This is a genomic window from Pseudomonas sp. AAC, assembly GCF_000725445.1.
GTDB lineage: Bacteria > Pseudomonadota > Gammaproteobacteria > Pseudomonadales > Pseudomonadaceae > Pseudomonas > Pseudomonas citronellolis.
Window position 1 is genome coordinate 111938 of record NZ_KL647099.1, and the last position, 55284, is coordinate 167221.

A 55284-nucleotide genomic window follows, 5' to 3' on the forward strand; every position below is an offset into this window, starting at 1 on the left:
GCCGGCCTCGATCTCCGGGGCCGCGGCGAAGCCGGCGTCGGCCTTCATCGCCGCCATGCGCATCACTGGCATCGGCCGTGGCGCGCCGGCGCTGTTCAGGTTCAGGTTGACCAGGCGGTAGCCCTTGCCGCCGAGGGAGTCGGTCAGCAACTGGGCGCGGGCCTTGAACGCCGCCACGGCGTTCTTCATCAGGCTGTCCTCGTTCTGCTGGCGGGTGGAGTCGGCGATGCTGAAGCTCATGTTGCCCATCTTCAGCTTGCCCAGCAGGCTGGCGGTGAGCTGCGATAGCGCGGCGAAGTCCGAGCTTTCCAGGCGCAGTTCGGCGCGTTCGCGCCAGGCGGTGATCTTCTGGCCCTTGTCGTCGTACACCGGGTAGCTGTTGCGGCTGCCCAGGCTGACGGTCACGCCCTTGGCCTTGCGCGCCTCGGTCACCGCGGCGTTGAGGGCGGCGGTGGTCTCGGCGGCGAGCCTGGCCGGGTCGCTGGCCTGGGCTTCGTTGAAGAGGGTCACGTGCATCTGGTCGTGGGCCACTTCCTGGCTGGCCTCGGCGTGCAGCGACACCAGGTTGTAGCGCGGCTCGTCGGCCTGGGCGGCGAAGCTGGTGGCGGCCAGGGCGACGGCTGCGGCCAGGGCGGCGAGGCTTTTCTTCAATGCGGACATGTTCGACTCCTTGGTCCTGTAATGAGTCCCGGGTGCAGGGTAGACGACCCCGCACATGGACAGTCAGACCTATTGACGCAGGTCGGCGTTCAAAGGGGTTGAATCGCGATAGCCTTTATCTCGTATGCTGTGTCGCTATGACGCACCGAGAGGGGAAGGGGCTTGGCTATACTCGCGCAAATTCCGGAATTCACCATGCGCACACCGGTTTTCCAGTTATCCGCCAGCCGGCAGAACCTGCTGCACCTGACGCTCATCCGTATTCTCGTGCTGGCCGCCCAGGCCGGTTCGGTGGGCATCGCCTACAAGGCCCAGTTGATCCCGCTGCCCTGGGCGGCGCTGGGGGTGACCCTCGGCGTGTCCCTGGTGCTGTGCCTGGCCACCGCCCTGCGCCTGCGCGGGCCCTGGCCGGTGACCGAGGTGGAATACGCGGTGCAACTGGGCTGCGACCTGATCATCCACAGCGCCCTGCTGTATTTCTCCGGCGGCTCGTCCAACCCCTTCGTCTCCTATTACCTGGTGCCGCTGACCATCGCCGCGGCGACCCTGCCATGGCTCTACACCATCGTCCTCGCCGGCCTGGCCCTGGCCGCCTACACGGTGCTGCTGGTGTGGTTCCACCCGCTGAACATCGCCCCGGCGCAGCGCGACTACCTGCTGATCTACGGCATGTGGCTGAGCTTCGCCCTGGCCGCCGGGCTGATCACCTTCTTCGTCGCGCGCATGTCCCAGGCGCTGCGCCGCCAGGAGCAGATAGTCGCGCAGCGCCGCGAGGAGGGCATGCGCGACCAGCAACTGCTCGCCGTGGCCACCCAGGCCGCCGGCGCCGCCCATGAGCTGGGCACGCCGCTGGCGACCATGAGCGTGCTGCTCAAGGAACTGCGCCAGGCGCACCCGAAGGACCCGCTGCTGCAGGAAGACCTGGCGCTGCTGCAGGAGCAGGTCAAGCTGTGCAAGGACACCCTGCAGCAACTGGTGCGCGCCGCCGAGGCCGACCGCCGCCAGGCCATCCAGGAGCAGGGCGTCAACGAATGGCTGGAGGCGGTGCTGCGCCGCTGGCACCTGATGCGCCCGGAGGCCACCTACCGCTACCTGAACCTGGGCCCGGGCAGCGCCCCGCGGCTGACGCCGCCCACCGACCTCACCCAGGCCCTGCTGAACCTGCTGAACAACGCCGCCGATGCCTGCCCGGACGACCTGGAGATCTGCGTCGACTGGACTGCCACCGACATCTGCCTGAGCATCCGCGACCACGGCCCCGGCGTGCCGCTGGCGATCGCCGAGCAACTCGGCAAACCCTTCTTCACCACCAAGGGCAAGGGCTTCGGCCTCGGCCTGTTCCTCAGCCAGGCCAGCGTCACCCGCGCCGGCGGCACGGTGAAGTTGTACAACCACGAAGACGGCGGCACGCTCACCGAGCTGCGCCTGCCGCGCAGCTATGGTGTGGTGTGAACCCACGCGCGAGGAAGTACCCATGAGCGAAGAGAATCTGTTCGAAGGCGAAGAGCAACCCCACCTGCTGCTGGTGGACGACGACGCCACCTTCACCCGTGTGATGGCGCGTGCGATGAGCCGCCGCGGCCTGCGCGTATCGGTCGCCGGCTCCGCCGAGGAAGGCCTGGCGCTGGCCAAGGAAGACCTGCCCGACTACGCCGTGCTGGACCTGAAGATGGACGGCGACTCCGGCCTGGTGCTGCTGCCCAAGCTGCTGGAGCTGGATGCGGAGATGCGCGTGGTGATCCTCACCGGCTACTCCAGCATCGCCACCGCGGTGGAAGCCATCAAGCGCGGCGCCACCAACTACCTGTGCAAGCCGGCCGACGCCGACGACGTGCTGACCGCGCTGCTCTCGCAGCACGCCGACCTGGACAGCCTGGTGCCGGAAAACCCCATGTCGGTGGACCGCCTGCAGTGGGAGCACATCCAGCGCGTGCTGGCCGAGCACGACGGCAACATTTCCGCCACCGCCCGCGCCCTGGGGATGCATCGGCGGACGTTGCAGCGTAAGCTGCAGAAGCGCCCCGTGAGGCGTTAAGGAATTCATAAGAAGCTGTATCTACGATCTCGCGAGCTAGCGCAGAACAAGGCGAAAACAGGCGAGGGAGCGCAGTTTAGTCCGCTAAATGAGCATCACTCGCCTGTTTTTAACGCAGTTATGCCGACGCGCAGCAGATCGTAGACAGGTTCTAAGACAGGGAGCGCCGACTGGGCGCTCTTTTTTTGTGCCCGTGCCGAGCCCGACCCGATGACTGAAAGCGCCGAATACCGTGCCGCGAACGATGCCGTTCGCGGGCATTTCTTCTCCCAGGTGTGGAAACTGACGGCGCCCTACTGGCGCAGCGAAGAGAAGGGCATGGCCTGGCTGCTGCTGATCGTGGTGATCGCCCTGTCGCTGGTCGGCGTGGGCGTCTCGGTGTGGGTCAACACCTGGTACCGCGACTTCTACAACGCCCTGCAGAACAAGGACCTCGATGCCTTCATCCGGCTGATCCTGTACTTCTGCGGGATCGCCGCGGTGGCCATCCTGGTCGCCGTGTACCGCCTGTACCTGACGCAGATGCTGACCATCCGCTGGCGCCGCTGGCTCACCGAGAAGCACTTCGCCGCCTGGCTGTCCGACAAGAACTACTACCGCCTGGAACAGCGCGGCTACACCGACAACCCCGACCAGCGCCTGTCCGAGGACCTCAACAGCTTCACCGACACCACCCTGAGCCTGGGCCTGGGGCTGATCCGCAACCTGGTCAGCCTGGTGTCCTTCTCGGTGATCCTCTGGGGCGTGTCCGGCAGCATCGAGCTGTTCGGCATCAGCATTCCCGGCTACATGTTCTGGGCCGCGCTGCTCTACGCCCTGGTCGGCAGCTGGCTGACGCACCTGATCGCCCGCCGCCTGATCGGCCTGAACAACCAGCAGCAGCGCTACGAGGCCGACCTGCGCTTCGGCCTGGTGCGCATCCGCGAGAACGCCGAGAGCATCGCCCTGTACAACGGCGAGGGCAGCGAGAACGAGCGCCTGATGACGCGCTTCCGCAACGTCTGGGGCAACTTCTGGGAACTGATGAAGGTGCAGAAGCGCCTGACCTTCTTCAGCTCCGGCTACGCCCAGATCGCCATCATCTTCCCGATCGTGGTGGCCGCGCCGCGCTACTTCGCCGGCAAGATCCAGCTCGGCGAGCTCATGCAGATCAACTCCGCCTTCGGCAACGTCCAGGACGGCCTGAGCTGGTTCATCGACGCCTACTCCAGCCTGGCCACCTGGCGCGCCACCTGCGACCGTCTGCTGAGCTTCCGCAACGCCATGGACGAGGTCGCCGGCGAGCACGAGAGCATCGCCGTGCACGCCGCCGGCAACGGCCTGCAGCTCAAGCACCTGAGCCTGCGCCTGGGCGACGGCAGCGTGCTGCTGGAACCCACCGACCTGACCCTGCGAGCCGGCGAGCACGTGCTGATCAGCGGCCCCTCCGGCGCCGGCAAGAGCACCCTGCTGCGCGCCATGAGCGGGCTCTGGCGCTACGGCGCCGGGCAGGTGCAGATGCCCGCGGCGCGCACGCTGTTCCTGCCGCAGAAGCCCTACCTGCCGATCGGCAGCCTGGCCACGGCCCTGAGCTATCCGGAGGAACCCGGCCGGCACGGCCCCGAGCGCCTGCGCGAAGTGCTGCGCCTGTGCCGCCTGGAGCACCTGGGCGAACGCCTGGACGAAGCCCAGCACTGGCAGCGCCTGCTCTCGCCGGGCGAACAGCAGCGCCTGGCCATCGCCCGCGCGCTGCTCTACGCGCCGGCCTGGCTGTTCCTCGACGAGGCCACCTCGGCGCTGGACGACAACGACGAAGCCGCGCTCTACCAGACCCTGCTGGAGCAACTGCCCGGCGTGACCCTGGTCAGCATCGGCCACCGCGCCGACCTCAGGCGCTTCCACGAACGCCAGCTGCGCCTGGAGGATCGTCACCTGCGGGAGGTCGAGGCGGTGCTCCCGGCCTGACACGCCTACCTGTGGCAAGGGAATCCCCCGGCGATAGGATTTTGGGAAAGATCGTGCTGTGAATTCCTTCAGATTTTGCAGGAAAGCTCGCAATTGATTGGCAGTTTTGGGGACTGCTGCATCGTTCTCTGACCCATACCCGGTACCCTCGACGGCTTTGCGGTAAACAGCCCGTCGCATTCGGATTCCGGATATCGCCATGCATGGTCTTTCCCCTTCTGGTCAGGCGTTGACGCGCGAGGCATTGCGCCTGGTGAACCCGCGCCGCTTCCTTGGCCTCGCGCTCGCCGGCGCCACGGCGCTGGCGCTGCTGACCTTCGCCGCCGGCCTGTGGCTCGGCCGCGTCATGGCGCCGCCCGCGCCGCTGGCCGAGGCCGCCCCGCAGCAGACGCCGGAGCAGCGCTTCGCCGTGGCACGCCTGGGCGAGCTGGCCGGGCGCCTCCAAGTGCTGGAAAAGGACGCCGCCTACCTGCTGAAAGTGGTCGACGGCCACGAGGACATCGCCCGCAAGCTGGCGCGCATCGACCCCGGCCTGGTGCCGGAGCAGGCGCCGGCACGCGGCGCTGACGGGGAGGGCGGCCTGCTGCTGCCGCCGCGGCCATGCCAGGCCGCGCCGCTGGTCGACGTGCAGCAGGGCACCGAGGCCGCGCGTTGCCTGAGACGTCAGCTCGACCTGCTGCTGGACGCGGTGTCGCGGCGCAACGCCGACTTCCTCGCCATCCCCACCCACCGCCCGGTGGACAAGGCGCGCCTGGGCTCGGCCTTCGGCAACCGGCTGGACCCGTTCAACCGCCGCCTGGCCTTCCACTCCGGGCTCGACTTCGCCGCGCCCGGCGGCACCGAGATCCAGGCCGCCGCCGGTGGCCGGGTGGTCGCCGCCGGCCCCTTCAGCTCCTATGGCATCCGCGTGGAAATCGACCACGGCAACGGCCTGCTCACCCGCTATGCGCACCTGTCCAGGGCCGAGGTGCGCGTCGGCGACGTGGTGATGCCCGGCCAGCGCATCGCCGCCATGGGCTCCACGGGACGCTCCACCGGCTCGCACCTGCATTTCGAAGTGCTCTACCGCGGCGAGTTCGTCGACCCGCAGCACTTCCTTTCCCTCGGCGACATGGAGAAGGCCCTCGATGCGCTGGCGCAGGACTAGGCCGGCGACCACCCGCGAACTGCTGCGCGCCGAGCACCAGCCGCGGGCCCAGGTGGCGCGCAGCTACCGGCCGCTGCTCTGGGCCGCGCTGGCGCTGGCCATGGCCTTCGCCGCGGTGCATTTCTGGCGCGGCTCGCAGCAGGCCGAAACACAGCAGCGCATCGATGCGTTGCAGGCCGGCAATGCCGCGCTGGCCGCCGACCTGCAGCGCCAGCGCCTGCTGACCGCCGAGGCCCAGGCCACGCGCGAGCAGCTGCAGCGGCGCATCGACCAGATGTCCGGGGAACTCAAGAAGCTCAAGACCGACCTGGCGTTCTACCGCCAGCAGAAACCCGCCAAGTGATCCGCAGGAGGACGAACATGTTCAGCAGCAACAAGAAGAAAGGGCCGCAGGTGGCGGTGGACAGGTTTTCCAGCCTGCTGTCGGGCAACCTGGCGCTGGTGGGCGACCTGGAGTTCGAGGAAGGCCTGAAGGTCCAGGGCCGCATCCAGGGCAACGTGCGCCACAAGCCGGGCACCCAGAGCCTGCTGGCCCTGGGCGCGGAAGGGCGGATCGAGGGCTGCGTCAGCAGCTACGACGCGCTGATCGACGGCACCATCGTCGGCGACCTCTACGTCGAGCACCTGCTGGAGCTGCATTCCAACGCCCGCGTCATCGGCAACATCCACTACCGCCAGCTGAGCATGGAGAACGGCGCCAGCGTCGACGGCAAGCTCACCCGCCTGGACGAGCAGCGCCCGCTGGAACTGCCGGCGCCCGCGAGCCACCGGGCGCGTGCCGAGGCCGAGGAAGCGGAGCCCGCCTGAGGCAAATCGTTAGCACGCGAAGCACCGCCCCTTGTTATGATCGCCGCAGTTCTTCCGCCGGCGTTTCCCCTCCATGCTCGCACTGCTGTTCCAGACCCTCGGCATCACCGCGCCGGTGTTCTCCATGCTGTTCATCGGCGTGCTGCTGCGCCGCGTCGGCTGGATCGACCAGGGCTTCATCCAGACCGCCTCGGCCCTGGTGTTCAACGCCACCATGCCGGTGATGCTGTTCCTCGGCATCTACCATTCCGACCTGCACCGCGCGGCCAGTCCGGCGGTGCTGACGTTCTTCTGCCTGGCCACCCTCGGCGGCTTCCTGCTCGCCTGGGCCTGGGCGCACTGGCGGGTGCCGCGGCAAGAGCGCGGCGTCTACGTGCAGGGCGCCTTCCGCGGCAACAACGGCATCGTCGGCCTGGCCCTGGCCACCAGCCTCTACGGCGAGCACGGCCTGGCCCTGGGCTCGGTGCTCGCGGCCCTGGTGATCCTCTGCTACAACACCCTGGCCACGGTGGTCCTGGCGATCTACAGCCCGGTGCTCAAGTCCGACCCGCTGAGCATCGCCCGCCAGGTGCTGGTCAACCCGCTGATCATCGGTGTGCTGGCGGCCTTCCCGTTCGCCTGGTGGGGCATCGCCCTGCCGGCCTGGGTGCTCACCTCCGGCGACTATTTCGCGCAGATGACCCTGCCCCTGGCGCTGGTCTGCATCGGCGGCACCCTGTCGCTGCCGGCCCTGCGCAGCAGCGGCAGCCTGGCCCTGAGCGCCAGCCTGATGAAAATGGTCTGGCTGCCGGCGCTGTGCACCGCCGCCGCCTGGCTCTGCGGCTTCCGCGGCGCCGAACTGGGCGTGCTGTTCCTCTACTTCGCCAGCCCCACCGCCGCCGCCAGCTACGTGATGGCGCGCGCCGCCCAGGGCAACGCCGAACTGGCGGCCTCGATCATCGTCATCACCACCCTGGCGGCGGCGCTAACCACCAACCTGGGGCTGTTCATCCTGCAGTGGGGTGGGTGGATCTGAGGTGCTCAACCTCGAATCGCGGCGTCAGCCGGCAAGTTCGTAGGGCGTATAACCGTTCGCGGTTATACGCCGCTTCACCTAACTCATGCCCGGCGTTGCGGTCGAGCCCGGAGTGTCCCGAAACAGGCGCTCCGTGGCCGAACCCGAAGCGCGCCTGGGGTCGAGGTCAAACGGCGTATAACGCCGTAGGCGTTATACGCCCTACGCCCAGCCCTCCCTCGGCGTAGGGCGTATAACCGTTCGCGGTTATACGCCGCTTCACCTAACTCATGCCCGGCGTTGCGGTCGAGCCCGGAGTGCCCCGAAACAGGCGCTCCGTGGCCGAACCCGAAGCGCGCCTGGGATCGAGGTCAAACGGCGGATAACGCCGTAGGCGTTATACGCCCTACGCCCTGGACAACCTCCCGCTGGGGCGCGGTCTAGGCAGAATCTGAATTCGCAGACAACATCACTTACTCTGCCCGAAGGCCATTTCAAGCCGTTTTACAGGCGGTTACACTGTCCCCCTTCCAGCGCGCGACAAAGGATTGCTCATGCGTTTCCAGGATTCCGTCCGCAGCCTCGCGCTGCTGTTCGGCCTGCTGTGGCTGGCGTCGTCGTACGCCGGGCCCGGCGCCGAATTGTCCAGCCCGGCCGCCGGCTGGCGCTACTCGGGGTTGCTCGACGATCTCGACAGCCCGCGCGTGGCCTATCCGACCCCGCCCATCGACCGTGGCGGCCAGCGCGGCCGCAGCCTGATCGAGGGCGACCTGAAGAACCTCGCCGGCACCGACCGCGCCCAGCGCCTGGTGGTCAACGGCAACCCGCTGCCGCTCTATACCGACGCCCAGGGCCATTTCGTCCGCCCCTACGCCTTCGGCGCGGGTTCCAACAGCGTCGAGGTGGCCAGCGCCGACGGCCAGTCGCTCAAGCGCGTGCAGTTCTACGAGGCCAACGCCGGGCGCGTGCCGCCGCGGGTGCGCGTGGCCCTGGGCTGGGACGACCCCAAGGCCGAGCTGGACCTGCACATAGTCACCCCCGACGGCCAGCACGCCTTCTGGGCGCGCCCGCGGCTGGGCAACGGCGGCGGCCTCGACCCGGACGGCGTCGACGGCCCCGGCCCGGAAATGTTCAGCATGGCCGCGCCGCTGCACGGCACCTACCTGGTCTACGTCAACTACTGGGGCAATTTCGGCGCGCAGGGCTATAACTTCCAGGCCGGCGCCAACCAGCAGGACGTGATCACCGCCCAGGTCAACCTGGTGTTCAACGAGAACAGCGTCGACGAGAAGCGCGAGACCTTCGTGGTGCCGCTGCGCACCATCGGCGACCTGGTCCTGGTCAAGACCTTCACCTACTGAAAGCTGTCCCCTGCCAGGGATGAAACGGGATCGAGCAAGCATGAGCGACAACACCACTCCCAGCCCCACTCCTTCCGCCGAAGCCGCACCGGTGAAGCGCTGGCCGCTGATCTTCGGCGGCCTGGTGCTGGCCCTGCTGGTCTTCGGCGGCCTGCTGGCGCGCTACGTCTGGCTGGCGCCGCCGAGCGGCCCGCTGGCCGGGCTGGAGGCGCCGCCGACCAATGCCCCGGGCCGCGACATCAGGCACCCGGACGCGCTCATCGAAAGCGCTTCGCTTGCCCGCCTGCCCAAGGAACTGCTGGAGGTGCCGCTGCTGCGCGACACCCTCACCGAGGACTTCGTCTTCTACTACGAGAACGACGGCGACCGCCTCGGCCTGGCCGGCAGCCTGCGGCGCATCGTCTACGAGCACGACCTGACGCTGAAGGACAGCCTGGTCGAGGAACTGCTCGACCAGCCGGCCCAGGTCGCCCTGTGGCGCGGCGCCGACGGCCGCCTGCGCGACTTCCTGGTGGTGATGAAGCGCGGCGGCCTGGCCAGGCTGCTGGAGCCGCTGGCGCACATCGCCGCCAACGACAGCCAACTGCGCAAGGTCGGCGAGCTGAAGGGCGGCACCGGTGTCTATCGCCTGCGCTACAACGCCCAGAAGACCCTGCTGTTCGCCTCCAGTGGCGACTACCTGGTGCTGCTGTCCAACCCGAAGATGCTGTTCCCCAATGCCAGCGACGACGAGCCTGGCGCGGCCGACGCCCAGGTCAGCGCCGACCTGGCCGCCCTGCTCGGCGGTGACGACGCCTTCCCGCGCGCCTTCGGCCTGGGCCCGCGCGGCGAGCTGAGCCAGCGCATCAGCCTCGGCGCCGGCGCCCTGGCCATGGGCTACCAGCGCTTCATCCCGGCCTTCGCCGGGGTGCGCTTCGACAAGGATGCCAAGGGCTGGAGCAGCTACCTGGCGCTGAACGCGGTGGAGCGCCAGCCGGACCTCGACTTCAGCCCCGTGTGGCAGGCCATGCCCATGGGCGCCAGCGCCTGCGTGGCGCTGCCGCTGACCCCGGGCCTGTACGACAGCCTGCTGGTGCGCCTGGGCGCCGAGCAGAAGATGGCCGCGGCCTTCTCCGAGCACCTGTCCGGCGCCGCCGGCCTGTGCTGGTACGCCGACTCGCGCCTGTATACGCCGCTGCTGGTGGCCACGCTCAGCGCGCCGCCCGGCCCGGAACTGGACGCCGACCTGGGCAGGCTGTTCGACAGCCTGGTGGGCGCCTACGAGGCCAACGCCGAAGGCGGCAACTTCCCGGTGGACGAGCAGAACCAGGGCGAGACCCACAAGTGGCTGCGCCAGGTCAGCTCCAATTTCGGCCAGTACGCCGCTGCCGATGCGGCCGACCCGGACGCCGTCAGCGGCCGCGGCTTCTTCCGCGTCGGCCTGGCGCGGCAGGGCAGCACCCTGCTGTTCTCCCTCGACGACCAGTTGCTGGACAAGGCCCTGGGCACCCTCGACAAGCGCTTCCCGCCGCTGGCCGACGTGCTGCCCAAGGACGCCCTGGTACCGGCCTACCTGGCGCCGCAGTCGCTTTCCACGCTGCTCCAGCGCGAAACCCTGGACAGCCTGCCGCAGGACATGGAGCCGGTGTTCCGCAATGCCGCCGACAGCCTGCTGCTGCCGCGCCTGAAGGCCCTGGCCGGGCACGGCGGCTACGCCCTCGGCCTGCCCGCCGGCAGCCGCGCCGAACAAGCCTGGCAATGGCTGCCGCTGCAGTGGCGCGCGCTGTGACGGCACGCGCCCTGCTGCTGGCGTTCGGCCTGTGGGCCGCCCAGGCCGGCGCGGCGTCGCTCGATCCGGAGCAGTCCCAGGTATTCCGCGCCTGGTTCGTGCGCATCGCCGAGGAACAGCTGCGCCAGGGCCCCAGCCCGCGCTGGCACCAGCAGGACTGCGCGGGCCTGGTGCGCTTCGCCGCCAACGAGGCGCTCAAGCCCCACGACGCCAAGTGGCTGCGCGCCAACGGCCTGTCCAACCGCTACCTGCCGCCGGAGCTGGCGCTGAGCGACGAGCAGCGCGCCCTGGCGCAGAACTGGCGGCAGGGCGGCGGCCAGGTCGGCCCCTACGTCAACGCCATCAAGCTGATCCAGTACAACAGCACCCTCGTCGGCCGCGACCTCAACCAGGCGCGGCCCGGCGACCTGATCTTCTTCGACCAGGGCGACGACCAGCACCTGATGATCTGGATGGGCCGCAACATCGCCTACCACACAGGTACCAGCACGCCGACCGACAACGGCATGCGCTCGGTCAGCCTGCAACAACTCATGACATGGAAGGACACCCGATGGATACCCGACCCTGCCAACCCCAACTTCGTCGGCGTGTACCGCTTGTCGTTCCTCGCCCGATGAAGCTGCTCGCGCTGTGCGCCGGCCTGGCCCTGGGCGGCCTGCTGGCGGGCGCGCCGGCGCAGGCCCGGGCCGACGACGAGGTGCCGGCGAGCAACTACGCGCCGATCAGCGGCGAGTCGTTCTTCCTGCTCGCCGACAGCAGCTTCGCTCCCGACGAAGAGGCCCGCGTGCGCCTGGAGGCGCCGGGCCGCGACTACCGCCGCTACCGCATGGAGGCCTACGGCGGGGTGGACATGCGCGTCTACCGCATCGACAAGCCGCTGGACTTCCTCAAGCGCCAGAAGAACCTGCACCGGGTGCTGGCCGAGGGGCAGTTCAAGGGCGAGGGGCTGTCCAACACCCTGGCCTACCTGTGGGACAACTGGTACCGCAAGTCGCGGCGGGTGATGCAGCGCGCCTTCTCCTACGAGTCGCGCAAGCAGGTCACCGAGGTGGTGCCGGAGCTGAAGATGGGCCAGGCCATGGCCGCGCCCACGCCCTACGATGCCCAGCCGCAGTACGCGCCGATCCCCGGCCTGCCGCTGGTCGAGCAGTTCCGCTATCCGCTGTGGGACGCCAAGCCCATCGAACCGCCGGCCGACGTCAAGCTGGCCGGCTCCTCCAGCGAGTTCATCAACGTCTCGCCGGGCAACGTCTACGTGCCGCTGGGCAAGCTCAAGCCGGGGCTGTACCTGGTCGAGGCGCTGGTGGGCAAGTACCGCGCCACCACCGTGGTGTTCGTCTCCAGCACCGTGGCGGTGAGCAAGATCGCCGGCAACGAGCTGCTGGTGTGGTCGGCGCGCAAGCACGAGGGCACCCCGGTGCCGGATACCCAGGTGCTCTGGACCGACGGCCTGGGCGTGATGAGCAGCGGCCGCACCGACGCCGAGGGCCTGCTGCGCCTGCAGCACGCCAGCCCCGAGCGCTCCTTCGTGATCGGCGAAGACAAGGAGGGCGGCGTCTTCGTCTCGGAAAACTTCTACTACGACAGCGAAATCTACGACACCAAGCTCTACGCCTTCACCGACCGCCCGCTGTACCGCCCCGGCGACTGGGTGGCGCTGAAGATCTACGGCCGCGAATTCAAGAACGCCCGCGACTCCGCCGCGCCCCAGGCCGCGCCGGTGAAGCTGAGCGTGATCGACGCCGCCGGCACCACCCTGCAGACCCTCGACCTGCAACTGGACGCCAAGGCCGGCGCCAACGGCCGCTTCCAGCTGCCCAGCAATGCCGTGGCCGGCGGCTACGAGCTGCGCTTCGACTACCGCGGGCAGACCTACAGCAGCGCCTTCCGCGTGGCCGAGTACATCAAGCCGCACTTCGAGATATCCCTCGACCTCGCCAAGCCGGACTTCAAGACCGGCGAAGCGGTGAAGGGCAACCTGATCCTGCTCTACCCGGACGGCAAGCCGGTGGCCAACGCCAAGCTGCAACTGAGCCTGCGCGCCCAGCAGCTGTCCATGGTCGACAACGAGCTGCAGTACCTCGGCCAGTTCCCGGTGGAGCTGACCAGCGCAGAACTCAGCACCGACGCCCAGGGCCGCGCGGCCCTCGAACTGCCGGCGGCGGACAAGCCCAGCCGCTACCTGCTGACGGTGTTCGCCAGCGACGGCGCGGCCTACCGGGTGAAGACCAGCAAGGAAATCCTCATCGAGCGCGGCGCCGCGCGCTACCGCCTGGCCGCGCCGCAGCGCTTCAGCGCGGTGGGCGACAAGGTCGAGTTCAGCTACGCGCCCGAACAGCCCACCGAACTCAAGCCCAAGAGCTACCGCTGGGTGCGCCTGGAGGATCGCTCCACGGGTGACGGCGAGGCCGGCGACGGCAAGTTCGTCATCGCCTTCGACAAGCCCGGCACCTACAGCATCGAGCTGCGCGACGCCCAGGGCCAGCTGCTCGGCGGCACCGGCCACTCGGTGAGCGGGGAGGGCGTGAAGGCGGTGCCCGGCACCGTGGAAATCGTCCTCGACAAGGCCGAGTACCAGGCCGGCGACGAAGCCCTGGCGCTGATCACCTTCCCCGAGCCGGTGGACGACGCCCTGCTGTCGCTGGAGCGCGACAAGGTCGAGGCCACCGCGCTGCTGTCCAAGGGCGGCGACTGGCTGAAGCTGGAGAAGCTCAACCCCACCCAGTACCGCGCGCGCATTCCGGTGAAGCCGGACTTCTCGCCGAACCTGACCTTCTCCGTGCTCTACACCCGCGGCGGCGACTACAGCTTCCAGAACGCCGGCATCAAGGTGACGGTGCCGCAGGTGGAGATCGCCATCGCCACCGACAAGGAACGCTACGAGCCGGGCGACACCGTGACCGTCGACCTCTCCACCACCTACGCCGGCAAGCCGGTGTCCAGCCAGGTGGCGGTGGGCGTGGTGGACGAGATGATCTACGCCCTGCAACCGGAGATCGCCCCGGGCATCGACCAGTTCTTCTACCACCCGCGGCGCAACAACGTGCGCACCAGCGCCAGCCTGTCGTTCATCAGCTACGACGTGGCCCTGCCGGGCAGCGCCAGCGCGCCGGGGCGCAGCAACCGCAGCGAGCGCGGGGTGAAGGTGCTGGAGCGGCCGCGCCGCGAGGATGTGGACACCGCCGCCTGGGAACCGAAACTGGTCACCGACGCCGAGGGCAAGGCGCGCTTCAGCTTCCGCATGCCCGATTCGCTGACGCGCTGGCGCATCACCGCGCGGGCCATGGACAGCGACGGCCAGGTCGGCCAGAAGAAGCAGTTCATCCGCTCGGAAAAACCGCTGTACCTGAAGTGGAGCGGGCCGAAGCGCTTCCGCGCCGGCGACAAGCCGGACCTCGGCCTGTTCGTGTTCAACCAGGGCGAGCAAGCCAAGGCCGAGCTGCTGGTGCGCTACGCCGGCCAGGAGCAGACCCAGGCGCTGGAACTGGCCAAGGGCGTGAACTACGTGCGCCTGCCGGCCCAGGCCCTGAGCGACGGCGAGTGGAGCGCCGAGCTGCGCCAGGACGGCCAGGTGCGCGACAGCCTGGCCGTGCGCTTCGCCCTGGCCGCCGACGGCTGGCAGGTGCTGCAAGCGCGCAGCCTGCAACTGGCCGGGCAGAACAGCCCGCTGCAACTGCCGGCGGACGCCCGCGACATCCGCCTGCGCCTGGACGACAGCGCCAGCGCGCTGTTCCGCGGCAGCCTCGACGACCTGCTGGCCTATCCCTACGGCTGCGTCGAGCAGACCGCCAGCCGCCTGCTGCCGTTGAGCGTGGCCTACCCGCTGCTGGCCGAGGGCGAGCCGCGGGTGCGCGACCGCCTGCGCCTGATCATGCAGAACAGCCGCCTGCGCCTGGTGCAGATGGCCGGGCCGAACGCCTACTTCACCTGGTGGGGCGACAACACCGACAGCGACGCCTTCCTCACCGCCTACGCCTACTACGCCGATTGGCACGCCAGCCGCGCGCTGCAGATCAGCCTGCCGCCGGAGCACTGGCAGCGCGTGCTCGACCTCTACGCCAAGCTGGCCGAGCAGACGCCGCTGCTGCAACGCGCGCTGATCCTCGGCTTCGCCCGCGACATGCAGCTGCCGGTGCAGACCCTGGTCGGCGGCCTGCTCGACGACCTGGCCAAGGCCGGGGAGGGCGAGGACGCGAAGCTGCCGGCCGACGCCGAAGTCAGCCTGGTGATGGCCGAGCCGGACTCCAGCCTCGGCCTGGCCGTGGCGCGGGTGCTGGCCAACAACCTGGCGCAGCAGGCCAAGGTGCCGCTGCCGGCGGCCTTCGCCAAGCAGCTGGACGGCGCGCGGCTGAAGGTCAACGGCAGCGACCAGCCGTTCGCCCAGGCGGTGCAGCTGTCGCTGGCGGCGCCCGACGTCAACCGTGCCCGCGCCCTGCTGGCGCGCCTGGGGCCGCAGCAGTCGACCCTGGAACGCGCCCTGGCGCTGACCTGGCTGCAGCGCGCCCTGGCCCAGGCGCAGGCTCCCGAACCGCTCAAGCCGGGCAAGGACTGGGCCGAGCAGCAGGGCCCCAGTGGCGAGCGCTACTGGCAGTGGCAAGGCCAGGGCGTGCCCGCCGAGCTGACCCTGCAGACTCCGCCGTCGCGCCCGCTCAATGCTTCGCTCAGCTACCGCAGCGCCGAGGCGCCGGCCAGTCAGTTGCCGGTGAGCATCAGCCGCCGCCTGCTGCGCCTGGTGCCGGGGGACAAGGCGTTCGAGTTCAAGGTCGAGGAACTGGGCGACAAGCCGCTGTCCAGCGACGAGCTGTACCTGGACGAAGTGACGGTCAAGACCGAGCAGCCCACCGCGCTGCGCTACGGCATGCTGGAAGTGCCGTTGCCGCCGGGCGCCGACGTCGAGCGCACCACCTGGGGCATCCAGGTCAGCGGCCTGGGCGGCACCGAGGCGACCAGCCTGGAACGCGCGCGCAACGAGCCGGGCGACCTGCACTACGGTATCCCGGTGGACAGCCTGGCCGGCGAGCTGCGCTTCCGCCACCTGGTGCGCTTCTCGCAGAAGGGCGAGTTCGCCCTGCCGCCGGCGCGCTATGTGCGCATGTACGCGCCGGCGGAGCAGGCCCTGGAGCAGAACCCGGCGCTGGCCAGGGTGAAGGTGCAGTAAATGGGACGGCGCCTGGCCTGGCTGCTGCTTCTGCTGCCGCTGTGCGCGGCGGCGCAGGCGCCCGTCGAGCTGGCCTGGCGCAGCCCGCAGGGCGACCTGCTGTTGCATCTGGACCAGCAGCAGGTGCTCGCCCGCGAGCCCCTGCCGGCGGACCTGCGCACGCCGCTGGGCAGCCTGTGGAAACTCTTCGTCTTCGCCTGGCTGGTGGACAACGACCGGCACGAGCCGGAGTACGCCTGCAAGGGCCAGTCCCGCGAGGAGGTGTACTGCTGCTCGGCCGGGCAGAGCATCGGCCGCGACCAGGCGCTGGTGAGGTCCTGCGGCCTCTACTACCAGCCGGCGCGCCTCGGCCTGGACGCCGCGAGCTGGCGCCGCTACTGGCAGGAACGCCAGGCGCCGGCCTGGCTGCTCGATCTCGAACGCCTGCAGCCGCAGACCGAAGTGCCGGTGGCCGAACTGCTCGACATGCTGACGCGCCTGCCGGCCCAGGCCGAGGCGCGCCAGGTGCTGCTCGACGTGGTGGTCAACGCCGACGACGGCCGCGCCCTGGCCAGCCTGGGCGGGCGCCTGCGGGTGAAGACCTGGAGCTGGCTCGACGAGCACGACCCGCAGTCCCGCCGCGGCGGCTTTGCCGGCTGGCTGGCGGACGGCTCGGCGGTCTGGGCCTCCGGCCCCGGCACCAGCAAGACGGTGCTGGCGCACTACGCCGAAGCCCTCGGCGCCGCGCTGCCGGCGCCCTGGCCGCGCGAGCCGGGGCGCTGCGTGGCGGTGGCGCTGTTCGAGCGCTACCCGCTGCGCGAGGTCTTCGACGTCCAGGGCCGCCCGGCGGCGGCCGGCGGCCTCAGCGGCAGCTACCGGGTGAGCTTCGCGAACGGCAACGACCTGGATATCCACAGCGACGGCGAACTCTTCCTGCAGCGCGACGGCAAGCCGCAACTGGTGGCGCGCCTGGACCGCGAGGAATACGTCGCCCGGGTGCTGCAACGCGAAGCCGCGGCGACCCCGGTCGAGGCCGCCCGCGCCCTGGCCGTGGCCATCCGCAGCTACCTGCTGCAGAGCGCCGGGCAGCGCGGCGAGTGCCTGAGCATCGCCGACAGCAGCCAGCGCCAGCGCGTCGCCCCGCGTCCGGCCACGGCGCAAATGCGCGCCGTGGCGGCCTTCACCGACGGCTTGGTGCTGGCCGGCAGCCCGGTCACCTACCACGCCGACCAGGCCGGGCCGGCGAAACTCTCCTGGCAGGACGCCAAGGCCCAGGCGGCCAACGGCCTGCGCTTCGACGCCATCCTCGCCCGCGCCTTCCCGCAGGCCAGCCTCAGCGCCTGGAACAACCCGGTGGCCGCCTGCCAGCCGCTGCCGGCGGCCGAGGACTGGCTGCGCAAGCAGCGCCGCGCGTGGCGCGCGAAGCTGGACGGTGAGCCGGGCTACGAGGAATTGCAGAGCTTCGCCGTGTGCCAGCTGTCCTCCGGGCGCCCGTATGTCGACCGCGAGCGCCAGCGCATCTACGTGCGCGGCCTGTACTCGCTGCAGGACCGCCTCGACCTCACCCACGAATACCTGCACCTGGCCTTCCAGGCGCACCCCAACGGCCAGGACGAGGGTTTCGTCGAAAGCCTCGCCCGCCGCCTGATACTGGAATGACCGCCATGAAGCTGCGTCCCTGCCTGCTCCTCCTCCTCATCACCGGGCTCGCCCAGGCCGCCGAGCCGGGCATCCGCCTGGACGCCCCGCTGGGCGGCTGGCGCCCCGGCAACGGCGAGGGCGCCAACTTCCGGCAGAGGGTGAACTACCCGGCGGCCTCGGTGAACACCCCGGCCGACCAGGCCATGACCGCGCGGATCAAGGGCGAGATCGCCAACGCGGCCAAGGACAAGCCGGCCACCCTGGTGGTCAACGGCGTGTCGATGCCGCTGAAGATAGGCGAGGACGGCGGCTTCGACCGTCCTTACGCCTTCCCGGCCGGCAGCAACAGCCTGGAAGTGATCAGCCCGGATGGCCAGCAGCGCAAGCGCGTGCAGTTCTACCACGGCGGTGGCGGCGGCGAGGTGCCGGCCAAGCTGCGGGTGATGCTGTCCTGGGACAGCGACAACACCGACCTCGACCTGCACCTGGTGACCCCCGACGGCGGCCACGTCTGGTACGGCAACCGCAGCCTGCCCAACGGCGCCACCCAGGACGTCGACGTGACCACCGGCTACGGCCCGGAAATCATTGCCACCCCTACGCCGCTGAAGGGCGCGTACCTGGTCTACGTGAACTACTTCGGCGGCGGCTACAGCCAGGACAGCGAGAGTGGCGACGTGGAAGCCGCCCAGCCGCTGACCACGGCCAGGGTGACGATAGTGACGGAGGAGGGCACGCCGAACGAGAAGCAGGAGAGCTTCCTGGTGCCGATGCGCCAGCCGGGGGAGCTGACGTTGGTGAAGCGGTTCAGTTATCCGTAAGGGCGGCTGGAGGCTGGAGGCTGGAGGCTGGAAGCCGTAAGCAAAAGCGTTCCCTACGAAAGCGCCGGGGTTGCCGGCTGACTCTTGACCTTGAGCTTGCTCAGGACAAGCTCCCTCTCCCTTCAGGGAGAGGGCTGGGGAGAGGGTTACGGACTTCGCCCACACACCTCTGCCAACCCTGACTCCGCTCCCTCTCCCTAACCCTCTCCCTGAGGGGAGAGGGGACCGTTCGGAGCGAGCTGGAATCGCGGAGCTCCCGGTTATCCGCCATTGGCCGCGGTCTCCGGCGTTCCGGCTGTCGTAGGAGCGGACCTTGTCCGCGATAGCTGGACGTATCGGCGCGATTCGCGGATGAGATCCTACGGGCTGCCCCAACACCATGCCCATGTAGGAGCGCGCCCTGCGCGCGATTCGCGGGCAAGGCCCGCGCCCGTCAGGCCTGCCGATCCGCCTGCCACGCCTCGATCACTTCCTGCGCCGCGCGGAAGGCATCGATCGCCGCCGGCACCCCGGCGTAGACCGCGCAGTGCAGCAGCGCCTCGCGGATTTCTTCCACCGTGCAGCCGTTGTTCAGCGCGCCGCGCACGTGGCCTTTCAGTTCCTGCGGGCATTTCAGCGCGGTGAGGGCGGCCAGGGTGATCAGGCTGCGGGTCTTGCGCGGCAGGCCGTCGCGGGACCAGACGCTGCCCCAGGCGTTTTCGTTGACGAAATCCTGCAGCGGCTGGGTGAAGTCGGTGGCGTTGTTCAGGGCGCGGTCGACGAAGGCGTCGCCCATCACTTCGCGGCGAACCTGTTCGCCGGCCTTGCGCTTGTCGGTCATTCGGACTGCTCCTAATCGATGGCTTCCAGGCGCACCGGCGCGGTGCCGCTGCGCAACATGTCGAGGCGTTCCGCGGCCGCCCGCGACAGGTCGATGATCCGCCCGCGGCCGAAGGGCCCGCGGTCGTTCACCCGCACCACCACGCTGCGGCCGTTGTCGAGGTTGGTGACCTTCAGCCGCGTGCCGAACGGCAGGCTGCGGTGCGCGGCGGTCAGGGCGTGCTGGTCGAAGCGCTCGCCGCTGGCGGTTTTCTTCCCATGGTGCGCGCGGCCGTAATAGGACGCGGTGCCCTCGGCGCGGTAGCCGCGCGCCGAGCCGCTTTCATAGGACGAGCTGGCGCAACCGGCCAGCAGGGCCAGGCCGCAGAGCAGGGCAGGCAGGGCGAGGGAGCGCAGCATCGAACCTCCGGACGAAAAAACGCCGGGCAAGCCCGGCGTCAGGAAGAGTGGGCTCAGCCTTCGAGCTTTTTCTTCAGCAGTTCGTTCACCTGCCCGGGGTTGGCTTTCCCCTTCGAGGCTTTCATGGCCTGGCCGACGAAGAAGCCGAACATCTTGCTGCGCTTGGCTTCGTCGCTGGCGCGGTACTGTTCGACCTGCTCGGCGTTGGCCGCCAGCACCTCGTCGAGCATCTTGTCGATGGCGCCGGTGTCGGTGACCTGCTTCAGACCCTTCTTCTCGATGATCTCATCGGCCGAACCTTCGCCGGCGGCCATGGCCTCGAAGACCATCTTGGCGATCTTGCCGCTGATGGTGTTGTCCTTGATGCGCAGGATCATGCCGCCCAGCTGCTCGGCGGAAACCGGCGACTGCTCGATCTCCAGGCCGTCCTTGTTGAGCAGGCTGGAAAGCTCGCCCATCACCCAGTTGGCCGCCAGCTTGGCGTCGCCGCAGATGCCCTGCACCTGCTCGAAGTAGTCGGCCATCTCGCGGCTGGCCGAGAGCACGCTGGCGTCGTAGGCGGACAGGCCGTACTGGCTCTCGAAGCGCTCGCGCTTCTGGTCCGGCAGCTCCGGCAGGCCGGCGCGCAGCTCTTCCAGGAAGCTGCGCTCGATCACCACCGGCAGCAGGTCCGGGCAGGGGAAGTAGCGGTAGTCGTTGGCTTCTTCCTTGCTGCGCATGGAGCGCGTCTCGTCCTTGTTCGGGTCGTACAGGCGGGTTTCCTGCACCACCTTGCCGCCGTCCTCGATCAGCTCGATCTGCCGCTGCACTTCGTGGTTGATGGCCTTTTCGATGAAGCGGAAGGAGTTGACGTTCTTGATCTCGGCGCGGGTGCCGAACTCGGCGTGGCCCTTCGGCCGCACCGAGACGTTGCAGTCGCAGCGCAGCGAGCCTTCGGCCATGTTGCCGTCGCAGATGCCCAGGTAGCGCACCAGCGCGTGGATCGCCTTGACGTAGGCCACCGCTTCCTTGGCCGAGCGGATGTCCGGCTCGGAGACGATCTCCAGCAGCGGCGTGCCGGCGCGGTTCAGGTCGATGCCGCTCATGCCGTGGAAGTCTTCGTGCAGGCTCTTGCCGGCGTCCTCTTCCAGGTGCGCGCGGGTGATGCCGATGCGCTTGACGGTGCCGTCTTCCAGGGTGATGTCGAGGAAGCCCTTGCCGACGATGGGGTGGTCCATCTGGCTGGTCTGGTAGCCCTTGGGCAGGTCCGGGTAGAAGTAGTTCTTACGGGCGAAGACGTTGCGCTCGGCGATTTCGGCGTTGATCGCCAGGCCGAACTGGCAGGCCATGCGCACCGCCTCGGCGTTGAGCACCGGCAGGGTGCCGGGCATCGCCAGGTCGATCAGGCTGGCCTGGGTGTTGGGCTCGGCGCCGAAGGTGGTGGCGCTGCCGGAGAAGATCTTCGATTGGGTGGCGAGCTGCGCGTGGATTTCCAGCCCGATCACGGTTTCCCATTGCATGTGTGTCGTCCTCAGAATCCAGCCGGTGCTTGTTTGTGCCAGTCGGTCACCTGTTGGTACTGGTGCGCGACGTTGAGCAGGCGGCCTTCCTGGAAGTACGGGGCGAGCAGCTGCACGCCCACCGGCAGGCCATCGACGAACCCGGCGGGCATGGACAGCCCGGGGATGCCGGCGAGGTTGGCGGTGATGGTGTAGATGTCTTCCAGGTACTGGGCGACCGGGTCGTCGTTCTTGGTGCCGAGCTTCCAGGCCGGGTTCGGCGTGGTCGGGCCGAGGATGACGTCGACGTCGGCGAAGGCGCTGACGAAATCGTTCTTGATCAGCCGGCGAATCTTCTGCGCCTTCAGGTAATAGGCGTCGTAGTAACCGGCGGAAAGCGCGTAGGTGCCGACCATGATGCGGCGCTTCACCTCGGCGCCGAAGCCTTCGGCGCGGGAGCGCTTGTACAGGTCCTGCAGGTCCCTGGGGTTCTCGCAGCGGTAGCCGTAGCGTACGCCGTCGAAGCGCGACAGGTTGGAGCTGGCCTCTGCAGGCGCGATCACGTAGTAGGCCGGGATGGCGTGCTGCATGTTCGGCAGGGAGATGTCCTTGACCTGCGCGCCCAGTTGCTTGAGCTGCTCGACCACGGCCAGCACGGCGTCGGCGATGCGGCTGTCCAGGCCGGCGCCGAAGTATTCCTTCGGCAGGCCGATGCGCAGGCCGGCCAGGGGCTTGCCGAGGGCGGCCAGGTAGTCGTCCAGCGGCTGGTCGACGCAGGTGGAGTCCTTGGGATCGAAGCCGGCCATGGCGCCGAGCATCAGCGCGCAGTCCTCGGCGGTGCGGGCCAGCGGGCCGGCCTGGTCGAGGCTGGAGGCGTAGGCGATCATGCCCCAGCGCGAGACGCGGCCGTAGGTCGGCTTGATCCCGGTGAGGTTGGTCAGCGCCGCCGGCTGGCGGATCGAGCCGCCGGTGTCGGTGCCGGTGGCCGCAGGAATCAGGCGCGCGGCCACGGCCGCGGCCGAGCCGCCGGAGGAGCCGCCGGGCACGCGGCTGGTGTCCCAGGGGTTCTTCACCGCGCCGTAGTGGCTGGATTCGTTGGCCGAGCCCATGGCGAACTCGTCCATGTTCAGCTTGCCCAGGCTCACGGCGCCGGCGGCGGCCAGGCGCTCGACCACGGTGGCGTCGTAGGGCGAGACGAAGTTGTCGAGAATCTTCGAGCCGCAGCTGGTGCGCACGCCCTTGGTGCAGAACAGGTCCTTGTGGGCGATGGGCGCGCCGAGCAGGGCGCCAGTCTCGCCATTGGCGCGCCGTTGGTCGGCTGCCTTGGCCTGGGCGATAGCCTGGTCGGCGGTGACGCTGATGAAGCTGTTGAGCTGCGGGTCGAGCTGCTCGATGCGGCTCAGCAGGGCACGGGTCAGCTCTTCGGCGGAGAACTGTTTGTCGGCGAGGCCGCGGGCGACTTCGGCGAGGGTCAGTTGGTGCAGCATGGGTCCGTGTCCTTCCTTATTACTCGATCACTTTCGGAACCAGGTACAGGCCGTCTTCCACGGCCGGTGCGATGGCCTGGTAGGCCTCGCGCTGGTTGCTTTCGGTCACCAGGTCCTGGCGCAGGCGCTGGGTGGCTTCCAGGGGGTGGGCGAGGGGTTCGACGCCGTCGGTGTTCACCGCCTGCATCTGGTCGACCAGGCCGAGGATGTTGTTCAGGGTCGCGGTGGTCGGTTGGACGTCGGTTTCCGCCAGGCCCAGGCGGGCCAGGTGGGCGATTTTTTCCACGTCGGAGCGGTCAAGCGCCATCGGGGGTCTCCAGGCTAGAGCTGCCAGCGTCGATCGGACGCATGGCCGGACGAAACGTAGGCGGGGGAACGGAACCCGCGGCGGGCGGTCCCAGGGACCGCGGGGACAGGCCTTAAAGGCGCTGAAAGTCAAGCAATTTAACACAATGCCGCCTTGCCCAAAATCCCCGTCGTTGTTAGAGTTTGCCGCACTTTTTTACCCGCGCATTTTTCACCCACGCATCGTCCAGGGTTCCCTTTCCATGTTCAAAAAATTGCGTGGCATGTTCTCCAGTGATCTGTCGATCGACCTGGGCACTGCCAATACCCTTATTTATGTGCGCGAACGCGGCATCGTCCTCAATGAGCCTTCGGTAGTGGCCATCCGCAACCATGGCAACCAGAAGAGCGTCGTGGCCGTCGGCACCGAGGCCAAGCGCATGCTCGGCCGCACCCCGGGCAACATCTCGGCCATCCGTCCGATGAAGGACGGCGTCATCGCCGACTTCAGCGTCTGCGAGAAGATGCTGCAGTACTTCATCAACAAGGTGCACGAGAACAGCTTCCTGCAGCCCAGCCCGCGCGTGCTGATCTGCGTGCCGTGCAAGTCCACCCAGGTGGAACGCCGCGCCATCCGTGAGTCGGCCCTCGGCGCCGGCGCCCGCGAGGTGTACCTGATCGAAGAACCGATGGCCGCGGCCATCGGCGCCGGCCTGCCGGTCGAGGAAGCCCGTGGCTCGATGGTCGTCGACATCGGCGGCGGCACCACCGAGATCGCCCTGATCTCGCTGAACGGCGTGGTCTACGCCGAATCCGTGCGCGTCGGCGGCGACCGCTTCGACGAAGCCATCGTCACCTACGTGCGCCGCAACTACGGCAGCCTGATCGGCGAATCCACCGCCGAGCGCATCAAGCAGGAGATCGGCGCGGCCTTCTCCGGCGGCGAAGTGCGCGAGGTGGACGTCCGCGGCCGCAACCTGGCCGAAGGCGTGCCGCGCAGCTTCACCCTGAACTCCAACGAGGTCCTGGAAGCCCTGCAGGAATCCCTGGCGACCATCGTCCAGGCGGTCAAGAGCGCCCTGGAGCAGTCCCCGCCGGAGCTGGCCTCGGACATCGCCGAGCGCGGCCTGGTGCTGACCGGTGGTGGCGCCCTGCTGCGCGACCTGGACAAGCTGCTGGCCCAGGAAACCGGCCTGCCGGTGATCGTCGCCGAAGACCCGCTGACCTGCGTGGCCCGTGGCGGCGGCAAGGCGCTGGACATGATGGACCGTCACTCCATGGACCTGCTCTCCACCGAGTGAGGTGGGAGCCTTGAGGGTGGTTGACGTTTTGCCGCGCGCGGCGAAACATCAACCGCCTTCAATCAGCTAGGAGCTGGTCATCAAACCGCTATTCTCCAAAGGGCCCTCGCTGGGCGTGCGCCTGCTGGTGCTCGCCGTGCTCTCGGTGGGCCTGATGGTGGTCGACGCGCGTTTCGACTACCTCAAGCCCGTGCGCAGCCAGATGGGCCTGGTGCTGACCCCCTTCTATGGCGTGGCCGACCTGCCGGTGCGCGCCTGGGAAGGCGTGCGCGACCAGTTCACCAGCCGCAGCGAGCTGCTCGCCGAGAACGAGCGGCTGAAGGCCGAGTCGCTGCTGATGCAGCGCCGCCTGCAGAAGCTGGCCACCCTGACCGAACAGAACGTGCGCCTGCGCGAGCTGCTCAACTCCGCCGCCCTGGTGGACGACAAGGTGCTGGTCAGCGAGCTGATCGGCGTCGACCCCAACCCCTTCACCCAGCGCATCCTCATCGACAAGGGCTCGAAGGACGGCGTGTTCCAGGGCCAGCCGGTGCTCGACGCCAGCGGCCTGATGGGCCAGGTGGTCGAGGTCATGCCCTACACCGCCCGCGTGCTGCTGCTCACCGACACCACCCACAGCATCCCGGTGCAGGTCAACCGCAACGGCCTGCGCGCCATCGCCGTCGGCACCGGCAACCCGGAACGCCTGGAACTGCGCTTCGTCGCCGACACCGCGGACATCAAGGAAGGCGACCTGCTGGTCAGCTCCGGCCTCGGCCAGCGCTTCCCGGCCGGCTACCCGGTGGCGGTGGTCAAGGAAGTCATCCACGACTCCGGCCAGCCGTTCGCGGTGATCCGCGCCGTGCCTACCGCGAAGATGAACCGCAGCCGCTACGTGCTGCTGGTGTTCAGCGACAGCCGCACCCCCGAACAGCGCGCCACCGAGGCCGCCGAAGCCCAGGCCGAGGCCGACCGCAAGGCCGCCGAGGCCGCCGGCCAGGCACCGGCGCCGAGCGCGCCGGCTCCCACCGCTCCAGCCACGCCTGCCGCTCCGGCTGCCCCGGCCCAGGGCGCCGCTCCGGCACCTGCACCCGCCGCGCCGGCCGCTACCCCCGCGCATCCGCCGGCGCCGGCCCAGGCCGCGCCACAAAGGAACCGTCACTGATGCCTGCCCAAGGACCGCGCAACGGCTGGCTGATCTGGGTCAGCCTGCTGCTGGCGCTGCTGCTGTCGGTGGCGCCGATGCCCAGCTTCACGGAAATCGGCCGGCCGCTGTGGCTGGCGCTGTTCCTCACCTTCTGGGTGCTGATGGTGCCGCAGCGAGTGGGCATGGTCACCGCCTGGGTCTGCGGCCTGGCCGAGGACGTGCTGTACGGCAGCCTGCTCGGGCAGAACGCGCTGATCCTCAGCTTCATCGTGTTCCTGGTCATGGCCCTGCAGCAGCGCCTGCGCCTGTACCCCGTCTGGCAGCAGTGCCTGGTGCTGATGGTGGTCTACGGCCTGGCGCAACTGGTGCAGCTGTGGCTCAACGCCCTGACCGGCAACCGTCCGCCGACCCTGGCCTTCCTGTTGCCGGCGCTGGTCAGCGGCCTGCTCTGGCCCTGGGTGCTGGTGCTGCTCAAGGGCCTGGGCCAGCGCCTGAAGGTCTACTAATACCCGTCCCGCCGCTTCCCACCTGGCACGGGCCGGGGGAGGGGCGGCCGGGACTCTTCCGGGAGTCGCAGATGCCCCAGCTTTACCTGGCCTCCAGCTCGCCGCGCCGGCGTGAGCTGCTGACACAGATCGGCCTGTCCTTCCACTTGGTTTCCGGCAACATCGACGAAACCCCGCAGGACGGCGAGACGCCGGCCGCCTACGTCGAGCGCCTGGCGCGCGGCAAGGCCCTGGCCGGACTGACTATGCTTGCCCAGAGGCCCGACGTCTGCGTGCTCGGCGCCGATACCGCGGTGGTGCTCGACGGCCGCATCCTCGGCAAGCCGGCGGACCGCGAGGACAGCCTGGCCATGCTGCGCGCGCTGTCCGGCCGCCAGCACCAGGTGCTGACCGCGGTGGCGGTGGCCGACCGCGACCGCTGCGAGGTGCGGGTGGTGACCAGCCTGGTATCGTTCCGCAATGTTTCCGAGGCCGAAGCCGAGGCCTACTGGGCCACCGGCGAGCCCCAGGACAAGGCGGGCGGCTACGCTATCCAGGGGCTGGCGGCGATCTTCGTCAACCGCGTCGAGGGCAGCTACAGCGGGGTGGTCGGCCTGCCCCTGTGCGAGACCGCGGAACTGTTGGCTGACTTCTCGATCCCTTGCTGGCAGTCTTGAAGAAGTAGCGCTGCACACGGGCGCGATAAGGAAGGGCGCATGAGCGAAGAGATCCTGATCAATATCACGCCGATGGAATCGCGCGTGGCGGTGGTGGAAAACGGTGTCCTTCAGGAAGTCCACGTCGAGCGCACGCTGCGCCGCGGGATAGTCGGCAACATCTACAAGGGCAAGGTGGTCCGCGTGCTGCCGGGGATGCAGGCGGCCTTCGTCGACATCGGCCTGGAGCGCGCGGCCTTCATCCACGCGGCGGAAATCTCCACCCGCGAGGGCAGCGCGGTGGAAAGCATCGGCGCCCTGGTCCACGAGGGCCAGAGCCTGGTGGTGCAGGTCACCAAGGACCCGATCGGCACCAAGGGCGCGCGCCTGACCACGCACCTGTCGATCCCCTCGCGCTACCTGGTATACATGCCGCGCACCAGCCACGTCGGGATTTCCCTGAAAATCGAGGACGAGCAGGAGCGCGAGCGCCTCAAGCAGGTGGTGGCCAAGTGCGTCGAGGCCGAGGGCATCGTCGAGAAGGGCGGCTTCATCCTGCGCACCGCCGCCGAGGGCGCCGGGGAGGACGAAATCCTCGCCGACATCCGCTACCTGCGCCGGCTGTGGGACCAGATCGATGCGCAGATGCAGACGGTCGGCGCGCCGACGGTGATCTACGAGGACCTGTCCCTGGCCCAGCGCACCCTGCGCGACCTGGTCAACCCGCGCATCGAGAAGATCCGCGTGGATTCCCGGGAGAACTTCCAGAAGATCACGCAGTTCGTCGACGAACTCATGCCGGAAATCGCCGACCGCCTGGAGCACTACCCCGGCGAGCGGCCGATCTTCGACCTCTACGGCGTCGAGGACGAGATCCAGAAGGCCCTGGAGCGCAAGGTGCTGCTCAAGTCCGGCGGCTACCTGATCATCGACCCGACCGAGGCGATGACCACCATCGACGTCAACACCGGCGCCTTCGTCGGCCACCGCAACCTCGAAGAGACCATCTTCAAGACCAACCTCGAGGCGGCCACCGCCATCGCCCGCCAGCTGCGCCTGCGCAACCTCGGCGGGATCATCATCATCGACTTCATCGACATGGAGGACGAGGAGCACCGCCGCCAGGTCCTGCGCACGCTGGAGAAGCAGCTCGAGCGCGACCACGCCAAGACCAACATCATCGGCATCACCGAACTGGGCCTGGTGCAGATGACCCGCAAGCGCACCCGCGAAAGCCTGGTGCAGGTGCTCTGCGAGCCCTGCCCGTGCTGCCAGGGGCGCGGCATGCTGAAGACCCCGGAAACCATCTGCTACGAGATCTTTCGCGAGATCCTCCGTGAGGCCCGCGCCTACCAGGCCGATTCCTACGTGGTGCTGGCCAACCAGAAGGTGGTCGACCGCCTGCTCGACGAAGAGTCGGGCAACGTCGCCGATCTGGAGATGTTCATCGGGCGCACCATCAAGTTCCAGGTCGAGCCGATGTATTCCCAGGAGCAGTACGACGTGGTCCTGCTCTGAGGCGCGCGGCTGAGATGGACCGCTTCGGCCGCCTGTTCGCCCGCCTGCTGCGCCTGCTCCTGGGGCTTTGCGCCCTGGGCCTGGTGCTGCTGGCGCTGTACGTCAGCCTGGGGCGCCAGTTGGTGCCGCTGGTGGCGGAATATCGCGACGACCTGGCCGAGCAGGCCAGCGCGCGGCTGCACATGCCGGTGCGCATCGGCGCCCTGGAAGGCAGCTGGCGCGGCTTCGGCCCGATCATCACGGTGCGCGACATCCAGCTCGGCGAGGGCAGCGACGCCCTGCGCCTGGAGCAGGTTCGCCTGACCCCCGACCTCCCCGCCAGCCTGCTGGCGCGCCAGCCGCGCATCGACAGCCTGGAACTGCAGGGGCTGCACCTGAGCCTGCGCGAGGGCGAGGACGGCCACTGGCAGGTCGAGGGCCTGCCGGCCAGCCCGCAGGGTAGCGACCCGCGCCAGCTCGTCGACCTGCTGCTGACGCCGCGCCGCCTGTCGCTGCTGGACAGCCAGCTGAGCCTGCTGCCGCGCGAGGGGCAGACGCTCAACCTGACCTATCTCGGCCTGACCCTGCACAGCGGCGTGTTCGGCCAGCGCCTGGATGGCCGCTTCAACCTGCCCGACGGCCAGCCGGTGGCGCTGCGGGTGGACACGCGCATCGACCGCGAGGACTGGAAGCGCAGCTCGGCCGACGCCTACCTCAGCCTGCCGCAGAGCGACTGGGCGAAGTGGCTGCCGGCGAGCCTGACGCGGCAATGGCGCATCCAGCGCCTGGAGGCCGGCGGCGAGTTCTGGGCGCGCATCGACAAGGGCCAGCCCAGCGCGGCGGTGGCCAGGCTCAATGCGCCGCAGGTGCAGGCCTCCTTCGATGGCCGCGAGGCGGTGAAGGTCGGCGACCTCGGCGTGGGGTTGTACTTCCAGCGCCAGGGCGAGGAAATGAGCCTGCGCGTCAGCGATCTGGCGGCCAACCTCGGCGAAAAGCGCTGGGGCGAGGCGGAACTGGAACTGAACCGGCAGACCCGCGGCGAAGACCACTGGCGCCTGCGCGCCGACCGCCTGGACCTGGGCCCGCTGCTGCCGGTGGTGGAAAGCCTGGCGCCCTTGCCGGACAAGGCTGTGGAGTGGCTGCAGGGCCTGGCGCCGCAGGGCGTGCTGCACCACCTCAACCTCGACTGGTGGCCGCAGCGCCAGGGCGCCGAGCGCCTGGCCTACGGCGTGAACCTGGAGAAGGTCGGCGTCAACGCCTTCCACGAGGTGCCGGCGGTGGCCAACGTCGACGGCACCTTCAGCGGCAACCTCGGCGGCGGCCAGCTGGACGCCTCGGCCAAGGACTTCATGCTCCACCTGGCCGCCCTGTTCCCCGAGCCGTGGCGCTTCCGCAGCGCCAACGCGCGGCTGTTCTGGAAGTGGGACGACGAGGCCTTCACCCTTGGCAGCCACCTGATGAAGGTCGAGGGCGACGTCGGCCGCCTGGGCGGCGACATGCTGATCCGCCTGATGCACGACCACGACAAGGAAAGCTACATGGACCTGCGCGTGGGCCTGGAGGACGGCGACGGCAGCTACACCCCGCAGTTCCTGCCCACGGTGCTGCCGGAGATGAACAAGGACCTGGCCCGCTGGCTGGCCAGCGCCATCAAGGGCGGGCGCGTCGAGCAGGGCTACTTCCAGTGGCAGGGTTCGCTGAAAAAGGGCTCGGCGCCGGAAGACCACGCCATGAGCCTGTACTTCAAGGTCCACGACGGCGAGCTGGACTACCAGCCGGGCTGGCCGGCGCTGAGCCAGGCCGAGGGCGAGGTGCTGGTGGAGGACAGCGGCGTGCGCATCCGCGCGCAGTCCGGGCGCATCCTGCAGAGCCAGGTCCGCGACGTGCAGGTGGACATTCCCCACGTGCCCAAGGGCGAAGTCGCCCACCTGCATGTCGATGGCGACGTCGACAGCAGCCTGGGCGACGGCCTGAAGATCCTCCAGGACTCGCCCCTGGGCGTGCAGCAGGTCTTCGCCGGCTGGGAAGGCGAGGGCCCGCTCAAGGGCCACCTGAACCTGGACATCCCGCTGGCCAAGGAACAGGCGAAGCAGGCGCGGGTGGTGGTGGACTTCGCCACCGAGGGCGCGCGCCTGAAGATCGCCAAGCCGACCCTGGAACTGGCCCAGCTCAAGGGCGACTTCCGCTACGACACCAACAGCGGCCTGAGCGCCAAGGGCCTCAGCGCCCAGGCCCTGGGCAGCCGCGTCAGCGGCAGCATCCGCGCCGAGGGCAGCCCGGGCAAGCCGCGTACCCGCGTGCTGGTGGGCGGCCAGGTGGCGCTCAAGAGCCTGCTCGACTGGGGCGGCGTGAAGCAGGCCGTGCCGGCCGCCGGGCGCCTGCCGTTCCAGCTCGACCTGCTGCTCGACGGCCATGACAGCCAGTTGCAGGTCAACTCCGACCTCAAGGGCCTGGCCATCGATCTGCCGGCCCCCTTTGGCAAGGCCGCCGACGAGACCCGCGCCAGCGACTGGCGCATGACCCTCGAAGGCCCCGAGCGGCGCTACTGGGCCAACTACGACAAGGTGGCCAGCCTGGCCTACGCCGCCCCCGCCGACAAACCCCTGGGCGGCCGCGGCACCCTGCGCCTGGGCGGCGACCCGGCGCTGCTGCCCAACTGGAGCGGGGTGCAGGTGCGCGGCAGCCTGGACACCCTGGATGTCGAGCAGTGGCAGGCGGTGCTGAAGAAGTACGGCATCGGCAGTGTGCCCAGCGATAACCAGGGCCTGTTGCGCGGCGCCGACCTGCAGATCGGTCACTTCCGCGGCTTCGGCGCCAGCCTGGACAACTTCAAGCTCGACCTGGCGCGGGTTTCCGGCGGCTGGCAGCTGGGCGTCGACAGCGCCCCGCTGGCCGGCCAGGCGGTGTTCCCGGACAGCGGCCAGCGGCCGATCCAGATCAACCTGGCGCGCCTGGACCTGCCGAAGAACCCCACCAACGACCTGGCCGCCGCGCCGACCATCGCCCCCGACCCGCTGGAAAAGGTCGACCCGCGCAGCATTCCGGCGATGGACGTGGCCATCCGCCAGATCTCCCAGGGCGGCAAGCCCATCGGAGCCTGGAGCTTCAACGTGCGCCCGACCACCAGCGGCATCGCCTTCAACAGCCTCAAGCTCGACCTGCGCGGCCTCAAGGTCGGCGGGACGCTGCGCTGGGAAGGCCCGGTGGGCTCCACGCGCAGCACCTTCCAGGGGCGCCTGGAAGGCAGGAACCTGGCCGACGTGCTCAAGGCCTGGGACTTCGCCCCCACCGCCACCAGCGACCGCTTCAGCCTGGACATCGACGGCAACTGGCCCGGCTCGCCGGCCTACATCAGCCTGCGCCGCTTCGGCGGGCGCCTGGAGGCCGACATGCGCAAGGGCCAGTTCGTCGACGTCGAGGGCAGCGCCCAGGCCCTGCGGGTGTTCGGCCTGCTCAACTTCAACGCCATCAACCGCCGCCTGCGCCTGGACTTCTCCGACCTGTTCGGCAAGGGCCTGAGCTACGACCGCGTGCAGGGCGTGCTGGGCGCCACCAATGGCGTCTACCTCACCCGCGAGCCGATCAGGCTCACCGGCCCGTCGAGCAACCTCGAGATGAGCGGCACCCTCGACATGGCCCACGACCAGATCGACGCCAAGCTGCTGGTGACCCTGCCGCTGACCAACAACCTGCCGCTGGCCGCGCTCATCGTCGGCGCGCCGGCGGTGGGCGGCGCGCTCTTCGTGGTGGACAAGCTGCTGGGCGACAGGGTGGCGCGCTTCGCCAGCGTGCAGTACCGCGTCAAGGGCCCCTGGCAGAACCCCGAGATCGCCTTCGACAAGCCGTTCGAGAAACCGCGGTGAGCAGAGCCGGCGGGCATCGGTTAGGATGAATCGCATCTGTCGTCGGAGAAACGCATGTCCCTCGCCGTGATCCAGATGGTCAGCCAGGACGACGTCCCGGCCAACCTCGCCGCCGCCCGTCGCCTGCTCGAACAGGCCGCCGAGGGCGGCGCGCGCCTCGCCGTGCTGCCGGAGAATTTCGCCGCCATGGGCCGCCGCGACCTGGCCGAGCTGGGCCGCGCCGAGGCCCTGGGCGAGGGCCCGATCCTGCCCTGGTTGAAAAGCGTCGCGCGCGACCTCAGGTTGTGGATAGTCGCCGGCACCCTGCCGCTGCCGCCGGACGGCCAGCCCGAAGCCAAGGCCAACGCCTGCTCGCTGCTGGTCGACGAGCGCGGCGAGCGGGTGGCGCGCTACGACAAGCTGCACCTGTTCGACGTGGACGTCGCCGATGCCCGCGGCCGCTACCGCGAGTCCGACGACTACGCCTTCGGCGGCCAGGTGGTGGTGGCCGACACGCCGGTCGGCCGGCTGGGCCTGACGGTGTGCTACGACCTGCGCTTCCCCGAGCTCTACACCCGGCTGCGCGAGGCCGGCGCCGAGCTGATCACGGCGCCCTCGGCCTTCACCGCGGTGACCGGCCAGGCGCACTGGGAAGTGCTGATCCGCGCCCGCGCCATCGAGACGCAGTGCTACGTGCTGGCGGCGGGGCAGGGCGGCACCCACCCGCGCGGCCGCGAGACCTGGGGCCAGTCGGCCATCGTCGACCCCTGGGGGCGCATCCTCGCCGAGCGCGACAAGGGCGAGGCGGTGCTGCTGGCCGAACGCGACAGTGAAGAACAAACGGCGCTCCGGCAACGCATGCCGGTGGTCCGCCATCGAAGATTCTACCCGCCGGCCGTACCCGGACCGGCGCCTACGGAGTAGCCATGAGCGAGTTGTTGTCATCCGTCAGCCAGCACCTGCTGGCCCCCGGCGGCCTGGACGTCGACGGCCTGCAGCCGATCCTGCACGAGCTGAGCGGCCCGGGCATCGACGCCGCCGACCTGTACTTCCAGAGCCAGGTCTCCGAGTCCTGGATGCTCGAGGACGGCATCGTCAAGGAAGGCAGCTTCCACATGGACCAGGGCGTGGGCGTGCGCGCCCAGTCCGGCGAGAAGACCGGCTTCGCCTACAGCAATGCCATCACCCCCGATGCCCTGTCCCAGGCGGCGCTCGCTGCGCGCTCGATTTCCCGGGCCGGGCAGAACGGCCGGGTGCAGGCGTTCAAGACGGTCGCTCCGGCGCGCCTGTACGCCGGCGAAAACCCGCTGGACGTGCTCAGTCGCGCCGAGAAGGTCGAGCTGCTGAAGAAGATCGACGCCGCCACCCGCGCCCTCGACCCGCGCATCCAGCAGGTCACCGTGAGCCTTGCCGGCGTCTGGGAGCAGGTCCTCATCGCCGCCGCCGACGGTTCCCTGGCCGCGGACATCCGCCCGCTGGTGCGTTTCAACGTCAGCGTCATCGTCGAGCAGAACGGCCGCCGCGAGCGCGGCGGCCATGGCGGCGGCGGGCGCACCGACTATCGCTATTTCCTCTCTGAAGACCGCGCCATGTCCTACGCCCGCGAGGCGCTGCGCCAGGCTTTGGTCAACCTCGAAGCGGTCCCCGCGCCGGCCGGAACCCTGCCGGTGGTGATGGGCGCCGGCTGGTCCGGCGTGCTGCTGCACGAGGCGGTGGGCCACGGCCTGGAAGGCGACTTCAACCGCAAGGGCAGCTCGGCCTACAGCGGGCGCATCGGCGAGAAGGTGGCCTCCAGCCTGTGCACCATCGTCGACGACGGCACCCTGGCCGGGCGCCGCGGCTCGCTGTCGGTGGACGACGAGGGCACTCCCACGCAATACAACGTGCTGATCGAGAATGGCATCCTCAAGGGCTACATGCAGGACAAGCTCAACGCCCGCCTGATGGGCGTGGCGCGCACCGGCAACGGCCGCCGCGAGTCCTACGCGCACCTGCCGATGCCGCGCATGACCAACACCTACATGCTCGCCGGGCAGAGCGACCCGGCGGAAATCATCGCCTCGGTGGAGAAGGGCATCTACTGCGCCAACCTCGGCGGCGGCCAGGTGGACATCACCAGCGGCAAGTTCGTCTTCGCCACCAGCGAGGCCTACCTGATCGAGAACGGCAGGATCACCCGCCCGGTGAAGGGCGCGACCCTGATCGGCAACGGGCCGGAAGTGATGAGCCGGGTGTCCATGGTCGGCAACGACATGGCCCTGGACAGCGGCGTGGGCACCTGCGGCAAGGATGGCCAGTCGGTACCGGTGGGCGTTGGCCAGCCGACGCTGAAGATCGACGGCATCACCGTGGGCGGGACCGGCGCCTGAGGCGCCGGGGAGCATTTGGAAAGTCTGCTCACGGCCTCGCGAGCTAGAGCAGAACAAGGCAAAAACAGGTGAGGAAGCGCAGTTTACTGATGCTAAATGAGCATTTCTCACCTGTTTTTAACGCAGTTATGCCGACGCGCAGCAGGTCGTGGGTAGGCTTTCAGCGGAGGCCGCGCTTGAGCTCGTCCAGTTCGCGGATGTATTTGAAGATTTTCCGCGCCGCGGCCGGGGGCTTGTCGTGAGCGGCCTCGTGCTGGGCGTGGCGGATCAGTTGCAGCAGGTGCTGGCGGTCGCTGTCCGGGTATTCGGCGAAGAATGCGGAGAGGGCCTCGTCGCCGCCGGTGATGAGGCGGTCGCGCCAGCGCTCCAGGGCGTGGAAGCGCTCGTTGTACTGGCGCGTGGAGCTGTCGAGCTGGTCGAGCAGGGCGACGATGGCGTCGAGGTCCTGGTCGCGCATCAGCTTGCCGATGAACTGCCGGTGGCGTTTGCGGGCGGCATTGGCCTTGTGCTTGGGCGCCTCGTCGATGGCGCGGCGCAGCGGCTCGGTGAGCGGCAGGCGGTCGAGCATGTCCGGCTTGAGCGCGGTCAGGCGCTCGCCGAGGTCCTGCAGGGCGTGCAGCTCGCGTTTTACTTGCGACTTGCTCTTCTCTTCGAACAGCGAGTCGTCGTCTTGATATTCAGCCATGGCGGTGGTCCAGTGGAAAACGCCGCCATGATAACGAGTCGAGGGTCGCTTGTCCGGCCCGCCCGCGATGCCACGGGGCCCGTCGCCCCGGCCGCGGAACAGAACAGGAGAGTTTGGCAATGAGCGAACAGGCCAAGGCAGTCGGCCCCGAGGCACTTCCGGCGCTGCGCGAGCAGGTCGAGCGGATCGTCGCCGAGGCGAAGCGCCAGGGCGCCACGGGCTGCGAAGTGGCGGTGTCCCTGGAGCAGGGGCTGTCCACCAGCGTGCGCCAGCGCGAGGTCGAGACGGTCGAATTCAACCGCGACCAGGGCTTCGGCATCACCCTCTACGTCGGCCAGCGCAAGGGCTCGGCGAGCACCTCGGCGACCGGCGACGAGGCCATCCGCGAAACCGTGGCGGCGGCGCTGGCCATCGCCAGGCACACCTCGGAGGACGACTGCGCCGGCCTGGCCGATCCCGCGCTCATGGCCCGCGACCTCCCCGACCTGGACCTGTACCACGCCTGGTCGCTGACCCCGGACCAGGCCGTGGAGCGCGCCCTGGCCTGCGAAGCTGCGGCCTTCGATGCCGACCCGCGAGTGACCAAGGCCGACGGCACCACCCTGAACATCCACCATGGCTGCCGCGTCTACGGCAACAGCCATGGCTTCATCGGCGGCTACGCCAGCACCCGCCACAGCCTCAGCTGCGTGATGATCGCCGAGGGCGAGGGGCAGATGCAGCGCGACTACTGGTACGACGTGAAGCGCCGCGGCGAACTGCTGGATAGCCCGGAAAGCATCGGCCGCCGCGCCGCCCTGCGCGCCGCCAGCCGCCTGGGCGCGCGCCCGGTGCCGACCGCCGAGGTGCCGGTGCTGTTCGCCCCGGAAGTCGCCGTGGGTCTGTTCGGTCACTTCCTCGGCGCCATTTCCGGCGGCAGCCTGTACCGCAAGTCGTCGTTCCTCGAAGGCTGCCTGGGCCAGCGTCTGTTCCCCGAGTGGCTGACCCTCGACGAACGCCCGCTGCTGCCCGGCGCCCTGGGCAGCGCCTCGTTCGACAACGACGGCCTGGCCACCTACGCCAAGCCCTTCGTGGAGAACGGCACCCTGGTTTCCTACGTGCTCGGCACCTACTCCGGGCGCAAGCTGGGCATGCCCAGCACGGCCAACGCCGGCGGCGTGCACAACCTCTTCGTCAGCCACGGCGACGAGGACCAGAAGGCCCTGCTGCGACGCATGGGCCGCGGCCTGCTGGTCACCGAACTGATGGGGCAGGGCGTCAATCTGGTCACCGGCGACTACTCCCGCGGCGCCGGCGGCTACTGGGTGGAGAACGGCGAGATCCAGTTCCCGGTGCAGGAAGTCACCATCGCCGCCAACCTCAAGGACCTGTTCGCCAGCATCCTGGCCATCGGCAACGACGTGGAGAACCGCGGGAACCTGCATACCGGGTCGGTGCTGGTGGAAAGGATGATGGTGGCCGGGAACTGATAGCAGTCTGTGGTTCTGGAGAACGCCGTTTCCTGCCGAGGGAAGCGGCGTTTCTTTTTTCGTGGGAGCGAGCTTGCTCGCGAACAGCGCTCCCGGCTGCATTGGTGTTTTGGTGGTATTTCGCTCCCTCTCCCCAGCCCTCGGCTGCGCGCCCCGCCCTGAAGGGAGAGGGGGCAGTCCGTGCCGAGAGGAGGAATGGTTTCAGCCGGAAACCTTCGGCGCTGCCGGCTAACTGCAGAACATCCAAACACACCGAACGGTCCCCTCTCCCTTCAGGGAGAGGGTTAGGGAGAGGGAAAGGCGCCTCCCTTATGCAGCGGCGTTTCAGGGGAACCCCCTTCGCAAGCAATCTCGCTCCTACGAAGAGCACCCGGCGCATACCACCCCCGATTTGCCCTACTCCCTTGGTCTGACTTGTATTTTCTTTCTCTCGTAACGATAATCAATCTCATTATCGTTCGAGGGCCAGCCATGTTCGTCGAAACCCACACCTCCCTGCTCGACCGCTGGTACCGCCTGGGCACCCGCATCCGCTGCGCGCTGGAGCCCGACGAGCCGCGCCTGCTGGAGCTCTACCTGTTCGAGACGCGCTACCTGGTGGCCTGGGAGCCGCTGCCGGCCTGGCAGCTGTTCGAGAAGAGCTTCCAGCTGCTGCTCGACACCGCCGCCGACGTCGCCCTGCCGTGGCATTGGCGCGGACTCTGCCTCGACCACGCCTATCGCCCGCTCTGCGACCTGCGCCGCCTCGCCGGCGATGCCGAACGCAGGCAGCGCCTGCAACAGCTTTCGCGCCGGCTGGCCACGCAGCCGATGGCGCCTTCCCTGACGTACCACGACCTGTAAGCGAGAAAGCAGAATGACTGACAGCCGTATCGAACGCGACAGCATGGGTGAACTGGCGGTGCCGGCCGCGGCGCTGTACGGGGCCCAGACCCAGCGTGCGGTGAACAACTTCCCGGTCAGCGGCCAGCGCATGCCCGCCGCCTTCATCCGCGCGTTGCTGCTGGCCAAGGCCGCCGCGGCGCGGGCCAACGTCGCCCTGGAGCAACTGGACGCCGAGACCGGCGCGGCCATCGTCGCCGCCTGCGAGGAACTGCTGGCCGGCGACTTCATCCAGCACTTCCCGGTGGACGTGTTCCAGACCGGTTCCGGCACCAGCTCCAACATGAACGCCAACGAGGTGGTGGCGACCCTCGCCGGTCGTCGCCTGGGCCGCGCGGTCAACCCCAACGACCAGGTCAACTGCGGGCAGAGCAGCAACGACATCATCCCCTCGACCATCCACATCAGCGCCGCCCTGGAAATCCACGAGCGCCTGCTGCCGGCGCTGCGCCACCTGCAGGCCACCCTCGAGCGCAAGGCCGGCGAGGTGCAGCAGTACGTCAAGACCGGGCGCACCCACCTGATGGACGCCATGCCGGTGCGCCTGAGCCAGGTGCTCGGCGGCTGGGCCCAGCAGGTGCGCCAGGCCACTGCCAACCTCGAAGCCCTGCAGCCGGCGCTGCAGCAACTGGCCCAGGGCGGCACCGCCGTCGGCACCGGGGTGAACGCCCACCCGCAGTTCTCCGCGCGCTTCTGCCAGGAACTCAACGGCCTGACCGGCCTGGCCTTCCGCCCGGGCGACGACTTCTTCGCGCTGATCGGCGCCCAGGACACCGCCGTGGCCGTCTCCGGCCAGCTCAAGACCCTCGCCGTGGCGCTGATGAAGGTCGCCAACGACCTGCGCTGGATGAACTCCGGCCCGCTCGCCGGCCTCGCCGAGATCGAGCTGGAAGCCCTGCAGCCGGGCTCCTCGATCATGCCCGGCAAGGTCAACCCGGTGATCCCCGAGGCCACCGCCATGGTCGCCGCCCAGGTGATCGGCAACGACGCCACCATCGCCGTGGCCGGGCAGTCCGGCAACTTCGAGCTGAACGTGATGCTGCCGGTGATCGCCGACAACCTGCTGCAGAGCATCCAGCTGCTGGGCAACGTCAGCCGCCTGCTGGCCGACAAGGCCATCGCCAGCTTCAAGGTCAACGAGGCGCGCCTGCGCGAAGCGCTGTCGCGCAACCCGATCCTGGTCACCGCGCTGAATCCGATCATCGGCTACCAGAAGGCCGCCGAGATCGCCAAGCAGGCCTACCGCGAAGGCCGCCCGATCATCAAGGTGGCGCTGGAGAACACCGATCTCGGCCGCGAGCGCCTGGAGGCCCTGCTGGACCCCGAGAAACTCACCGCCGGCGGCCTCTGAGGCCGCGCCACCATGGAGGTATGTGACATGCGCCATTGGCAACAGACCATCGAACTGGGCAACCGCTGCTTCATCCGCAACGAGTTGATCGATGCCCGCGAGCACTACCTCCACGCCCTGGCCCACGCCCAGTTGCTGCTGGGCCGCTGGCACGACCCGGACGAGGCGGTGATGGCCTTCGTCATCTCCCACCACAACCTGGGCGACCTGCACGTGCAGCTGGGCCAGCCGGAAGAGGCCGCCGAATACCTGTGCAACTGCCACGAGCGGCTGCTGGAGCTGAGCATCGACCCGCGGCAGAGCCGCGACATGCGCGAGGCCGCGCTGCGCCACAGCCGGCGCAGCTACCTCGAACTGCTCAACTTCATCGGCGAGCACGGCAACTACCCGCGCACCCGCGAGCTGCTGCACCAGCAGGGCGAAGTGGAGCTGCGTCCCGGCCTTTTCGCCACCCCGCAATCCATGCGCTACCACTAGGAGCGACCATGCCCCACAGTCTTCCCGCCTTGCCCTACGCCTACGACGCCCTGGAGCCGCACATCGATGCGCGGACCATGGAGATTCACCACAGCAAGCACCACCAGACCTACGTCAACAACCTGAACGCCGCGCTGGAGGGCACGGCTTTCGCCGAACTGCCGGTGGAGGAACTGCTGCAGCAGCTCAACCGCCTGCCGGAGAAGCTGCTCGGCGCGGTGATCAACAACGGCGGCGGCCATGCCAACCACTCGCTGTTCTGGCAGGTGATGTCGCCGACCGGCGGCGGCGAGCCCGACGGCGCCCTGGCCCGCGCCATCGAGACCGAACTGGGCGGCTACGCGGCCTTCCGCGAGGCCTTCACCAAGGCCGCGCTGACCCGCTTCGGCAGCGGCTGGGCCTGGCTCTGCGTCGACAGCCAGGGCCGCCTGAAGGTGGAAAGCAGCGCCAACCAGGACAGCCCGCTGATGCAGGACCTGATCCCCATCCTCGGCCTGGATGTCTGGGAGCACGCCTACTACCTGCAGTACCAGAACCGCCGGCCGGAATACATCGCGGCCTTCTACGAGGTCGTCGACTGGCCGGAAGTGGCGCGCCGCTACCGCCTGGCCCTGGAGCAGCGGGGGCTCGCCTGATGCCCGCCGCGGAAGTGACGCCATGCGCCCGCTAGAGGCAAGCGCGCGGCAGGGCGGCGCGCGCAGCCTGCGCTGGCTGCTCGGCCTGGGGATAGTGCTGCTGGGCAGCGGCCTGCTGTTCAACCACCTGTTGCTGCTGGCGCGCCTGCAATTGCCGGCGCCGCTGTACCAGGCGCTGAGCGGCGGCCTGATCTGCGCCCTGGGCACTGCCCTGGGCGCGGTTCCTGTGCTGCTGATCCGCAGCATGCCGGCGCGGGTCGCCGATATCCTGCTGGGCTTCGGCGCCGGAGTGATGCTGGCGGCGACGGCCTTTTCCCTGCTGCTGCCGGCCCTGGAGGCGGTCGAGGCGGGCGGACGCTCGCCGCTGTACGCCGCGTTGCTGGTCAGCTTCGGCATGGCCCTGGGGGTTCTGGGGCTGATGCTGGCCGGGCGGATGCTGGACGATGCCCAGCATGACCTGGACGACGCGCCGACCCCCGCCATTCCCGCCCGCATCCTGCTGTTCGTCGCGGCCATCGTCCTGCACAACATTCCCGAGGGCATGGCCGTGGGCGTTGCCGCCGGCGGCGAGGTCCAGGGCGCCGGCGGCCTGGCGCTGGGCATCGCCCTGCAGGACGTGCCCGAAGGCTTGGCCATCGCTCTGGTGCTGGCCGGCGCGGGGATGTCGCGGGTGCGGGCGATGCTGGCCGGCGCGGCTTCCGGGCTGGTCGAGCCGCTGTTCGCGGTGCTCTGCGCCTGGCTGGTGGGGGTGTCGCGGATGCTGCTGCCCTGGGGCCTGGCCCTGGCGGCGGGGGCGATGCTCTACGTGGTGGTGCGGGAGATCATTCCCGAATCGCAGCGGCGCGGCTATGCCGGGGAGGCGACCCTGGGGCTGATCGTCGGCTTCTGCCTGATGATGGTGCTGGATACGTCGCTGGGCTAGCGCCCGGCGCGGTGCGGACGGGCGGTCACTCGCCTTCGTCGAAGTAGTTGTTGATCAGGTCGACGAGAGCCTGCAGGGCCTCGTCGGCCTGCTCGCCCTCGGCGTTCAGGTGCAGGTTGGTGCCCTTGCCCGCGGCCAGCATCATCACCGCCATGATGCTCTTGCCATCCACCGTGCTCTCCGGGCTGCGACCGACGCGGACCTGGCACGGGAAGCGGCCGGCCACGCCGACGAATTTGGCCGCCGCGCGGGCGTGCAGGCCGAGCTTGTTGATGATGGTGATCTCGAGGGCGGGCATCGCGAGGGGGCTGTCCTTTCGTTATCTGCTGCTAGCTCAGGTCGCGGTGGCGAATCTGCACGTTCTTCAGGGTGGCTTTCAGGGCATTGCCGATGCGCTCGGCGAGGTAGACCGAGCGATGATGGCCGCCCGTGCAGCCGATGGCAATGGTGACGTAGGCGCGGTTGCTGGCGGCGAAGCGCGGCAGCCATTTGTTCAGGTAGCCCAGGGTGTCCTGGTACATCTCTTCCACGTCGGGCTGCTCGGCGAGGTATTCCTGCACGCCCTTGTCCAGGCCCGACTGCTCGCGCAGCTCGGGTTTCCAGTAGGGGTTGGGCAGGCAGCGCACGTCGAACACCAGGTCGGCGTCCACTGGCATGCCGCGCTTGAAGCCGAACGACTCGACGAGGAAGGCGGTGCCCGGCTCGGGTTTGTTCAGCAGGCGCAGCTTGATGACGTCGCGCAACTGGTAGAGGTTGAGGTTGGTGGTGTTCAGCTTGAGGTCGGCGAGGTCGGCGATCGGGCTGAGCAGTTGCTCCTCGTCGGCGATGGCCTCGGCGAGGGAGCGGGTGTCGGTGGTCAGCGGGTGGCGCCGGCGCGTCTCGGAGAAGCGCTTGAGCAGCGTCTCGTCGTCGGCGTCCAGGTACAGCACGTCGCACTGGATGTGCTTGTCGCGGGCTTCCTGCAGCAGCTCGGGGAAGCGCTTGAGCTGGCTGGGCAGGTTGCGCGCGTCGATCGACACGGCCACCTGCGGGTGCATCAGCTCGGTGTGCAGCAGCGCGCGCTGGGCCAGGTCCGGCAGCAGGCTGGCCGGCAGGTTGTCGATGCAGTAGAAGCCGTTGTCCTCGAGGACGTTGAGGGCAGTGCTCTTGCCGGAGCCGGAACGGCCGCTGACGATGATCAGGCGCATGCTAGTGGCCGTTCTGCACTTCCACGACTATCTGGTACAGCGCCTCGCCATCGCTCGCGCGGCGCAGGCGTTCGCGCACCTCGGAACGGTCGAGCATCGAGGCGATCTGGCGCAGCAGCTCCAGGTGCTCCTCGGTGGCCGCTTCGGGTACCAGCAGGACGAACACCAGGTCGACCGGAGCGCCGTCGAGGGCGTCGAAGTCCACCGGTGCATCGAGGTGAAGGATGGCGCTGATCGGCGCCTTGCAACCGGTCAGGCGGCAGTGGGGAATGGCGATGCCATTGCCGAAGCCGGTGGAGCCCAGGCGTTCGCGGGCCACCAGGCTTTCGAAGATGTCTTGCGCGTCGAGGCCGGGAAGGTCTTTCACGACCAGGTTGGCGATCTGTTCGAGTACGCGCTTCTTGCTGCCGCCCGGCACGTTCACCAGGGAACGGCCGGGGGACAGGATCTGCTCAAGTCGGATCATAGGGGAGGGGGGTTAGCGGACTCCAACGCCCTGTTGGCGTTCGAGGTACTTTTCCTTGTGTTTGATCAGTTGTCGATCGAGTTTGTCGGTCAGCAGGTCGATGGCGGCGTACATGTCTTCGTGTTCTGCGCAGGCCACGACTTCGCCACCGGAAATGTGCAGCGTGGCTTCGATACGCTGTTTCAGCTTTTCGACCTCCATGATGACCTGAACATTGGTGATCTTGTCGAAGTGGCGCTCCAGTCGGCCGAGTTTCTCGACCACGTAGTCGCGCAGGGCGTCGGTCACATCCAGTTGATGGCCACTGATGTTGACTTGCATACCGCTTTCTCCTTATTGCCCGTGTATAAGTGGCAGGTTATGGGGCCTGCCGCCGGAACACCTTGGCTTGGGTCAATCAGACCAGTCGCTTGCGCTCGCTCGATGGAGCTATTCCGAGAGATTCCCGGTACTTGGCGACTGTCCGACGTGCCACTTGAATGCCCTGTGCCTCCAGTAAACCAGCGATCTTGCTGTCGCTCAACGGCTTTTTCGGACTTTCTGCCGCGACCAGTTTCTTGATGATCGCGCGGATCGCCGTGGACGAGCATTCGCCGCCCTCGGAAGTGCTCACGTGGCTGGAGAAGAAGTACTTCAGCTCGAAGATGCCGCGTGGGGTGTGCATGAATTTCTGCGTGGTGACCCGCGAGATGGTCGACTCGTGCATGCCCACCGCCTCGGCGATGTCGTGCAGGACCAGCGGCTTCATCGCTTCCTCGCCGTACTCGAGGAAACCGCGCTGGTGCTCGACGATCTGCGTCGCCACCTTCATCAGCGTCTCGTTGCGGCTCTGCAGGCTCTTGATGAACCAGCGGGCTTCCTGCAACTGGTTGCGCATGAAGGTGTTGTCGGCGCTGGAGTCGGCGCGGCGCACCAGGCCGGCGTACTGCGAGTTGACGCGCAGGCGCGGCACCGCCTCCTGGTTCAGCTCCACCAGCCAGCGCTCGTTGTGCTTGCGCACTATCACGTCCGGCACCACGTACTCGGCTTCGCCGGACTCGATCTGCGAACCTGGGCGCGGGTGCAGCGACTGGATCAGCTCGATGGTCTCGCGCAGCTCGTCTTCCTTGAGCTTCATGCGCCGCATCAGCTGGGTGTAGTCGCGGCTGCCGAGCAGGTCGAGGTGGTCGGCGACCAGGCGCAGGGCCTCGCTCAGCAGGTGGGTGTTGGCGGGCATCTGGCGCAGCTGCAGCAGCAGGCATTCGCGCAGGTTGCGCGCGCCGACGCCGGCCGGCTCCATCTGCTGGATGCGCCGCAGCACCACTTCCACCTCGTCCATCTCGATGCCCAGCTCGGGGTCGAGGGAGGTGAGGATGTCTTCCAGGGACTCTTCCAGGTAGCCGTCGTTGTTGATGCCGTCGATGATGCTCAGGGCCACCAGGCGGTCGCTGTCGGACATGGGGCAGAGGTTCAGCTGCCACAGCAGGTGGCTCTGCAGGCTCTCGCCAGCGGAGGTGCGGGCGGTGAAGTCCCATTCGTCGTCATCGTTGCTGGGCAGACTGCTGGCGCTGGTCTGGTAGACGTCTTCCCAGGCGGTGTCGACCGGCAGCTCGTTGGGGATGCGCTCGGCCCACTGGTCTTCGTCCAGGCTGTCGGCGCTGGGCGTGGTGGTTTCCTGGAAGCTTTCGCTCTGCGAGTTGACGTTGGTATTGGTGGGGGTTTCCGCGCCCTCGGCGTAGGGGTCGCTACCGTCGAAGTCTTCGCCTTCTTCCTGGCGCTCGAGCATCGGGTTGGATTCCAGCGCCTCCTGGATCTCCTGTTGCAGATCCAGGGTGGAGAGTTGGAGCAGTCGGATGGCCTGTTGCAGCTGCGGAGTCATCGTCAGCTGCTGGCCCATCTTGAGGACGAGCGATGGTTTCATGGCTGGAACTTGGCACCTTGTCCGCGGGCGTGTAGCGCACCCAATCCACGACTACGGGCGCCTGGACCCAAATTCCCGGACGCCGCTAGGAAGCAAATTATATGCCTGAATTCTCAGACTTTGCCTAGGGGCGTTTGCGCATAATTCGCTGCCTGTCCGTCGGCGCGACATGAGGTTGCGCCCCGGCGCGACGGCCGGGGCAGGACTTCAGAGGCGGAACTCGTGGCCCAGGTAGACTTCCTTGACCAGTTCGTTGGCCAGAATGGCCGCGGAATCGCCCTCGGCGATCAACTGGCCGTCGTTGACGATGTAGGCCGTCTCGCAGATGTCCAGGGTCTCGCGCACGTTGTGGTCGGTGATGAGCACGCCGATGCCCTTGGCCTTGAGGTGGTGGATGATCTGCTTGATGTCGCCCACCGAGATCGGGTCGACGCCGGCGAAGGGTTCGTCGAGGAGGATGAACTTCGGCGAGCTGGCCAGGGCGCGGGCGATCTCCACGCGGCGGCGCTCGCCGCCGGACAGGCTCATGCCGAGGTTGTCGCGGATATGGTGGATGTGGAACTCCTCCAGCAGGCCTTCCAGGGCCTCCTTGCGGCCGTTGCGGTCGAGGTCGGCGCGGGTCTCGAGGATGGCGCCGATGTTGTCCGCCACCGACAGCTTGCGGAAGATCGAGGCTTCCTGCGGCAGGTAGCCGATGCCGGCGCGGGCGCGGCCGTGCATGGGCAGGTTGGTGACGTCCTGCTCGTCGATGCGGACCACGCCCTGGTCGGCGCGGACCAGGCCGACGATCATGTAGAAGCAGGTGGTCTTGCCGGCGCCGTTGGGGCCGAGCAGGCCGACGATCTGCCCGCTGTCGATGCTCATGCTGACATCGCGGACGACCTGGCGACCCTTGTAGCTCTTGGCGAGGTGCTGTGCGGTGAGCGTGGCCATTACTGGGCTTGATCCTGCTTCTTCTTGGGCTGGATGACCATGTCGATGCGCGGGCGCGGGGTGGTCACCTGGGTACCGGTGGCGCGGCCGGCGTTGACGATCTGCCGTTCGGTGTCGTAGACGACCTTCTCGCCTTCGAAGGTGTTGCCTTCCTGGATCACCTTGGCCTGGTCGATCAGGATCACCCGGTTCTGGGTGACGAAGTACTGGATGGTCAGGCCGTAGGCCTTGGTGATTTCCTTGTCCGGCGCCGGCTTCTGCTCGAAATAGGCGGGCTTGCCGACCGAGGTGACCACCTCGATCTCGCCGTCCTTGTTCTGCTTGAGGGTGACGGTGTTGCCGGTCAGCTTCATGCTGCCCTGGGTCACCACCACGTCGCCGCGGTACACGGCGACGCCCTGCTTGTCGTCCAGTTCGGCGCTGTCGGCCTGCACGCGGATCGGCTGCTCGCGATCCGTCGGCAGCGCCCAGCCAGCGCTGCTGCCCAGGGCGGCGACGAGGCCGAGGAAAAGGGGGAAGGTTTTAACGAACCTCATGCTGACCTCTTACGTTGGACAGCAGGGTCATCCGGCTGTCTTTCAGATACGCTTTCATGCCTACCGCCGTGGTCACCCCTTGGGGCTCGGTGATCTTAACGGGTTGACTGGTCTCGGCATAATCCTTGTCCGGGAACACCGTCATGCGCGTGGTGGTGAGCAGCAGGGTGCGGTTCTGCGCGTCGGTGCGCTGGACCCGGACGTTGTCGATCAGTTCGACCTGCTTGCCTTCCGGACCCACCTCGGCGCGCACGCTCTGCACGTGCCACGGCTGCGGCTCGCCCTCGCGGAAGAAGAACAGGTCCGGCGTGGTGACGTTGGTGACGTCGGTGGCTTTCATGTGCTCCAGGCGATCGGCGGTCATCTCGTAGGCCAGGCTGCCGTCCTCGCGGTACTGCAGGCTGTGGGCATTGGCCGCGTAGAAATCGATGGCGTCGTTGCTCGGCGCGACCTGGCGCTCGTTGAAGTCCAGGCGCACGTTCCAGTAGTAGCCCAGTGCGACCAGCAGGACCGCGATCAGGGCGAGGAGAAGCTTCTGGCGAAGGGTCTTCGGCATGTCTGGCTCTACAGGTAGGCGCTTTGCGCCGCCTCGAGGTTGCCCTGGGCGCGCAGGATGAGTTCGCAGAATTCACGGGCCGCGCCTTCGCCGCCGCGCGCCTGGGTCACGCCGTGGGCGTGCTGGCGAACGAAGGCGTCGGCGCTGGCCACCGCCATGCCCAGGCCGACCCGGCGGATGACCGGAAGGTCGGGCAGGTCGTCGCCCAGGTAGGCGACCTGTTCATAGCCTAGCCCGAGTTCGGCGAGCAGTTGGTCGAGGACCGCCAGCTTGTCCTCGCGGCCCTGGAACAGGTGCTCGATGCCCAGGTTCTGCGCGCGGCGCTCGACCACGGCGCTCTTGCGGCCGCTGATGATGGCGGTGCGCACGCCCGAGGCGATGAGCATCTTGATGCCGTGGCCGTCGAGAGTGTTGAAGGTCTTGAACTCGCCGCCGTCGGGCAGGAAGTAGAGCTTGCCGTCGGTCAGCACGCCGTCCACGTCGAACACCGCCAGGCGCACGCCACTGGCGCGTTGCAGCAGGTCTGCGGTCATTCAGATGACTCCGGCGCGGGTCAGGTCGTGGACGTGCAGGACGCCGACCGGGTGGTCGTCGCCGTCGACCACCACCAGGACGTTGATCTTGTGGTCGTCCATGATCTTCAGGGCTTCGGCGGCGAGCATGTCCGGGCGCACGGTCTTGCCGTGCACGGTCATCACCTGGTCGATGGTGGCCGTGCGCACATCCACGCCCTTGTCCAGGGTGCGGCGCAGGTCGCCGTCGGTGAACACGCCGGCCAGGCGGCCGTCTTCGCCGAGGACGATGGTCATGCCCAGGCCCTTGCGGGTCATTTCCAGCAGGGCGCCGCTGAGCGAAGTGCCGGGGGAGACCTGCGGCAGTTCTTCACCCACGTGCATGATGTTTTCCACTTTCAGCAACAATCTCCGGCCCAGGGCGCCGCCCGGATGGGAGAAGGCGAAGTCCTCGGCGGTGAAGCCGCGGGCTTCCAGCAGGGCCACGGCGAGGGCGTCGCCGAGCACCAGGGAGACGGTGGTGGAGGAGGTCGGCGCCAGGTTCAGCGAGCAGGCCTCGTGTTCGACGCTGGCGTCCAGGTTCACCGCGGCGGCCTTGGCCAGCGGCGACTCGGGGTTGCCGGTCATGCTCACCAGGGTGATGCCCAGGCGGGCGATCAGCGGCAGCAGGGTGATGATCTCGGCGGTGGAGCCGGAGTTGGACAGCGCCAGGACCACGTCGTCCCTGGTGATCATGCCCATGTCGCCGTGGCTGGCCTCGGCCGGGTGCACGAAGAACGCCGGGGTGCCGGTGCTGGCCAGGGTGGCGGCGATCTTGCGGGCGATGTGCCCGGACTTGCCCATGCCGACCACCACCACGCGGCCGGTGCAGCCGAGCAGCAGTTCGCAGGCCCTGGAGAAATCGGCCCCGATGCGTGGCAGCAGGGCATCCACCGCATCGCGCTCGAGGCCGATGGTGCGTTGTGCCGACTGGATGAAATCGTGATTCTGGCTCATGTTCCGATCGCGTGGGGCGAAGTGAAGGGCGAGATTATAACGGTAAAGCGGCCCGGGCTTCACCCTGCCGATACCGGATCTTGCACAGGGAAAGCTGAATCCGAGCTGAATCGCCGGCGGCGGGCCTTGGGCCGCCGCGCGCGCCAATGCTATAGTTCGCCGCCGTTCGGCCTGTCTTGCGTTACCGTGTTCCGACGGTTCGACGGGGCATTGCAGGGACAGGGCCGTCATGCAAGGAGTTCTATGAGCACCGATGAAAAATACGCTGTCGAGCTGAAGGGGGTCACCTTCAAGCGCGGTACCCGCGCCATCTTCGACAACGTGGATATCCGTATTCCGCGCGGCAAGGTCACCGGCATCATGGGGCCGTCGGGTTGCGGCAAGACCACCTTGCTGCGCCTGATCGCCGCACAGCTGCGCCCGGTCAAGGGCGACGTCCTGGTCAACGGGCAGAACCTGCCGAAGCTGGCCCGCGCCGACCTGTTCGACCTGCGCAAGCAGTTCGGCGTGCTGTTCCAGAGCGGCGCGCTGTTCACCGACCTGGACGTGTTCGAGAACGTCGCCTTCCCGCTGCGGGTGCACACCGACCTGCCCGAGGAGATGATCCGCGACATCGTCCTGATGAAGCTGCAGGCCGTGGGCCTGCGCGGGGCGCTGGAGCTGATGCCGGACGAGCTGTCCGGCGGCATGAAGCGCCGCGTGGCGCTGGCCCGGGCGATCGCCCTGGACCCGCAGATCCTCATGTACGACGAACCCTTCGTCGGCCAGGACCCGATCGCCATGGGCGTGCTGGTGCGGCTGATCCGCCTGCTCAACGATGCCCTGGGCATCACCAGCATCGTGGTCTCCCACGACCTGGCGGAAACCGCCAGCATCGCCGACTACATCTATATCGTCGGCGACGGCAAGGTGCTGGGGCAGGGCACGCCGGCGGAGCTCAAGGAGCTCGACGATCCGCGCGTGCGCCAGTTCATGAAGGGGATTCCGGACGGTCCGGTGCCCTTCCACTATCCCGCGCGCGACTATCGCGCCGACCTGCTGGGGGAACGCTGATGCGCAAGACTTCACTGCTCGAGCGGATTCGCCTGCTCGGGCGGTCGGGCCTCGACGTGCTCGAGGCGCTCGGCCGTTCCACGCTGTTCCTCGGCCACGCCATGCTCGGCCGTCGGGTGCCCGGCGGCATGGGCCAGCTGCTGGTCAAGCAGCTGTACTCGGTGGGCGTGCTGTCGCTGGCGATCATCGTGGTTTCGGGCGTCTTCATCGGCATGGTGCTGGCCCTGCAGGGCTACAACATCCTCAAGGACTATGGTTCGGAGCAGGCGGTGGGGCAGATGGTGGCCCTGACCCTGCTGCGCGAACTGGGCCCGGTGGTGACCGGCCTGCTGTTCGCCGGCCGCGCCGGTTCCGCGCTGACCGCCGAGATCGGCAACATGAAATCCACCGAGCAGCTCTCCAGCCTGGAGATGATCGGCGTCGACCCGCTGCGCTACGTGATCGCGCCGCGCCTGTGGGCCGGCTTCATTTCGATGCCGCTGCTGGCGGCGATCTTCAGCGTGGTCGGCATCTGGGGCGGCGCCGCCGTCGCCGTCGACTGGCTGGGCGTATACGAGGGTTCCTTCTGGTCGAACATGCAGAACAGCGTGCAATTCGGCGAGGATGTGCTCAATGGCGTGATCAAGAGCGTGGTGTTCGCCTTCGTGGTGACCTGGATCGCCGTGTTCCAGGGCTATGACTGCGAGCCGACCTCCGAAGGGATCAGCCGCGCAACGACTCGAACCGTGGTCTATGCCTCCCTGGCGGTACTGGGGCTGGACTTCATACTGACCGCTTTGATGTTTGGAGACTTCTGATGCAAACCCGCACCCTGGAAATCGGTGTAGGCCTGTTTCTTCTCGGCGGCCTGCTGGCCCTGCTGCTGCTGGCGCTGCGTGTCAGCGGCCTGACCATCGGGCATTCCACCGACACCTACCAGTTGTATGCCTACTTCGACAACGTCGCCGGCGTGACCGTGCGCGGCAAGGTGACCATGGCCGGCGTGACCATCGGCAAGGTGGTCGCCGTGGACCTGGACCACGACAGCTACCGTGGCCGGGTGACCATGGAAATCAACAAGAGCGTCAATAACCTGCCGGACGACTCCACCGCGTCTATCCTCACCGCAGGCCTGCTGGGCGAAAAATACATCGGCATCAGCGTCGGCGGCGACGACAAGATGCTCACGGACGGCGGCGTCATCCACGACACCCAGTCCGCGCTGGTGCTGGAGGACCTGATCGGCAAGTTCCTGTTGAACTCGGTCAACAAAGAAGAGCCCAAGAAGCAATGACGATGATGAGGATGAACGCCATGCTGACTCTCCTGCGCCGCGGCCTGCTGGTCCTGCTCGCAGCACTGCCGCTGATCGCCAGCGCCGCGCCCAATGCGCAGCAGGTGGTGCAGCAGACCGTCGACAACCTGCTGTCCGACCTCAAGGCCAACAAGCCGGCCTACCGCGCCGATCCCAAGCAGCTCTACGCCGCCCTGGACCGCATCCTCGGCCCGGTGGTGGACTCCGAGGGCATCGCCAGGGGTGTGATGACCGTCAAGTATTCGCGCCAGGCCTCCCCGGAGCAGATCAAGCGCTTCGAGACGGTGTTCAAGAACAGCCTGATGCAGTTCTACGGCAACGCCCTGCTCGAGTACGACAACCAGGACATCCGCGTGCTGCCGTCCACCGGCAAGCAGGACCCGGAGCGCTCCAGCGTGAACATGGAGATCCGTGACAGCAAGGGCACCGTCTATCCGGTGCAGTACACCATGGTCAACCAGTCGGGGACCTGGCGCCTGCGCAACGTGATCATCAACGGCATCAACATCGGCAAGCTGTTCCGCGACCAGTTCGCCGACTCCATGCAGAAGAACGGCAACGACCTGGAGAAGACCATCGCCGGTTGGGACCAGGTGGTCGCCCATGCCAAGGATGCCGCCAAGGGCAACCCGGACGAGGGTGGCGCGCAATGACCAGCGCCGCCAGCATCAGCGAGGGCGCGGCCGGCGAGCTGCGCCTGGCCGGGGTGCTCGACTACCGCAGCGGCACGCAGCTGCGCGAGCAGGGCAAGGCCCTGATCGCCGCGAGCGGCGCCCAGCAACTGGTGGTGGATTGTTCGGCGGTGGAGAAGTCCAGCAGCGTCGGCCTGTCGCTGCTGCTGGCCTTCCTGCGCGATGCGCAGCAGGCGGGCAAGAGCCTGCAGGTCCGCGGCCTGCCGAAAGACATGCAAGACATCGCCAAGGTCAGCGACCTCGACGGCATCCTGCCGCTGCAGGGCTGATCGGGGCGCTCGAAAGGCCCTCCGTCCGCGACTTCCCCTGGCGGGGTTCGCAGGCGGGGGGCTTTTTTGTATCATTGCCGGCCCGCGCGCGTTGAGCGCCGATCGAGGTCGAGCATGCAGGCGATTGAAGTCAAGAACATCCTGGAAGCCAAGCTCCCGGGTACCCAGGTCGAAGTGGAAGGCGAAGGCTGCAACTTCCAGCTGAACCTGATCAGTGACGAACTGGCCGGTCTGAGCCCGGTGAAACGTCAGCAGCAGATCTACGCGCACCTTAACGAATGGATCGCCAGTGGCGCCATCCATGCCGTGACCATGAAATTCTTCAGCCGCGCCGCCTGGGCCGAGCGTTCCTGAGCCGCCGGGGATATACCTGCTATGGACAAACTGATCATTACCGGCGGTTCCCGTCTCGACGGCGAAATCCGCATCTCCGGCGCCAAGAACTCCGCGCTGCCGATCCTTGCCGCCACCCTGCTGGCGGATACTCCGGTCACCGTGTGCAACCTGCCGCACCTGCACGACATCACCACCATGATCGAGCTGTTCGGTCGCATGGGCGTGCAGCCGGTGATCAACGAGAAGCTCAACGTCGAAGTCGACGCCAACAGCATCAGGACCCTGGTCGCGCCCTATGAATTGGTGAAGACCATGCGCGCCTCGATCCTGGTGCTCGGCCCCATGGTCGCGCGCTTCGGCGAGGCCGAGGTGGCCCTGCCCGGCGGCTGCGCCATCGGCTCGCGTCCGGTCGACCTGCACATCCGCGGCCTCGAGGCCATGGGCGCGCAGATCACCGTCGAGGGCGGCTACATCAAGGCCAAGGCCCCGGCCGGCGGCCTGCGTGGCGCGCACTTCTTCTTCGACACCGTGTCCGTGACCGGTACCGAGAACATCATGATGGCCGCGGCCCTGGCCAACGGCCGCACCGTGCTGGAAAATGCCGCCCGCGAGCCGGAAGTAGTCGACTTGGCCAACTGCCTGATCGCCATGGGCGCGCAGATCCAGGGCGCCGGCACCGACACCATCGTCATCGACGGCGTGAAGCGCCTGGGCGGCGCCAAGTACAACGTGCTGCCCGACCGCATCGAGACCGGCACCTACCTGGTCGCCGCCGCGGCCACCGGTGGCCGCGTCAAGCTCAAGGACACCGACCCGACCATCCTCGAGGCGGTGCTGCTGAAGCTGGAAGAGGCCGGTGCGCACATCAACACCGGCAACGACTGGATCGAGCTGGACATGAAGGGCAACCGGCCGAAGGCGGTGAACATCCGCACCGCGCCGTACCCGGCGTTCCCCACCGACATGCAGGCCCAGTTCATTTCGCTGAACGCCGTGGCCGAAGGCACCGGCGCGGTGATCGAGACCGTGTTCGAGAACCGCTTCATGCATGTCTACGAGATGAACCGCATGGGCGCGCAGATCCTCGTCGAGGGCAACACCGCCATCGTCACCGGCGTGCCGCAGCTCAAGGGCGCCCCGGTCATGGCCACCGACCTGCGCGCTTCCGCCAGCCTGGTGATCGCTGGCCTGGTGGCCGAGGGCGACACCCTGATCGACCGCATCTACCACATCGACCGTGGCTACGAGTGCATCGAAGAGAAGCTGCAACTGCTCGGCGCCAAGATCCGCCGCGTACCGGGCTAGGGTTGACCAGACATGCTGACCATCGCCCTGTCCAAGGGCCGGATCCTCGATGACACCCTGCCGCTGCTCGCAGCGGCAGGCATTGTGCCGACCGAGAACCCGGACAAGAGCCGCAAGCTGATCATCCCCACCAGCCTCGACGACGTGCGCCTGCTGATCGTCCGCGCCACTGACGTGCCGACCTACGTCGAGCACGGCGCCGCCGACCTCGGCGTGGCCGGCAAGGACGTGCTGCTCGAATACGGCGGCCAGGGGCTTTACGAGCCGCTGGACCTGAAGATCGCCAACTGCAAGCTGATGACCGCCGGCGCGGTCGGCGCGGCCGAGCCCAAGGGGCGCCTGCGGGTGGCCACCAAGTTCGTCAACGTGGCCAAGCGCTACTACGCCGAACAGGGCCGCCAGGTCGAGGTGATCAAGCTGTACGGCTCCATGGAGCTGGCGCCGCTGGTCGGCCTGGCCGACAAGATCATCGACGTGGTCGACACCGGCAACACCCTGCGCGCCAACGGCCTGGAACCCCAGGAGCTGATCGCCCACATCAGCTCGCGGCTGATCGTCAACAAGGCCTCGATGAAGATGCAGCACGCGCGCATCCAGGCCCTGATCGACACTCTGCGTGAAGCGGTGGAGTCTCGACACCGGGCGTAATTCCCTGCGCGGCCTTCCCGCCGCGCCCGCCTATCCGTGTCATAGCCAAATTTTCTCGGGTGCCCGCACGGTGGGCTTGCTAGTCTAGCGGCGCCCGAGATCACGCCAATTTTAAGAGGCCAGCTATGACCGCACCCTTCGCCATCCGTCGACTCAACGCCGCCGATCCGGACTTCGCGCGTCATCTGGACCATCTGCTGTCCTGGGAAAGCGTGTCCGACGACGCCGTGAACCAGCGCGTGCTGGACATCATCGCCGACGTGCGCAGCCGTGGCGACGCCGCCCTGGTCGAGCTTACCCAGCGCTTCGACGGCCTCGCGGTCGCCAGCATGGCCGACCTGATCCTGCCGCGCGAGCGCCTGGAACTGGCCCTGACGCGCATCACCCCGGCCCAGCGCGAGGCGCTGGAAACCGCCGCCGAGCGCGTACGCAGCTACCACGAGAAGCAGAAGCAGGACTCCTGGCGCTACACCGAGGCCGACGGCACCGTGCTCGGCCAGCAGGTCACCCCGCTGGACCGCGCCGGCCTGTACGTGCCCGGCGGCAAGGCTTCCTATCCCTCGTCGGTGCTGATGAATGCGATTCCCGCCAAGGTCGCCGGCGTCGCCGAAGTGGTCATGGTGGTGCCGACCCCGCGTGGCGAAATCAACGAGATCGTCCTCGCCGCCGCCTGCATCGCCGGCGTCGACCGCGTCTTCACCATCGGCGGCGCCCAGGCGGTGGCCGCGCTGGCCTACGGCACCGAGAGCGTGCCCCAGGTGGACAAGATCGTCGGCCCGGGCAACATCTACGTGGCCACCGCCAAGCGCCACGTGTTCGGCCAGGTGGGCATCGACATGATCGCCGGCCCCTCGGAAATCCTCGTGGTCTGCGACGGCGGCACCGACCCGGACTGGATCGCCATGGACCTGTTCTCCCAGGCCGAGCACGACGAGGACGCCCAGTCGATCCTGGTCAGCCCGGACGCGGCCTTCCTCGACAAGGTCGCCGCCAGCATCGAGAAGCTGCTGCCGACCATGGAGCGCGCCGAGATCATCCGCACCTCGCTGGGCAACCGCGGCGCGCTGATCCAGGTCGCCGACCAGGCCCAGGCCTGCCAGGTGGCCAACCGCATCGCCCCGGAGCACCTGGAATTGTCGGTGGCCGACCCGGAAAGCTGGCTGCCGAACATCCGCCACGCCGGCGCCATCTTCATGGGCCGCTACACCGCCGAGGCCCTGGGCGACTACTGCGCAGGCCCGAACCACGTGCTGCCCACCTCCGGCACCGCGCGCTTCTCCTCGCCGCTGGGCGTGTATGACTTCCAGAAGCGCTCGTCGATCATCTTCTGCTCGGCCGACGGCGCCTCGGTGCTCGGCAAGACCGCTTCGGTCCTGGCTCGCGGCGAGTCGCTGACCGCCCACGCCCGAAGCGCCGAATACCGGATCAAGGGCTGAAAAGCCGATAAAAACCGATAAAAGCCGCTGGAGGCTTGAGGCTGGACGAAGTGGGTTTCGCTTTTTCGTTCAGCCTCCAGCCCTCCAGTCTTCAGCGATTCTTTAAAGGAGAGAGGGCGATGAGCAAGTTCTGGAGCCCCTTCGTCAAGGACCTGGTGCCCTACGTGCCGGGTGAGCAACCCAAGCTGGCCAGGCTGGTCAAGCTGAACACCAACGAGAACCCCTACGGCCCGTCGCCCAAGGCGCTGGCCGCCATGCAGGCCGAGCTGGGCGACGCCCTGCGCCTGTACCCGGACCCCAACGCCGAGCGCCTGAAGCAGACCATCGCCGACTACTACGGCGTACGCCCGGGCCAGGTGTTCGTCGGCAACGGCTCCGACGAGGTGCTGGCCCACGCCTTCCACGCGCTGTTCCAGCACGACGGCCGGCCGCTGCTGTTCCCCGACGTGACCTACAGCTTCTACCCGGTGTACTGCGGCCTCTACGGCATTCCCTTCGAGGCGCTGGCGCTGGACGAGCAGTTCCAGATCCGCGTCGAGGACTACGCCCGCCCCAACGCCGGGATCATCTTCCCCAACCCCAACGCGCCGACCGGCTGCCTGCTGCCGCTGGACGCCATCGAGCGCCTGCTGCTGGCCAACCCGGACAGCGTGGTGCTGGTGGACGAGGCCTACGTCGATTT

Annotated in this window: 54 protein-coding genes (2 of these 54 only partly in view); 37 read left to right on the forward strand and 17 right to left on the reverse strand. The window is 68.3% G+C overall.

The genetic code is table 11. The features are described from left to right. A protein-coding gene (locus tag FG99_RS21810; protein WP_043272329.1) for an SIMPL domain-containing protein crosses the window boundary here: on the reverse strand, positions 1–660 show its 5' portion. The gene continues 54 nt to the left of window position 1, outside the view; only the first 660 of its 714 coding nucleotides appear in the window; the start codon lies at positions 658–660; the stop codon falls past the left edge of the window. Positions 661–855: 195 nt separating this feature from the next. On the opposite strand from FG99_RS21810, the gene FG99_RS21815 reads away from it, so the two are divergent. From FG99_RS21815 to FG99_RS21875, 13 genes are all read left to right on the forward strand, one after another. Beyond that, positions 856–2112, forward strand: coding sequence for an ATP-binding protein (locus FG99_RS21815; protein WP_009617745.1), 1257 nt, complete (start codon positions 856–858; stop codon positions 2110–2112). Positions 2113–2134: 22 nt separating this feature from the next. Further along, a complete protein-coding gene (locus FG99_RS21820; protein WP_009617747.1) occupies positions 2135–2695 on the forward strand; it encodes a response regulator transcription factor in 561 nt (186 codons plus the stop codon). Between the two features lie 210 nt (positions 2696–2905). Beyond that, positions 2906–4639 carry an ABC transporter ATP-binding protein/permease gene (locus FG99_RS21825; protein WP_043272330.1) on the forward strand — a complete coding sequence of 578 codons (1734 nt, stop codon included), beginning with the start codon at positions 2906–2908 and terminating at the stop codon, positions 4637–4639. Between the two features lie 199 nt (positions 4640–4838). Continuing rightward, entirely contained in the window at positions 4839–5786 is a 948-nt protein-coding gene (locus FG99_RS21830) for a M23 family metallopeptidase (RefSeq protein WP_043272331.1), read from the forward strand. Next, on the forward strand, positions 5767–6129 hold the full coding sequence (locus tag FG99_RS21835) for a hypothetical protein (RefSeq protein ID WP_043272332.1): 363 nt from the start codon (positions 5767–5769) through the stop codon (positions 6127–6129). The genes FG99_RS21830 and FG99_RS21835 overlap by 20 nt, the downstream gene beginning before the upstream one ends. A gap of 17 nt (positions 6130–6146) precedes the next feature. Then, the gene (locus FG99_RS21840; protein WP_043272333.1) at positions 6147–6593 is read left to right on the forward strand and encodes a bactofilin family protein; all 447 of its coding nucleotides are present in this window, start codon (positions 6147–6149) and stop codon (positions 6591–6593) included. A gap of 73 nt (positions 6594–6666) precedes the next feature. Next, positions 6667–7608 (forward strand): AEC family transporter, encoded by a 942-nt coding sequence (locus FG99_RS21845; RefSeq protein WP_043272334.1) that lies wholly within the window; start codon positions 6667–6669, stop codon positions 7606–7608. 533 nt (positions 7609–8141) lie between these two features. Continuing rightward, a complete protein-coding gene (locus tag FG99_RS21850; RefSeq protein WP_043272335.1) occupies positions 8142–8948 on the forward strand; it encodes a YfaP family protein in 807 nt (268 codons plus the stop codon). 40 nt (positions 8949–8988) lie between these two features. Next, complete coding sequence (locus tag FG99_RS21855) at positions 8989–10716, forward strand: DUF2138 domain-containing protein (protein ID WP_043272336.1); 1728 nt, start codon at positions 8989–8991, stop codon at positions 10714–10716. Then, positions 10686–11336 carry a DUF1175 domain-containing protein gene (locus FG99_RS21860; RefSeq protein ID WP_043272337.1) on the forward strand — a complete coding sequence of 217 codons (651 nt, stop codon included), beginning with the start codon at positions 10686–10688 and terminating at the stop codon, positions 11334–11336. Before FG99_RS21855 ends, FG99_RS21860 begins: the two co-directional genes overlap by 31 nt. Next, positions 11333–15877, forward strand: a complete 4545-nt coding sequence (locus tag FG99_RS21865; protein ID WP_043272338.1) for an alpha-2-macroglobulin family protein — start codon at positions 11333–11335, stop codon at positions 15875–15877. Before FG99_RS21860 ends, FG99_RS21865 begins: the two co-directional genes overlap by 4 nt. Further along, positions 15878–17515, forward strand: a complete 1638-nt coding sequence (locus FG99_RS21870; protein ID WP_043272339.1) for a DUF2300 domain-containing protein — start codon at positions 15878–15880, stop codon at positions 17513–17515. It abuts the gene before it with no gap. Positions 17516–17520: 5 nt separating this feature from the next. Then, positions 17521–18318 (forward strand): YfaP family protein, encoded by a 798-nt coding sequence (locus tag FG99_RS21875; RefSeq protein WP_043272340.1) that lies wholly within the window; start codon positions 17521–17523, stop codon positions 18316–18318. A gap of 433 nt (positions 18319–18751) precedes the next feature. On the opposite strand, the gene FG99_RS21880 is transcribed toward FG99_RS21875, so the two are convergent. Genes FG99_RS21880 through gatC form a run of 5 tightly spaced genes read right to left on the reverse strand, consistent with a single transcriptional unit; the run spans position 18752 to position 22808 of the window. Next, entirely contained in the window at positions 18752–19138 is a 387-nt protein-coding gene (locus FG99_RS21880) for a carboxymuconolactone decarboxylase family protein (protein WP_043272341.1), read from the reverse strand. 11 nt (positions 19139–19149) lie between these two features. Continuing rightward, positions 19150–19536, reverse strand: a complete 387-nt coding sequence (locus FG99_RS21885; RefSeq protein ID WP_009617764.1) for a septal ring lytic transglycosylase RlpA family protein — start codon at positions 19534–19536, stop codon at positions 19150–19152. A gap of 53 nt (positions 19537–19589) precedes the next feature. Next, positions 19590–21035 carry an Asp-tRNA(Asn)/Glu-tRNA(Gln) amidotransferase subunit GatB gene (gene gatB / locus FG99_RS21890; protein ID WP_043272342.1) on the reverse strand — a complete coding sequence of 482 codons (1446 nt, stop codon included), beginning with the start codon at positions 21033–21035 and terminating at the stop codon, positions 19590–19592. Between the two features lie 11 nt (positions 21036–21046). Further along, on the reverse strand, positions 21047–22501 hold the full coding sequence (gene gatA / locus FG99_RS21895; protein ID WP_009617766.1) for an Asp-tRNA(Asn)/Glu-tRNA(Gln) amidotransferase subunit GatA: 1455 nt from the start codon (positions 22499–22501) through the stop codon (positions 21047–21049). Positions 22502–22520: 19 nt separating this feature from the next. After that, positions 22521–22808 carry an Asp-tRNA(Asn)/Glu-tRNA(Gln) amidotransferase subunit GatC gene (gene gatC / locus FG99_RS21900; RefSeq protein ID WP_009617767.1) on the reverse strand — a complete coding sequence of 96 codons (288 nt, stop codon included), beginning with the start codon at positions 22806–22808 and terminating at the stop codon, positions 22521–22523. Between the two features lie 241 nt (positions 22809–23049). Between gatC and mreB the strand changes: the two genes are divergently transcribed. From mreB to tldD, 8 genes are all read left to right on the forward strand, one after another. Further along, a complete protein-coding gene (gene mreB / locus FG99_RS21905; protein ID WP_009617768.1) occupies positions 23050–24087 on the forward strand; it encodes a rod shape-determining protein MreB in 1038 nt (345 codons plus the stop codon). Positions 24088–24166: 79 nt separating this feature from the next. Beyond that, the gene (gene mreC, locus FG99_RS21910; protein WP_081884698.1) at positions 24167–25231 is read left to right on the forward strand and encodes a rod shape-determining protein MreC; all 1065 of its coding nucleotides are present in this window, start codon (positions 24167–24169) and stop codon (positions 25229–25231) included. Then, positions 25231–25719, forward strand: a complete 489-nt coding sequence (mreD, locus tag FG99_RS21915) for a rod shape-determining protein MreD (protein ID WP_009617770.1) — start codon at positions 25231–25233, stop codon at positions 25717–25719. The genes mreC and mreD overlap by 1 nt, the downstream gene beginning before the upstream one ends. Positions 25720–25790: 71 nt before the next feature. Next, positions 25791–26375, forward strand: a complete 585-nt coding sequence (locus FG99_RS21920) for a Maf family protein (RefSeq protein WP_043272343.1) — start codon at positions 25791–25793, stop codon at positions 26373–26375. A gap of 39 nt (positions 26376–26414) precedes the next feature. Then, entirely contained in the window at positions 26415–27872 is a 1458-nt protein-coding gene (rng, locus tag FG99_RS21925; RefSeq protein ID WP_009617773.1) for a ribonuclease G, read from the forward strand. 14 nt (positions 27873–27886) lie between these two features. Further along, complete coding sequence (locus FG99_RS21930) at positions 27887–31714, forward strand: YhdP family protein (protein ID WP_043272344.1); 3828 nt, start codon at positions 27887–27889, stop codon at positions 31712–31714. 54 nt (positions 31715–31768) lie between these two features. Then, positions 31769–32617 (forward strand): carbon-nitrogen hydrolase family protein, encoded by an 849-nt coding sequence (locus FG99_RS21935; protein ID WP_043272345.1) that lies wholly within the window; start codon positions 31769–31771, stop codon positions 32615–32617. A 2-nt stretch (positions 32618–32619) separates the two neighbouring features. Further along, positions 32620–34062: a metalloprotease TldD gene (gene tldD / locus FG99_RS21940; protein ID WP_043272346.1), complete on the forward strand. Its 1443-nt coding sequence runs from the start codon at positions 32620–32622 to the stop codon at positions 34060–34062. A 160-nt stretch (positions 34063–34222) separates the two neighbouring features. Here tldD and yjgA read toward each other — a convergent pair whose 3' ends face one another. Further along, entirely contained in the window at positions 34223–34747 is a 525-nt protein-coding gene (gene yjgA / locus FG99_RS21945; RefSeq protein WP_043272347.1) for a ribosome biogenesis factor YjgA, read from the reverse strand. Positions 34748–34866: 119 nt separating this feature from the next. On the opposite strand from yjgA, the gene pmbA reads away from it, so the two are divergent. The 6 genes from pmbA (at position 34867) to FG99_RS21975 (ending at position 40483) form a co-directional block, all read left to right on the forward strand. Then, positions 34867–36216: a metalloprotease PmbA gene (pmbA, locus tag FG99_RS21950; protein ID WP_043272348.1), complete on the forward strand. Its 1350-nt coding sequence runs from the start codon at positions 34867–34869 to the stop codon at positions 36214–36216. Between the two features lie 471 nt (positions 36217–36687). Further along, the gene (locus FG99_RS21955) at positions 36688–37059 is read left to right on the forward strand and encodes a hypothetical protein (RefSeq protein ID WP_009617785.1); all 372 of its coding nucleotides are present in this window, start codon (positions 36688–36690) and stop codon (positions 37057–37059) included. A 13-nt stretch (positions 37060–37072) separates the two neighbouring features. Further along, the gene (fumC, locus tag FG99_RS21960; RefSeq protein WP_043272349.1) at positions 37073–38449 is read left to right on the forward strand and encodes a class II fumarate hydratase FumC; all 1377 of its coding nucleotides are present in this window, start codon (positions 37073–37075) and stop codon (positions 38447–38449) included. A gap of 27 nt (positions 38450–38476) precedes the next feature. Beyond that, positions 38477–38926 carry a tetratricopeptide repeat protein gene (locus tag FG99_RS21965; protein ID WP_009617791.1) on the forward strand — a complete coding sequence of 150 codons (450 nt, stop codon included), beginning with the start codon at positions 38477–38479 and terminating at the stop codon, positions 38924–38926. An 8-nt stretch (positions 38927–38934) separates the two neighbouring features. Then, positions 38935–39561, forward strand: coding sequence for a superoxide dismutase (locus FG99_RS21970; RefSeq protein ID WP_043272350.1), 627 nt, complete (start codon positions 38935–38937; stop codon positions 39559–39561). Positions 39562–39583: 22 nt separating this feature from the next. Continuing rightward, positions 39584–40483, forward strand: a complete 900-nt coding sequence (locus tag FG99_RS21975) for a ZIP family metal transporter (protein WP_051879117.1) — start codon at positions 39584–39586, stop codon at positions 40481–40483. A 25-nt stretch (positions 40484–40508) separates the two neighbouring features. Here the strand turns inward: FG99_RS21975 and FG99_RS21980 are convergent, their stop codons facing one another. The 10 genes from FG99_RS21980 to FG99_RS22025 form a co-directional block, all read right to left on the reverse strand. Beyond that, positions 40509–40781: an HPr family phosphocarrier protein gene (locus FG99_RS21980; protein WP_009617794.1), complete on the reverse strand. Its 273-nt coding sequence runs from the start codon at positions 40779–40781 to the stop codon at positions 40509–40511. Between the two features lie 31 nt (positions 40782–40812). After that, a complete protein-coding gene (gene rapZ / locus FG99_RS21985; protein ID WP_009617797.1) occupies positions 40813–41670 on the reverse strand; it encodes an RNase adapter RapZ in 858 nt (285 codons plus the stop codon). Between the two features lies 1 nt (position 41671). Next, a complete protein-coding gene (ptsN, locus tag FG99_RS21990; protein ID WP_043272351.1) occupies positions 41672–42136 on the reverse strand; it encodes a PTS IIA-like nitrogen regulatory protein PtsN in 465 nt (154 codons plus the stop codon). Between the two features lie 12 nt (positions 42137–42148). Beyond that, positions 42149–42457: a ribosome hibernation-promoting factor, HPF/YfiA family gene (gene hpf / locus FG99_RS21995; protein ID WP_009617801.1), complete on the reverse strand. Its 309-nt coding sequence runs from the start codon at positions 42455–42457 to the stop codon at positions 42149–42151. Between the two features lie 76 nt (positions 42458–42533). Next, positions 42534–44036 (reverse strand): RNA polymerase factor sigma-54, encoded by a 1503-nt coding sequence (locus FG99_RS22000; RefSeq protein ID WP_024128165.1) that lies wholly within the window; start codon positions 44034–44036, stop codon positions 42534–42536. 207 nt (positions 44037–44243) lie between these two features. Beyond that, positions 44244–44969, reverse strand: a complete 726-nt coding sequence (gene lptB / locus FG99_RS22005) for an LPS export ABC transporter ATP-binding protein (protein ID WP_009617805.1) — start codon at positions 44967–44969, stop codon at positions 44244–44246. After that, positions 44969–45505: a lipopolysaccharide transport periplasmic protein LptA gene (gene lptA / locus FG99_RS22010; RefSeq protein ID WP_009617806.1), complete on the reverse strand. Its 537-nt coding sequence runs from the start codon at positions 45503–45505 to the stop codon at positions 44969–44971. Before lptA ends, lptB begins: the two co-directional genes overlap by 1 nt. Further along, a complete protein-coding gene (lptC, locus tag FG99_RS22015; RefSeq protein WP_009617808.1) occupies positions 45492–46061 on the reverse strand; it encodes an LPS export ABC transporter periplasmic protein LptC in 570 nt (189 codons plus the stop codon). The genes lptA and lptC overlap by 14 nt, the downstream gene beginning before the upstream one ends. Positions 46062–46069: 8 nt before the next feature. Then, the gene (locus tag FG99_RS22020; protein WP_009617809.1) at positions 46070–46594 is read right to left on the reverse strand and encodes a KdsC family phosphatase; all 525 of its coding nucleotides are present in this window, start codon (positions 46592–46594) and stop codon (positions 46070–46072) included. Continuing rightward, on the reverse strand, positions 46595–47569 hold the full coding sequence (locus tag FG99_RS22025) for a KpsF/GutQ family sugar-phosphate isomerase (protein ID WP_009617811.1): 975 nt from the start codon (positions 47567–47569) through the stop codon (positions 46595–46597). It lies immediately after the preceding gene. Positions 47570–47812: 243 nt separating this feature from the next. Here FG99_RS22025 and FG99_RS22030 point away from each other — a divergent pair, with 243 nt between their 5' ends. The 10 genes from FG99_RS22030 to hisC form a co-directional block, all read left to right on the forward strand. Further along, on the forward strand, positions 47813–48622 hold the full coding sequence (locus FG99_RS22030) for an ATP-binding cassette domain-containing protein (protein ID WP_043272352.1): 810 nt from the start codon (positions 47813–47815) through the stop codon (positions 48620–48622). Continuing rightward, the gene (mlaE, locus tag FG99_RS22035) at positions 48622–49419 is read left to right on the forward strand and encodes a lipid asymmetry maintenance ABC transporter permease subunit MlaE (protein ID WP_009617815.1); all 798 of its coding nucleotides are present in this window, start codon (positions 48622–48624) and stop codon (positions 49417–49419) included. The genes FG99_RS22030 and mlaE overlap by 1 nt, the downstream gene beginning before the upstream one ends. Continuing rightward, a complete protein-coding gene (gene mlaD / locus FG99_RS22040; protein ID WP_043272353.1) occupies positions 49419–49895 on the forward strand; it encodes an outer membrane lipid asymmetry maintenance protein MlaD in 477 nt (158 codons plus the stop codon). Before mlaE ends, mlaD begins: the two co-directional genes overlap by 1 nt. 20 nt (positions 49896–49915) lie before the next feature. After that, positions 49916–50569 carry an MlaC/ttg2D family ABC transporter substrate-binding protein gene (locus FG99_RS22045; RefSeq protein WP_043272555.1) on the forward strand — a complete coding sequence of 218 codons (654 nt, stop codon included), beginning with the start codon at positions 49916–49918 and terminating at the stop codon, positions 50567–50569. Further along, positions 50566–50877, forward strand: a complete 312-nt coding sequence (locus tag FG99_RS22050) for an STAS domain-containing protein (RefSeq protein WP_009617822.1) — start codon at positions 50566–50568, stop codon at positions 50875–50877. Before FG99_RS22045 ends, FG99_RS22050 begins: the two co-directional genes overlap by 4 nt. A gap of 114 nt (positions 50878–50991) precedes the next feature. After that, the gene (locus tag FG99_RS22055) at positions 50992–51231 is read left to right on the forward strand and encodes a BolA family protein (protein WP_009617824.1); all 240 of its coding nucleotides are present in this window, start codon (positions 50992–50994) and stop codon (positions 51229–51231) included. 21 nt (positions 51232–51252) lie between these two features. Further along, the gene (murA, locus tag FG99_RS22060; RefSeq protein ID WP_009617826.1) at positions 51253–52518 is read left to right on the forward strand and encodes a UDP-N-acetylglucosamine 1-carboxyvinyltransferase; all 1266 of its coding nucleotides are present in this window, start codon (positions 51253–51255) and stop codon (positions 52516–52518) included. A gap of 12 nt (positions 52519–52530) precedes the next feature. Next, entirely contained in the window at positions 52531–53166 is a 636-nt protein-coding gene (gene hisG / locus FG99_RS22065) for an ATP phosphoribosyltransferase (protein ID WP_009617828.1), read from the forward strand. A 125-nt stretch (positions 53167–53291) separates the two neighbouring features. Further along, entirely contained in the window at positions 53292–54602 is a 1311-nt protein-coding gene (gene hisD, locus FG99_RS22070) for a histidinol dehydrogenase (protein WP_009617836.1), read from the forward strand. A gap of 119 nt (positions 54603–54721) precedes the next feature. Beyond that, on the forward strand, positions 54722–55284 hold the 5' portion of the coding sequence (hisC, locus tag FG99_RS22075) for a histidinol-phosphate transaminase (RefSeq protein ID WP_009617840.1). It continues 496 nt past the right edge of the window; the window shows 563 of its 1059 coding nt (coding positions 1–563); it begins with the start codon at positions 54722–54724; its stop codon lies off the right edge, out of view.

What these genes read in the sequence shown, in the direction of transcription:
- yjgA (WP_043272347.1), bottom strand. Translation starts at nt 34,747, where the DNA reads ATGGCTGAATATCAAGACGACGACTCGCTGTTCGAAGAGAAGAGCAAG.
- FG99_RS22020 (WP_009617809.1), bottom strand. Translation starts at nt 46,594, where the DNA reads ATGACCGCAGACCTGCTGCAACGCGCCAGTGGCGTGCGCCTGGCGGTG.
- FG99_RS21850 (WP_043272335.1), top strand. Translation starts at nt 8,142, where the DNA reads ATGCGTTTCCAGGATTCCGTCCGCAGCCTCGCGCTGCTGTTCGGCCTG.
- gatA (WP_009617766.1), bottom strand. Translation starts at nt 22,501, where the DNA reads ATGCTGCACCAACTGACCCTCGCCGAAGTCGCCCGCGGCCTCGCCGAC.
- FG99_RS21970 (WP_043272350.1), top strand. Translation starts at nt 38,935, where the DNA reads ATGCCCCACAGTCTTCCCGCCTTGCCCTACGCCTACGACGCCCTGGAG.
- lptA (WP_009617806.1), bottom strand. Translation starts at nt 45,505, where the DNA reads ATGAGGTTCGTTAAAACCTTCCCCCTTTTCCTCGGCCTCGTCGCCGCC.
- murA (WP_009617826.1), top strand. Translation starts at nt 51,253, where the DNA reads ATGGACAAACTGATCATTACCGGCGGTTCCCGTCTCGACGGCGAAATC.
- FG99_RS22025 (WP_009617811.1), bottom strand. Translation starts at nt 47,569, where the DNA reads ATGAGCCAGAATCACGATTTCATCCAGTCGGCACAACGCACCATCGGC.
- hisD (WP_009617836.1), top strand. Translation starts at nt 53,292, where the DNA reads ATGACCGCACCCTTCGCCATCCGTCGACTCAACGCCGCCGATCCGGAC.
- FG99_RS21860 (WP_043272337.1), top strand. Translation starts at nt 10,686, where the DNA reads ATGGCTGCCGCTGCAGTGGCGCGCGCTGTGACGGCACGCGCCCTGCTG.
- FG99_RS21825 (WP_043272330.1), top strand. Translation starts at nt 2,906, where the DNA reads ATGACTGAAAGCGCCGAATACCGTGCCGCGAACGATGCCGTTCGCGGG.
- lptB (WP_009617805.1), bottom strand. Translation starts at nt 44,969, where the DNA reads ATGGCCACGCTCACCGCACAGCACCTCGCCAAGAGCTACAAGGGTCGC.
- ptsN (WP_043272351.1), bottom strand. Translation starts at nt 42,136, where the DNA reads ATGATCCGACTTGAGCAGATCCTGTCCCCCGGCCGTTCCCTGGTGAAC.
- rng (WP_009617773.1), top strand. Translation starts at nt 26,415, where the DNA reads ATGAGCGAAGAGATCCTGATCAATATCACGCCGATGGAATCGCGCGTG.
- FG99_RS21920 (WP_043272343.1), top strand. Translation starts at nt 25,791, where the DNA reads ATGCCCCAGCTTTACCTGGCCTCCAGCTCGCCGCGCCGGCGTGAGCTG.
- mreD (WP_009617770.1), top strand. Translation starts at nt 25,231, where the DNA reads ATGCCTGCCCAAGGACCGCGCAACGGCTGGCTGATCTGGGTCAGCCTG.
- mreB (WP_009617768.1), top strand. Translation starts at nt 23,050, where the DNA reads ATGTTCAAAAAATTGCGTGGCATGTTCTCCAGTGATCTGTCGATCGAC.
- FG99_RS21820 (WP_009617747.1), top strand. Translation starts at nt 2,135, where the DNA reads ATGAGCGAAGAGAATCTGTTCGAAGGCGAAGAGCAACCCCACCTGCTG.
- pmbA (WP_043272348.1), top strand. Translation starts at nt 34,867, where the DNA reads ATGAGCGAACAGGCCAAGGCAGTCGGCCCCGAGGCACTTCCGGCGCTG.
- FG99_RS21875 (WP_043272340.1), top strand. Translation starts at nt 17,521, where the DNA reads ATGAAGCTGCGTCCCTGCCTGCTCCTCCTCCTCATCACCGGGCTCGCC.
- FG99_RS21930 (WP_043272344.1), top strand. Translation starts at nt 27,887, where the DNA reads ATGGACCGCTTCGGCCGCCTGTTCGCCCGCCTGCTGCGCCTGCTCCTG.
- FG99_RS21955 (WP_009617785.1), top strand. Translation starts at nt 36,688, where the DNA reads ATGTTCGTCGAAACCCACACCTCCCTGCTCGACCGCTGGTACCGCCTG.
- FG99_RS21965 (WP_009617791.1), top strand. Translation starts at nt 38,477, where the DNA reads ATGCGCCATTGGCAACAGACCATCGAACTGGGCAACCGCTGCTTCATC.
- FG99_RS21840 (WP_043272333.1), top strand. Translation starts at nt 6,147, where the DNA reads ATGTTCAGCAGCAACAAGAAGAAAGGGCCGCAGGTGGCGGTGGACAGG.
- FG99_RS21885 (WP_009617764.1), bottom strand. Translation starts at nt 19,536, where the DNA reads ATGCTGCGCTCCCTCGCCCTGCCTGCCCTGCTCTGCGGCCTGGCCCTG.
- hisG (WP_009617828.1), top strand. Translation starts at nt 52,531, where the DNA reads ATGCTGACCATCGCCCTGTCCAAGGGCCGGATCCTCGATGACACCCTG.
- rapZ (WP_009617797.1), bottom strand. Translation starts at nt 41,670, where the DNA reads ATGCGCCTGATCATCGTCAGCGGCCGTTCCGGCTCCGGCAAGAGCACT.
- FG99_RS21975 (WP_051879117.1), top strand. Translation starts at nt 39,584, where the DNA reads ATGCGCCCGCTAGAGGCAAGCGCGCGGCAGGGCGGCGCGCGCAGCCTG.
- FG99_RS21935 (WP_043272345.1), top strand. Translation starts at nt 31,769, where the DNA reads ATGTCCCTCGCCGTGATCCAGATGGTCAGCCAGGACGACGTCCCGGCC.
- FG99_RS21980 (WP_009617794.1), bottom strand. Translation starts at nt 40,781, where the DNA reads ATGCCCGCCCTCGAGATCACCATCATCAACAAGCTCGGCCTGCACGCC.
- FG99_RS21865 (WP_043272338.1), top strand. Translation starts at nt 11,333, where the DNA reads ATGAAGCTGCTCGCGCTGTGCGCCGGCCTGGCCCTGGGCGGCCTGCTG.
- FG99_RS22045 (WP_043272555.1), top strand. Translation starts at nt 49,916, where the DNA reads ATGCTGACTCTCCTGCGCCGCGGCCTGCTGGTCCTGCTCGCAGCACTG.
- gatB (WP_043272342.1), bottom strand. Translation starts at nt 21,035, where the DNA reads ATGCAATGGGAAACCGTGATCGGGCTGGAAATCCACGCGCAGCTCGCC.
- FG99_RS21870 (WP_043272339.1), top strand. Translation starts at nt 15,878, where the DNA reads ATGGGACGGCGCCTGGCCTGGCTGCTGCTTCTGCTGCCGCTGTGCGCG.
- FG99_RS22000 (WP_024128165.1), bottom strand. Translation starts at nt 44,036, where the DNA reads ATGAAACCATCGCTCGTCCTCAAGATGGGCCAGCAGCTGACGATGACT.
- FG99_RS21835 (WP_043272332.1), top strand. Translation starts at nt 5,767, where the DNA reads ATGCGCTGGCGCAGGACTAGGCCGGCGACCACCCGCGAACTGCTGCGC.
- mlaD (WP_043272353.1), top strand. Translation starts at nt 49,419, where the DNA reads ATGCAAACCCGCACCCTGGAAATCGGTGTAGGCCTGTTTCTTCTCGGC.
- FG99_RS21845 (WP_043272334.1), top strand. Translation starts at nt 6,667, where the DNA reads ATGCTCGCACTGCTGTTCCAGACCCTCGGCATCACCGCGCCGGTGTTC.
- FG99_RS22030 (WP_043272352.1), top strand. Translation starts at nt 47,813, where the DNA reads ATGAGCACCGATGAAAAATACGCTGTCGAGCTGAAGGGGGTCACCTTC.
- FG99_RS21880 (WP_043272341.1), bottom strand. Translation starts at nt 19,138, where the DNA reads ATGACCGACAAGCGCAAGGCCGGCGAACAGGTTCGCCGCGAAGTGATG.
- FG99_RS22050 (WP_009617822.1), top strand. Translation starts at nt 50,566, where the DNA reads ATGACCAGCGCCGCCAGCATCAGCGAGGGCGCGGCCGGCGAGCTGCGC.
- hpf (WP_009617801.1), bottom strand. Translation starts at nt 42,457, where the DNA reads ATGCAAGTCAACATCAGTGGCCATCAACTGGATGTGACCGACGCCCTG.
- FG99_RS21830 (WP_043272331.1), top strand. Translation starts at nt 4,839, where the DNA reads ATGCATGGTCTTTCCCCTTCTGGTCAGGCGTTGACGCGCGAGGCATTG.
- lptC (WP_009617808.1), bottom strand. Translation starts at nt 46,061, where the DNA reads ATGCCGAAGACCCTTCGCCAGAAGCTTCTCCTCGCCCTGATCGCGGTC.
- mlaE (WP_009617815.1), top strand. Translation starts at nt 48,622, where the DNA reads ATGCGCAAGACTTCACTGCTCGAGCGGATTCGCCTGCTCGGGCGGTCG.
- gatC (WP_009617767.1), bottom strand. Translation starts at nt 22,808, where the DNA reads ATGGCGCTTGACCGCTCCGACGTGGAAAAAATCGCCCACCTGGCCCGC.
- FG99_RS22055 (WP_009617824.1), top strand. Translation starts at nt 50,992, where the DNA reads ATGCAGGCGATTGAAGTCAAGAACATCCTGGAAGCCAAGCTCCCGGGT.
- FG99_RS21855 (WP_043272336.1), top strand. Translation starts at nt 8,989, where the DNA reads ATGAGCGACAACACCACTCCCAGCCCCACTCCTTCCGCCGAAGCCGCA.
- FG99_RS21815 (WP_009617745.1), top strand. Translation starts at nt 856, where the DNA reads ATGCGCACACCGGTTTTCCAGTTATCCGCCAGCCGGCAGAACCTGCTG.
- fumC (WP_043272349.1), top strand. Translation starts at nt 37,073, where the DNA reads ATGACTGACAGCCGTATCGAACGCGACAGCATGGGTGAACTGGCGGTG.
- tldD (WP_043272346.1), top strand. Translation starts at nt 32,620, where the DNA reads ATGAGCGAGTTGTTGTCATCCGTCAGCCAGCACCTGCTGGCCCCCGGC.